This window comes from Micrococcus endophyticus (genome assembly GCF_014205115.1).
Lineage (GTDB): Bacteria > Actinomycetota > Actinomycetes > Actinomycetales > Micrococcaceae > Micrococcus > Micrococcus endophyticus.
In genome coordinates, this window is sequence record NZ_JACHMW010000001.1 from 2,489,674 (window position 1) to 2,545,385 (window position 55,712).

General features: G+C 73.2%; 51 protein-coding genes and 1 pseudogene (2 of these 52 only partly in view). 24 read left to right on the forward strand and 28 right to left on the reverse strand.

Features of this window, described 5'->3' with window-relative positions; all coding sequences use genetic code 11:
* The 10 genes and pseudogenes from HDA33_RS11535 to HDA33_RS11580 all read left to right on the forward strand — a co-directional run.
* On the forward strand, positions 1-315 hold the 3' portion of the coding sequence (locus HDA33_RS11535) for a PadR family transcriptional regulator (protein ID WP_184173363.1). The gene continues 120 nt to the left of window position 1, outside the view; only the last 315 of its 435 coding nucleotides appear in the window; its start codon lies off the left edge, out of view; the stop codon is at positions 313-315.
* Complete coding sequence (locus HDA33_RS11540; RefSeq protein WP_184173365.1) at positions 312-1,349, forward strand: hypothetical protein; 1,038 nt, start codon at positions 312-314, stop codon at positions 1,347-1,349. The genes HDA33_RS11535 and HDA33_RS11540 overlap by 4 nt, the downstream gene beginning before the upstream one ends.
* Positions 1,349-2,401, forward strand: a complete 1,053-nt coding sequence (locus HDA33_RS11545; RefSeq protein ID WP_184173367.1) for a hypothetical protein — start codon at positions 1,349-1,351, stop codon at positions 2,399-2,401. The genes HDA33_RS11540 and HDA33_RS11545 overlap by 1 nt, the downstream gene beginning before the upstream one ends.
* Before the next feature lie 181 nt (positions 2,402-2,582).
* Positions 2,583-2,831 (forward strand): annotated as a pseudogene (locus HDA33_RS13115) (AMP-binding protein); the annotation flags it as partial.
* 76 nt (positions 2,832-2,907) lie between these two features.
* Positions 2,908-3,360: an AMP-binding enzyme gene (locus HDA33_RS12970; RefSeq protein ID WP_184173369.1), complete on the forward strand. Its 453-nt coding sequence runs from the start codon at positions 2,908-2,910 to the stop codon at positions 3,358-3,360.
* Between the two features lie 83 nt (positions 3,361-3,443).
* A complete protein-coding gene (locus tag HDA33_RS11560; RefSeq protein ID WP_184173947.1) occupies positions 3,444-4,526 on the forward strand; it encodes a S66 family peptidase in 1,083 nt (360 codons plus the stop codon).
* Between the two features lie 11 nt (positions 4,527-4,537).
* Entirely contained in the window at positions 4,538-5,512 is a 975-nt protein-coding gene (locus tag HDA33_RS11565; protein ID WP_184173371.1) for a phosphotransferase, read from the forward strand.
* A gap of 169 nt (positions 5,513-5,681) precedes the next feature.
* On the forward strand, positions 5,682-6,617 hold the full coding sequence (locus HDA33_RS11570; protein ID WP_261982208.1) for an HNH endonuclease: 936 nt from the start codon (positions 5,682-5,684) through the stop codon (positions 6,615-6,617).
* Positions 6,618-6,803: 186 nt separating this feature from the next.
* Positions 6,804-7,910 (forward strand): NAD(P)-dependent alcohol dehydrogenase, encoded by a 1,107-nt coding sequence (locus tag HDA33_RS11575; protein ID WP_184173373.1) that lies wholly within the window; start codon positions 6,804-6,806, stop codon positions 7,908-7,910.
* Between the two features lie 146 nt (positions 7,911-8,056).
* Positions 8,057-9,532 (forward strand): aldehyde dehydrogenase family protein, encoded by a 1,476-nt coding sequence (locus tag HDA33_RS11580; protein WP_184173375.1) that lies wholly within the window; start codon positions 8,057-8,059, stop codon positions 9,530-9,532.
* A gap of 137 nt (positions 9,533-9,669) precedes the next feature.
* Here the strand turns inward: HDA33_RS11580 and HDA33_RS11585 are convergent, their stop codons facing one another.
* From HDA33_RS11585 to HDA33_RS11615, 7 genes are all read right to left on the reverse strand, one after another.
* Entirely contained in the window at positions 9,670-10,659 is a 990-nt protein-coding gene (locus HDA33_RS11585) for a DUF559 domain-containing protein (protein WP_184173377.1), read from the reverse strand.
* Between the two features lie 319 nt (positions 10,660-10,978).
* Positions 10,979-12,535: a DUF1846 domain-containing protein gene (locus tag HDA33_RS11590; RefSeq protein WP_184173379.1), complete on the reverse strand. Its 1,557-nt coding sequence runs from the start codon at positions 12,533-12,535 to the stop codon at positions 10,979-10,981.
* 109 nt (positions 12,536-12,644) lie between these two features.
* Positions 12,645-13,781 (reverse strand): trimeric intracellular cation channel family protein, encoded by a 1,137-nt coding sequence (locus HDA33_RS11595; protein WP_158493970.1) that lies wholly within the window; start codon positions 13,779-13,781, stop codon positions 12,645-12,647.
* Positions 13,782-13,853: 72 nt separating this feature from the next.
* Positions 13,854-14,750 (reverse strand): trimeric intracellular cation channel family protein, encoded by an 897-nt coding sequence (locus tag HDA33_RS11600; RefSeq protein WP_158493971.1) that lies wholly within the window; start codon positions 14,748-14,750, stop codon positions 13,854-13,856.
* 150 nt (positions 14,751-14,900) lie between these two features.
* Positions 14,901-16,079, reverse strand: a complete 1,179-nt coding sequence (locus HDA33_RS11605; protein WP_184173381.1) for a hypothetical protein — start codon at positions 16,077-16,079, stop codon at positions 14,901-14,903.
* Between the two features lie 218 nt (positions 16,080-16,297).
* Positions 16,298-17,746 (reverse strand): adenylosuccinate lyase, encoded by a 1,449-nt coding sequence (gene purB / locus HDA33_RS11610; protein ID WP_184173383.1) that lies wholly within the window; start codon positions 17,744-17,746, stop codon positions 16,298-16,300.
* Positions 17,747-17,797: 51 nt separating this feature from the next.
* Positions 17,798-18,307, reverse strand: coding sequence for a DUF421 domain-containing protein (locus tag HDA33_RS11615; RefSeq protein WP_184173385.1), 510 nt, complete (start codon positions 18,305-18,307; stop codon positions 17,798-17,800).
* 116 nt (positions 18,308-18,423) lie between these two features.
* On the opposite strand from HDA33_RS11615, the gene HDA33_RS11620 reads away from it, so the two are divergent.
* Positions 18,424-19,683 carry a DUF2254 domain-containing protein gene (locus HDA33_RS11620; RefSeq protein WP_184173387.1) on the forward strand — a complete coding sequence of 420 codons (1,260 nt, stop codon included), beginning with the start codon at positions 18,424-18,426 and terminating at the stop codon, positions 19,681-19,683.
* Positions 19,683-20,591: a mechanosensitive ion channel family protein gene (locus HDA33_RS11625; protein WP_184173389.1), complete on the forward strand. Its 909-nt coding sequence runs from the start codon at positions 19,683-19,685 to the stop codon at positions 20,589-20,591. The genes HDA33_RS11620 and HDA33_RS11625 overlap by 1 nt, the downstream gene beginning before the upstream one ends.
* Here HDA33_RS11625 and HDA33_RS11630 read toward each other — a convergent pair.
* Entirely contained in the window at positions 20,583-21,197 is a 615-nt protein-coding gene (locus HDA33_RS11630) for a GNAT family N-acetyltransferase (RefSeq protein WP_221433000.1), read from the reverse strand. The genes HDA33_RS11625 and HDA33_RS11630 overlap by 9 nt on opposite strands.
* A gap of 141 nt (positions 21,198-21,338) precedes the next feature.
* On the opposite strand from HDA33_RS11630, the gene HDA33_RS11635 reads away from it, so the two are divergent.
* Positions 21,339-22,910: an AMP-binding protein gene (locus tag HDA33_RS11635; protein ID WP_184173391.1), complete on the forward strand. Its 1,572-nt coding sequence runs from the start codon at positions 21,339-21,341 to the stop codon at positions 22,908-22,910.
* A 1-nt stretch (position 22,911) separates the two neighbouring features.
* Here HDA33_RS11635 and HDA33_RS11640 read toward each other — a convergent pair whose 3' ends face one another.
* Positions 22,912-26,502, reverse strand: coding sequence for a TM0106 family RecB-like putative nuclease (locus tag HDA33_RS11640; protein WP_184173393.1), 3,591 nt, complete (start codon positions 26,500-26,502; stop codon positions 22,912-22,914).
* 196 nt (positions 26,503-26,698) lie between these two features.
* Between HDA33_RS11640 and HDA33_RS11645 the strand changes: the two genes are divergently transcribed.
* The 3 genes from HDA33_RS11645 to HDA33_RS11655 all read left to right on the forward strand — a co-directional run bounded on the left by HDA33_RS11645 (position 26,699) and on the right by HDA33_RS11655 (position 29,242).
* The gene (locus HDA33_RS11645) at positions 26,699-27,115 is read left to right on the forward strand and encodes a PaaI family thioesterase (protein ID WP_184173395.1); all 417 of its coding nucleotides are present in this window, start codon (positions 26,699-26,701) and stop codon (positions 27,113-27,115) included.
* Between the two features lie 73 nt (positions 27,116-27,188).
* Positions 27,189-28,538: a phenylacetate--CoA ligase family protein gene (locus HDA33_RS11650; protein WP_158493979.1), complete on the forward strand. Its 1,350-nt coding sequence runs from the start codon at positions 27,189-27,191 to the stop codon at positions 28,536-28,538.
* Positions 28,539-28,630: 92 nt separating this feature from the next.
* Positions 28,631-29,242, forward strand: a complete 612-nt coding sequence (locus HDA33_RS11655; RefSeq protein ID WP_158493980.1) for a TetR/AcrR family transcriptional regulator — start codon at positions 28,631-28,633, stop codon at positions 29,240-29,242.
* Between the two features lie 106 nt (positions 29,243-29,348).
* Here the strand turns inward: HDA33_RS11655 and HDA33_RS11660 are convergent, their stop codons facing one another.
* From HDA33_RS11660 to paaZ, 3 genes are all read right to left on the reverse strand, one after another.
* Complete coding sequence (locus HDA33_RS11660) at positions 29,349-30,239, reverse strand: hypothetical protein (protein ID WP_184173397.1); 891 nt, start codon at positions 30,237-30,239, stop codon at positions 29,349-29,351.
* 115 nt (positions 30,240-30,354) lie between these two features.
* A complete protein-coding gene (locus tag HDA33_RS11665; protein WP_184173399.1) occupies positions 30,355-31,287 on the reverse strand; it encodes a 3-hydroxyacyl-CoA dehydrogenase in 933 nt (310 codons plus the stop codon).
* Positions 31,288-31,424: 137 nt separating this feature from the next.
* Positions 31,425-33,542 carry a phenylacetic acid degradation bifunctional protein PaaZ gene (gene paaZ / locus HDA33_RS11670; RefSeq protein ID WP_184173401.1) on the reverse strand — a complete coding sequence of 706 codons (2,118 nt, stop codon included), beginning with the start codon at positions 33,540-33,542 and terminating at the stop codon, positions 31,425-31,427.
* Positions 33,543-33,991: 449 nt separating this feature from the next.
* Here paaZ and HDA33_RS11675 point away from each other — a divergent pair, with 449 nt between their 5' ends.
* The 3 genes from HDA33_RS11675 (at position 33,992) to HDA33_RS11685 (ending at position 37,844) form a co-directional block, all read left to right on the forward strand.
* Positions 33,992-34,975 carry an endonuclease domain-containing protein gene (locus HDA33_RS11675; protein ID WP_184173403.1) on the forward strand — a complete coding sequence of 328 codons (984 nt, stop codon included), beginning with the start codon at positions 33,992-33,994 and terminating at the stop codon, positions 34,973-34,975.
* Positions 34,976-35,261: 286 nt separating this feature from the next.
* The gene (gene panD, locus HDA33_RS11680) at positions 35,262-35,699 is read left to right on the forward strand and encodes an aspartate 1-decarboxylase (RefSeq protein WP_184173405.1); all 438 of its coding nucleotides are present in this window, start codon (positions 35,262-35,264) and stop codon (positions 35,697-35,699) included.
* A 195-nt stretch (positions 35,700-35,894) separates the two neighbouring features.
* Entirely contained in the window at positions 35,895-37,844 is a 1,950-nt protein-coding gene (locus HDA33_RS11685) for a heavy metal translocating P-type ATPase (RefSeq protein ID WP_184173407.1), read from the forward strand.
* Positions 37,845-37,915: 71 nt separating this feature from the next.
* Here HDA33_RS11685 and HDA33_RS11690 read toward each other — a convergent pair whose 3' ends face one another.
* Positions 37,916-38,479 (reverse strand): NADPH-dependent FMN reductase, encoded by a 564-nt coding sequence (locus HDA33_RS11690; protein ID WP_184173409.1) that lies wholly within the window; start codon positions 38,477-38,479, stop codon positions 37,916-37,918.
* 205 nt (positions 38,480-38,684) lie between these two features.
* Between HDA33_RS11690 and HDA33_RS11695 the strand changes: the two genes are divergently transcribed.
* Together HDA33_RS11695 and HDA33_RS11700 are read left to right on the forward strand one after the other, a co-directional pair.
* On the forward strand, positions 38,685-38,924 hold the full coding sequence (locus HDA33_RS11695) for a hypothetical protein (RefSeq protein ID WP_184173412.1): 240 nt from the start codon (positions 38,685-38,687) through the stop codon (positions 38,922-38,924).
* Positions 38,924-39,721 carry an MBL fold metallo-hydrolase gene (locus HDA33_RS11700; protein ID WP_184173951.1) on the forward strand — a complete coding sequence of 266 codons (798 nt, stop codon included), beginning with the start codon at positions 38,924-38,926 and terminating at the stop codon, positions 39,719-39,721. The genes HDA33_RS11695 and HDA33_RS11700 overlap by 1 nt, the downstream gene beginning before the upstream one ends.
* 12 nt (positions 39,722-39,733) lie before the next feature.
* Here HDA33_RS11700 and HDA33_RS11705 read toward each other — a convergent pair whose 3' ends face one another.
* From HDA33_RS11705 to HDA33_RS11720, 4 genes are all read right to left on the reverse strand, one after another.
* Positions 39,734-40,231: an SRPBCC family protein gene (locus tag HDA33_RS11705; protein ID WP_184173414.1), complete on the reverse strand. Its 498-nt coding sequence runs from the start codon at positions 40,229-40,231 to the stop codon at positions 39,734-39,736.
* Positions 40,232-40,351: 120 nt separating this feature from the next.
* Positions 40,352-41,236: a 3-hydroxyacyl-CoA dehydrogenase family protein gene (locus tag HDA33_RS11710; RefSeq protein ID WP_184173416.1), complete on the reverse strand. Its 885-nt coding sequence runs from the start codon at positions 41,234-41,236 to the stop codon at positions 40,352-40,354.
* An 8-nt stretch (positions 41,237-41,244) separates the two neighbouring features.
* Positions 41,245-42,030, reverse strand: a complete 786-nt coding sequence (locus HDA33_RS11715) for an enoyl-CoA hydratase/isomerase family protein (protein WP_184173417.1) — start codon at positions 42,028-42,030, stop codon at positions 41,245-41,247.
* Between the two features lie 4 nt (positions 42,031-42,034).
* Positions 42,035-43,255 carry a thiolase family protein gene (locus HDA33_RS11720; protein WP_184173419.1) on the reverse strand — a complete coding sequence of 407 codons (1,221 nt, stop codon included), beginning with the start codon at positions 43,253-43,255 and terminating at the stop codon, positions 42,035-42,037.
* A 266-nt stretch (positions 43,256-43,521) separates the two neighbouring features.
* Between HDA33_RS11720 and HDA33_RS11725 the strand changes: the two genes are divergently transcribed.
* On the forward strand, positions 43,522-44,949 hold the full coding sequence (locus HDA33_RS11725; RefSeq protein ID WP_184173421.1) for an aldehyde dehydrogenase family protein: 1,428 nt from the start codon (positions 43,522-43,524) through the stop codon (positions 44,947-44,949).
* A 92-nt stretch (positions 44,950-45,041) separates the two neighbouring features.
* Here the strand turns inward: HDA33_RS11725 and HDA33_RS11730 are convergent, their stop codons facing one another.
* The 11 genes from HDA33_RS11730 to paaA all read right to left on the reverse strand — a co-directional run bounded on the left by HDA33_RS11730 (position 45,042) and on the right by paaA (position 54,932).
* Positions 45,042-45,653: a flavin reductase family protein gene (locus HDA33_RS11730; protein ID WP_184173423.1), complete on the reverse strand. Its 612-nt coding sequence runs from the start codon at positions 45,651-45,653 to the stop codon at positions 45,042-45,044.
* Positions 45,654-45,749: 96 nt separating this feature from the next.
* Positions 45,750-46,493, reverse strand: a complete 744-nt coding sequence (locus tag HDA33_RS11735) for a DUF1206 domain-containing protein (protein WP_184173425.1) — start codon at positions 46,491-46,493, stop codon at positions 45,750-45,752.
* A gap of 280 nt (positions 46,494-46,773) precedes the next feature.
* Positions 46,774-48,141, reverse strand: coding sequence for an MFS transporter (locus tag HDA33_RS11740; RefSeq protein ID WP_184173427.1), 1,368 nt, complete (start codon positions 48,139-48,141; stop codon positions 46,774-46,776).
* Positions 48,142-48,435: 294 nt separating this feature from the next.
* Positions 48,436-49,512: a M14 family zinc carboxypeptidase gene (locus HDA33_RS11745; protein WP_420826922.1), complete on the reverse strand. Its 1,077-nt coding sequence runs from the start codon at positions 49,510-49,512 to the stop codon at positions 48,436-48,438.
* 153 nt (positions 49,513-49,665) lie between these two features.
* Positions 49,666-50,205, reverse strand: coding sequence for a DUF1990 family protein (locus HDA33_RS11750; RefSeq protein ID WP_184173429.1), 540 nt, complete (start codon positions 50,203-50,205; stop codon positions 49,666-49,668).
* Positions 50,206-50,208: 3 nt separating this feature from the next.
* Positions 50,209-50,994 carry an enoyl-CoA hydratase/isomerase family protein gene (locus HDA33_RS11755; RefSeq protein ID WP_184173955.1) on the reverse strand — a complete coding sequence of 262 codons (786 nt, stop codon included), beginning with the start codon at positions 50,992-50,994 and terminating at the stop codon, positions 50,209-50,211.
* Between the two features lie 119 nt (positions 50,995-51,113).
* On the reverse strand, positions 51,114-52,283 hold the full coding sequence (paaE, locus tag HDA33_RS11760; RefSeq protein WP_184173431.1) for a 1,2-phenylacetyl-CoA epoxidase subunit PaaE: 1,170 nt from the start codon (positions 52,281-52,283) through the stop codon (positions 51,114-51,116).
* Complete coding sequence (gene paaD / locus HDA33_RS11765; RefSeq protein ID WP_338104352.1) at positions 52,283-52,792, reverse strand: 1,2-phenylacetyl-CoA epoxidase subunit PaaD; 510 nt, start codon at positions 52,790-52,792, stop codon at positions 52,283-52,285. Before paaD ends, paaE begins: the two co-directional genes overlap by 1 nt.
* Positions 52,789-53,622 (reverse strand): 1,2-phenylacetyl-CoA epoxidase subunit PaaC, encoded by an 834-nt coding sequence (gene paaC, locus HDA33_RS11770; RefSeq protein ID WP_017488082.1) that lies wholly within the window; start codon positions 53,620-53,622, stop codon positions 52,789-52,791. Before paaC ends, paaD begins: the two co-directional genes overlap by 4 nt.
* Entirely contained in the window at positions 53,619-53,921 is a 303-nt protein-coding gene (paaB, locus tag HDA33_RS11775) for a 1,2-phenylacetyl-CoA epoxidase subunit PaaB (protein ID WP_017488081.1), read from the reverse strand. The genes paaC and paaB overlap by 4 nt, the downstream gene beginning before the upstream one ends.
* A 3-nt stretch (positions 53,922-53,924) precedes the next feature.
* Complete coding sequence (gene paaA / locus HDA33_RS11780) at positions 53,925-54,932, reverse strand: 1,2-phenylacetyl-CoA epoxidase subunit PaaA (RefSeq protein ID WP_184173434.1); 1,008 nt, start codon at positions 54,930-54,932, stop codon at positions 53,925-53,927.
* Positions 54,933-55,181: 249 nt separating this feature from the next.
* Between paaA and HDA33_RS11785 the strand changes: the two genes are divergently transcribed.
* Positions 55,182-55,619, forward strand: a complete 438-nt coding sequence (locus tag HDA33_RS11785) for a hypothetical protein (protein WP_184173436.1) — start codon at positions 55,182-55,184, stop codon at positions 55,617-55,619.
* Positions 55,616-55,712: the beginning of a hypothetical protein gene (locus HDA33_RS11790; protein ID WP_246416956.1), read on the forward strand. Its footprint extends 1,496 nt past the window's final position; 97 of the gene's 1,593 nt are visible here — the first part of the coding sequence; the start codon lies at positions 55,616-55,618; its stop codon lies beyond the right edge, outside the window. Before HDA33_RS11785 ends, HDA33_RS11790 begins: the two co-directional genes overlap by 4 nt.

The following is a 55,712-nucleotide window of genomic DNA, read 5'->3' on the forward strand; positions in this document are numbered from 1 at the left end:
CACGGCTACGGGATCGCCCAGACCCTCGCCGCCCGCGGCTTCGGCACGCTCCGCGGCGGCTCGCTCTACCCCGTGCTCGCCCGCCTCGAGGAGGCCGGCCACGTCAGCACCCGCTGGGTGGAGGGCCAGGGCGGTCCCGGCCGCAAGGACTACGCCCTCACCGACGCCGGCCGCGCCGCGTACGCCGACGCCGTCGCCTCCTTCCGGGCCCTCGGCGCCGCGCTCGCGGCCCTGGGCGCTGAGGGGGAGGCCGGTGCCGACGGCGGTACCGCCGAATCCGTCCCCGCTCCCGATCCGCAGGAGGTCACCCGATGAACGACGCCACCGCCCGCTCCGCCGCCCGCGCGGCCGAGGCCGACTGGCTGCGCGCGGCCGCCGCCGCGCTGGCCGCCGAGGAGGTCGCCCCGGCGCACCGCCGCCGTCTGCTGGCGGAGGCGCGGGCCGTCGTCGTGGCCACCCAGGAGGACCCGGAGGAGCTCTTCGGGGCGCCCGAGGACTGGGCTGCTCAGGCGTGCGCGGACGCCGCCGAGGCCGGCGAGCCCCTCACAGACGCGCGCATCACCACGGGTGCGGATGTGCTCAGGGTGGGCTTCGTCCTGGCGGGTGCGGGTGCGCTGCTGGCCTTCCTGCTGACCCTCCTGAAGGACGGGCTCACCACGGACGTCTCCCTCGGCGTGCTGCTGGTGCCGCCGGTGGTCGGCGTGGGCGGAATGGGCGTGCTGTGGGGGTGGGAGCGGCTGCAGCGGCACGTGCCCACGGTGGCGGCCGCCGGTGCGGCAGTCTGCCTGGCCGGCGCACTGCTCGCGGCCCTGGCCGTGCTCATGGTGAGCGTCGGCGACGCCGGGCTCGCCGCGGGCGTCAGCTCCTTCGTGTGGCTCGGCGTCGCCGCGGTGTGCGGCGTGCTGTCTTGGGTGGCCGCCCGGCTGCTCCCGGAGCGGGACGCGGACCAGGGCCTCACGCCGGACTCGGAGGAGGAGTGGGCCGCTCGCCTCGCGTTCCTGCTGCGCTCCCGCGCCGACGTGCCGGAGGGCAGGGTGGGCGAGATCGTGGCCGAGGCCCGTGCCCACGCCGCCGACGCCGGCACCACCCTGGCCGAGGAGTTCGGCTCGCCCGCCTCCTACGCCGCGCGGGTGCCGCGGGACCGCGTCCACCGCGCGCGCACGACGGCGGCGCTCACCACCGTCGCCGCGGCTGCGGTGGTGGGTGCCATGGTCGGCGTCCTCGTGCCGAAGGGTGAGGCGCAGTGGTGGCACTGGCTGGTGGCCGCCGGCACGGTGGCCGCCGCCGTCCTCGCCTGGGTGGATGTGCGCCGCGCGGCCGCAGGCCGGACTGATGAAGGAGGACAGTGATGACCCGCCGTGAACCCCCGCTGCCGGACCTGCTGGAGCGCTTCGCCGCCGCGCGCGGCGTGTCGGCGGATGGGGACTGGGCCGCCGCGGCCGCGGGCCGCTTCCTGCTGGACGACGTCCGGGAGGAGATCGTGGTGCGCGAGCTGACGGAGGCGCTGGCCGTCGTCGTGGGCTCCGGGCAGGGACCGGAGGAGCTCTTCGGTCCGGCCGTGGGCTGGGCCCGGGAGCGCACGGCGGAGTCGAGCGCGGCCGGGGAGCCGGTGCTGGCCACGGACCCGTCGCTGACGTGGCGGGCGGCACCGTGCAACGCGCTGATCATCGCCGCACTGTTCTCCGTGCCGTTCGCCGTCGTGTTCGCGTTCCGGGACGGCTCCACCGTGGACTACACATGGGGCCACCTGCTGTTCCCGTTGGTGCTCGCCGTGGTGATGACGGTGGTCATCACCCTGTGGTCCAGGACCATCCTCCGGCGTTCCTTCTCGGCCACGGCGGGCATCGTGGCGGCGGGCGCGGTGCCACTGGTGGTCGGGGCGGGGTTCCTGCTGCCCTGGCTCTCGGAGCAGCCGCTGTTCACGGGCTCCGTGGGGTGGCATGCGGCGATCGTGGCCGGCTATCTGGGCCTGGGTGCGCTGGGCTTCTGGCGACTGCCCACGGACGACGTCCCGGACGCCACCACGGCGCAGACCCCCGACGACGACGCCTGGGCCCTCGTGCTCGGCGGCGTCCTGCGCTCGAAGCTCGCCTACTCGGACGCGCGCGTGCGGGAGGTGGTGGACGAGGCCCGCGCGCACGCCGCGGCGTCCGGCCGTCCGCTGGCCGAGGAGTTCGGCACACCGCAGGACTACGCGGCGCGGTTCCGCCCGGACCGCGGCCGGCGGCTGCGCTGGGAGGCGCTCCTGCTCACCGCGGTGGCCGTGTACTGGGTCGGGAAGCTGTGGGCGCAGCTGGCCGACCGGTCCGCTCCGCCGGACTGGTGGGCGGTGGCAGGCGCGGTGATCATGCCGCTGATCGCGTGGCGGGCGTGGCGGATGCGTGGGCGCGCGGCCGCCTGACCCCTGCCCCGGGCCCCGCGCGTCACGACCTCGCGGCCTCCTCTCAGCCCTCCGCCCGCGGCGGATCCACCACGAGCCGCACCCGCGGGCTCGCCTGCTCGGCGGCGTCCTCCTGGGTCTCGGCGATCCGGCGGCCGCCTACGACCAGCTGCAGGACCACGGCGTCACGTTCCTGCCCGGCGTGCCCACCATGCACGGGGCGTTCCTCTCCGTGGCCCGGGCCCGCCGTGAGGCCGGGGCCGAGCCGGCGGACTTCTCCCGGCTGCGCATGCCCCTCTCCGGCGGTGCGAGCCTGCCGGTGGAGACGCTGCACGCCGCCGAGAAGCTGTACGGCGTGCCCGTGTTGGAGGGCTATGGGCTGTCCGAGAAGGCGGGCGCGTGCTTCTTCAACCCCGTGGACGCGCCGACCCGCCCGGGCACCGTGGGCCGGCCGGTGGACGGCTTCGAGTTCCGGATCGTCGCGATGGACGGCACCGAGGTGCCCGAGGAGGACCACGAGACCTCCAGTGAGCTTGCGCATCCGGGGCGAGGGCATCATGGCCGGCTACTGGGGCCGCCCGGAGGACACGGAGGCGGCGTTCGACGAGGACGGCTGGTTCCGCACCGGGGACATCGCCCGCCGGGACGAGGCCGGGTACGTGATGATCGTGGACCGGCTCAAGGACGTGATCATCCGCGGCGGCATGAACGTGTACCCCCGCGAGGTGGAGGAGGTCCTCTACGAGCACCCGGACGTGGTCGAGGCCGCCGTGGTGGGTGTGTCCGACGAGCGGCTGGGCGAGGAGATCGCCGCCTTCGTCTCGCTGGCCCCGGGCAGCGCCGCCACGGGGGAGCAGCTCCAGGCGTTCGCGGCCGAGCGTCTGGCCCGCTACAAGCAGCCGCGGGAGGTGACCGTCCTGGACGGACTGCCGAAGAACGCCACGGGCAAGATCCTGCGCCGCGAGCTGCGTCAGGGGTGAGGGGCGCCGGGCGGTCCGGGCGCAGGTCGTCTGGTCTGAGCGAGAGGAACGACGGACAGATGACCTCTCGCTACGCTCCCGGTATGACTCAGCCGCTCGCCCACCCGCCCAAGGCCCAGCCGGGCGAGAGGATCGCCGTCGTCTCGCCGTCGTTCGCCGCCCCCGGGTTCGCGCCCGCGGTGCACGAGCAGGCGATGCGTCGGCTGCGCGGGCTCACCGGCCTGGAGCCGGTCGAGTACCCGACCACCCGTGAGCTCGGCGCGAGCCCCGAGGACCGTGCCCGTGACCTGAACGCGGCGTTCGCGGACCCGCGGATCCGGGCGGTGTTCGCCACGGTGGGCGGGGAGGACCAGGTCACCGTGATCGGCCACCTGGACGCGGCGGCGGTACGCGCCGATCCCAAGCCGTTCCTCGGCTACAGCGACAACACCAACCTGCACCAGTGGCTGTGGGCGAACGGCGTGGCGAGCTTCCACGGCGGGTCCACGCAGGTGCACCTGGGGCCGGGACCGACTGTGGATGAGGTGCACACCGCGTCCCTGCGAGCCGCCCTGCTGACGGGAGGGCGGCTGGAGATCACGGAGCCGGGCGAGTCCGAGGACGTCGGCGTGGACTGGCAGGATCCGCGGGCGCTCACGGACTTCGGAGAGCGGGAGCCGGTGGTGGCCGACGACGACGGCGGCGGGCCCGGTGCCTCCCCGTGGCGGTGGGCCGGCCCGGAGCGGTCCGTGACGGGCCGGACGTGGGGCGGCAACCTGGAGGTGCTGCAGTGGGTGCTGGCGGCCGGCCGCGGCCCGGCCGACGTGGCGGCGCTGCGCGGCGGGGTGCTCCTGCTGGAGACCAGCGAGGAGATGCCGAGCGCCACGGACGTGCGGCGCATGCTGCGCGTGCTGGGGGAGCGGGGGATCCTCGGCGAGGTGGCCGCCGTGCTGGCGGCCCGCCCGCCGGTCAGCGACTTCGACGTGCGCCCGGACGCCGAGGAGCGGGCGCGGCTACGGCGCGCGCAGGCCGACGTGATGGTCGAGACCGTGCACCGCTACAACCCCGACGCCGCGGTGTGCGTGGGCGTGCCCTTCGGCCACACACGACCGCAGTGGATCCTCCCGCACGGCGGCGAGATGACCGTGGACGGGGTGGAGAAGCGGGTGTGGGCGGAGTTCGGGTGAGGGGTCTGGACATGGCGGGCGGCGAGGCCGCCGTCGCCTGGATCCTGGGTGCGCTGCGTCGCGAGCTGGGGGCGGCGAACCTCGGCGAGGAGGACCTGGAGATCGTGGTCGAGCGCGATCGTGTCTGGGGCTCCCTGTGGACCGTCACGGCCCAGGGGAGGCGGTTCTGGTTCAAGCGGCCGCACGCGTGCCTGCGGCGGGAGGTGCAGCTGCGTCGGGTGTTGAGCGCGCGGGCGCCGGGCGAGCTCCTGTCGACCGTCGCCGCCTGCGCCGAGACCGGCTGGCAGCTCACCGCGGACCAGGGGCCCGTGCTGGCCCAGCGCGCCCGCGAGGACGGACCGTCCCACTACGTGGAACTGGCCCGATCCCTGGCGCGCGTGCAGAAGTCGTTGACCGCCGCCGACGTCGCTGAGCTGCGGAACATCGGCCTGCCGGTCTTCGAGACCGGCGACGCCGTCGCCCGCCTCGACGAGCAGCTCGGCTGGTTCTCGGGGCTGCCCGCGGGGCATCCGGCGCAGTGCACCGTGGCGGAGCGGGAGCGAGCGATCGAGGGGATGAGCGTGGTGGTGGAGCGATGGGCTGTGGATGCCCGAATGCTTGAGGGCGTGGTGCCGGAGCTGAGCGTGGACCACAACGACCTCCACGGCGGCAACGCCTTCGTGACGGCCGAGGGCGTGCGACTCAGCGACTGGGGCGACACCGTGCTGGCACACCCCTTCGCGAGCCTGCGCGCCCTGCTGGTGCCAGTGCGGAACGTCTTCGAGACGGAGGCCATGGAGCAGATCCGCGGTGCCTACCTCGCCGAATGGGGGTTGGGTGAGGACGTCGGAGACGTCCTGGACCTGGCCATGATGCTCGCGGTTCCACAGCGGCTCTCGTGCTGGTCGGCGCTCGCGGACGCCGACGCATGGGCCGAGTACGCCGAGTACATCGCCCCGTTGTGGCGCGAGATCGGAACGCCGGTGGCGGAGGTCGAGGTGCCGTAGGGCTGGACGGCTTGATGCGATGGGGCGTCGAGCGCGCTGGAGCCACCATGCGTACTGCACTCGGTGATCGAGCCGTGCTCGCGATCCTCCGCTCCGTGCACCACGGCGCGTCCGTTACGCTGCCCGATAAGTGGGCCGCATGGTGGCGTCCCCGGGCGAAGGAGCGATCGTGGTGGAGCCTGCAGGCCTGCGAAATGACGCTATCCGATGGTTGGCAGAACGCACCCTCGATGGTCAGCTTTCCGTGACTCGGGAGGACCTGGCGGACTATCGCTGGGACGGCGAGAAGTTCCCTCTGATTTCGACCATGCAAGGCATTCGGCGTCCGGCCGGGTGGAGTGCCACACTGTCGATTCGCACCGCCTTTCGCCGATCCGGAGAGACGCGCCCTTACGAGGATGAAATCGGAGATGATGGGCTGATCCGCTACAAGTGGCGTGGTGACAACCCGCAACAGCCCGAGAACGTGGGCCTGCGGAACGCTATGCATCAACGTCTTCCCATCATCTGGTTCATTGGCATTTCCATGAACCCTGCTCAATACCAAGTGATCTCCCCGGTGTACATCCTCGGAGAAGAGCCAGAGCGGCAGCAGTTCGTCATGGCTCCCTTCGCAGAGGAGGACTACGTTCCGGACCTCATGACGGGCTCCGTCATGGAGTCTTCCCTCAAGCGGTACCTCAAGCGCGAGACGACGGTGCGCCTTCACCAGCCGCTCTTTCGTTCCACAGTCCTGGCGGCGTATGGAAACCACTGCTCAGTCTGCAATTTTGCGCATCCAGAGCTGTTGGACGCCGCCCACATCGTTCCTGACCGCGAAGTGCACGGCCTTCCGACCGTGACCAATGGGATTGCGCTGTGCAAGATCCACCATGCGGCGTTTGACCGCAGATTCCTTGGACTCCGACCGACTCAAGGCAGGCCGGTGGTCGAGATTCAGCAGGATCTTCTCGACGAAGTTGATGGCCCGATGTTGCGGCATGGACTCCAGGACCTCCACGGTAAGCCGGTCATGACGATGCCGAAGCGCCGGGTCGATTATCCGAGTAACGAGAACCTCGCATGGGCGTATGCGGAGTTCACCCGGGCGGGCCGCGCAGCCTGATAGCGCGCCAGCGGGTCTCCTGCACCTCATGTTCGACATAGGCCAGAGCAGCAGCTCGCTGCCGCCACCGCAGGCCCGGCCGCCCACCCTGGCCAAGACCCCGCCGCGGGCGATGGACTGGGAGGACCGGCATCCCCGTCGCAGGAATTCCAGCAGCAGCACCCGCAGCACCCCAGGGAGGCACCCATGAAGACCATCGCCGCGGTCGCCACCGCCGCCGAGACCCCGCTGACCATCACCGAGGTCGAGATCGACGACCTCCGCGCCGACGAGCTACGCATCCGCATGGTCGCCTCCGGCGTCTGCCACACCGACGCGATCGTCCGCGACCAGTGGTACCCCACCCCGCTGCCCGCCGTCCTCGGGCACGAGGGCGCGGGCGTCGTCGAGGAGGTGGGCGACGGCGTCACCGGCTTCGCCCCCGGCGACCGCGTGCTGCTCTCCTTCAGCTCCTGCGGCCACTGCCGCGCCTGCCACGAGGGCCAGCCCGCCTACTGCGCGGACATGTTCGCACTGAACTTCGGCGGGCGTCGCCTCGAGGACGGCAGCACCTCCTACACCCTCGACGGCGACCAGGTCTCCTCGCACTTCTTCGGCCAGTCCTCGTTCGCGCAGCTGGCGAACGTCCCGGCGCGCTGCGCCGTGAAGGTGGACGACGACGCCCCGCTGGAGCTGCTCGCCCCACTGGGCTGCGGCATCCAGACCGGTGCCGGCGCTGTGCTGAACGTGCTCCGACCGGAGCCGGGCTCGTCGATCGTCGTGTTCGGCGCGGGCGCCGTGGGGCTCTCCGCCGTGATGGCCGCGAAGGTGGCCCGCTGCGGCACGATCATCGCCGTGGACATGCACCCGGACCGCCTGCGCCTGGCCGAGGAGCTCGGCGCAACCCACACACTCCAGGCCGGCGAGCCCGTGGCCGAGCGCATCCGCGAGCTCACGGACGGCGGCACGGAGTACGCCGTGGACACCACCGGCGTCGCCGCGATCTTCGGCGACAACGTGGATGCCCTCGCCCCGCGCGGCGTGCTGGGCGTGGTCGGCGCCGCCGCGCTCGGCACCGAGGCGAGCTTCGACATCGGCACCAACCTGCCCAAGGGCATCACCATCCACACGATCGTGGAGGGCGAGTCCATCCCGCAGGTCTTCATCCCGCGCCTCATGGCCCTGCACGCCGCCGGCGAGTTCCCGTTCGACCGGCTCGTGAAGTCCTACCCCTTCGCGCAGATCAACCAGGCGTTCGAGGACTCCAAGTCCGGGGAGACTCTCAAGCCCGTGGTCGTCTTCGACCAGGCCTGACCCCGCCGGCTCCGTCCCGCGCCGGTTCAGCCGCCGCGCGGGCCCGTCCGCGTCCCGCGCCCTCCCGCCCCTGACAACCCGGGCGCCCGCCGCCTAGCGTCGGGAGCACGCACCGCACCCGTCCCCGAACCTCGAGGAGCATCCCCATGAGCCCCACCACGCACGCCGCCGCCACCTTCCACGGCAACGACGTCAGCAAGCAGTTCATCGCCGGGCAGTGGCGCGACGGCGCGGCCGGCAGCACCAAGCAGGACGTGAACCCCTACGACGACGCCGTCGTCGCCGAGTTCGCCCTCGCCTCCGAGGCAGACCTGGACGAGGCCTACCGGGCCGCCGCCGAGGCGCAGAGGGAGTGGGCCGCCGTCGCCCCCGGCAAGCGGGCCGCCGTGCTGCGCCGCGCCGCCGAGCTGCTCGAGGAGCGCCGCGCGGAGATCGTGGACTGGCTCGTGAAGGAGTCCGGCTCCACCGTGATCAAGGCGAACATCGAGGTCTCCCTCGCCGCCGGCATCACCCAGGAGGCGGCCTCGTTCCCCTCCCGCGTGCACGGCACCATCCACCCCTCCAACACCCCGGACCGCGAGATGCGCGTCTACCGCAAGCCGGTCGGCGTCGTCGGGGTGATCTCCCCGTGGAATTTCCCGTTGCACCTGTCCCAGCGCTCCGTGGCGCCCGCCCTGGCCCTGGGCAACGCCGTGGTCATCAAGCCGGCCTCGGACACGCCCGTCACCGGCGGCACCCTGATCGCGCGCATCTTCGAGGAGGCCGGCCTGCCCGCCGGCGTGCTCTCCGTGGTGGTCGGCGCCGGCTCCGAGATCGGCGACGCCTTCGTGAAGCACCCCGTGCCGCGTCTGATCTCCTTCACCGGGTCGACGCCGGTCGGCAAGCAGGTCGGCGCCAACGCCGTCTCCGGGGACCACATCAAGAAGGTGGCGCTGGAGCTGGGCGGCAACGCGCCCGTCGTCGTGCTGGACGATGCAGACCTCGACGCCGCCGTCGAGCAGTCCGTCACCGGCGGCTACCTGCACTCCGGCCAGATCTGCATGTCCGTGCAGCGCGTGATCGTGGACGAGAAGGTCTACGACGAGTTCCTGCCCAAGTACGAGGGCGCCGTGAAGTCCCTGAAGTTCGGCGACCCCCGCGAGGAGGGCGTGCTCGTGGGCCCCGTGGTCAACGACCAGCAGCTCGAGACCCTCAAGAAGAAGATCGCCTCCGCGGAGGCCGACGGCGCCCGCGCGCTCGTCTCCGGGGAGATCGAGGGCCGTGTGGTGCCGCCGTTCCTGTGGGTGGACGCCGAGCCGGACATGGAGATCGCCCGCGACGAGATCTTCGGCCCCATGACCGTGGTGCTCAAGGCTCGCGACGAGGCGCACGCCCTCGAGCTCGCCAACGACCACGAGTTCGGCCTGTCCTCCGCCGTGTTCACGCAGGACCTGGACCGCGGCCTGCGCTTCGCCGACGGCCTGGCCGCCGGCATGAGCTTCATCAACGAGATGACCGTGCAGGACGAGGCCCACGTGGCCTTCGGCGGCGCCCGCAACTCCGGCCTGGGCCGGTTCAACGGCGAGTGGGCCATCGAGGAGTTCACCACGGCCCACACCATCGGCGTGAAGCGGCTCGGCTGAGCCGGGCGGGGGCGGCGCCGGCAGACGCCTGCACGTGAGACGAGTCCCGCACAGTTGGGGGTATACCCGTGAGTAACCCCCAACTGTGCGGGACTCGTCGCGGCTCCTGGCGGTGCGGGGGCAGGGCGGCTGGGTGCTCACTCTCCGGGCAGCACCGGCCGGAGCACGACGCCGCGGCGCGCGGCCTGGCGGCGCATCGTGCGGGCCAGGGTGGTCTGGAAGGCGCGCCAACCCGCCGCGGTGAAGACGTCGCCGGCGACCCAGGTGACATCCCAGTCGTCCGCCTCGAGGGCCCGGCGCCGGGCGCGGTCCCGCTGCCACTGCGCCTTGTCGGTCCGGTGCTGGTCCCCGTCGAGCTCCACGACCATGCGCAGCTCCTCCCAGCAGAGGTCCACCCGCTGGCGTGTGCCGTCGGACAGCGTGAGGAGCGGGTTCACGGCCGGCTCCGGGAATCCCGCCAGCTCGAGCCGATGCCGGAGCCGGGACTCGGCGGGGGAGTCGTGGCCGGCGCGGAGCATGCCGGCGGTGAGGCGCGCACGGACGACCCCGCGGACGTTGGACCGCGATGCGGCCGTGCGCTCGAGCCGGGACAGCGTCACCGCACGGTCAGGCAGTCGCTCCAGCCGACGGGCCTCAGCACCGTGCTTCGTGACGAGCAGGCTGTCTCCGGCGACCACCAAGTCCTCCGTGGAGAGCTCCCGGGCGAGGTCCACCCACGTCCAGTCCGGAGTGGTGAGCCGCAGGCCGTGCAGCATGCGGACGGGCGCCCGGGGGTGCAGCCGGTGCGAGCGCACACCCTCGCGCGTCGCGTGGCCCCCTCGACCGGAGTACTTGGCGATGTGAACGGTCTCGTCGACCTCGAGCCGGCTCGGCAGCCACATGCCCCAGACCCGCGCCGCGGTGGCGTGGGAGAACACGCCGGAGGGGTGCAGCTCCTGCAGAACGAGGAGCCGCTCGAGGAACGACGCCTCGCGGCCGCGCGCCGTCCAGAGCGCGCGGCCCTCATGACTGAGGTCATTCGCACGAAGTCGCTCCTGGCCGATGCCTGCCTCCCGCGCCATGCGCGTGGTGAAGAGCGTGGGCGGCCCGTCCGGCTCGTGGCCGGGCGGGGCCGAGGACGGAGACATGGGAGGCAGCGGAGCCGGGGAGCGAGCCATGCCGCCAGGGTGCGCCGGAGGCGGGTGCCGCCGTCGTGGTGGAGGGCCGGGTGTGGAGCCACCGGTCGCCCCTGCGCCCTGTGCAGGAGCCGCGCCCACCCGCCCCGATGGAACGAGTCCCGCACAGCTGGGGGTTACCGGCGGGTATGACCCCAACTGTGCGGGACTCGTCTTCCGGCGCGGGTGGGAATGACGACGGCGGCCCCTCGCCTCGACGCCCCGGGCCGATGGGCTTATCCGCGTGGAATAGGCTCCGCTACGCAGGGCTCGTCGCAAGAACCGCCCCGCCTCACCGCTTCCGGTACAGCCCCTTCTTCTGGAACACCGGCTCGCTCGTCACCAGCATCCCCAGCGAGCGGAAGATCCCCTCGTCCACGGAGCCGAGGATGGTGGTGGTGTGGACGTCGCAGCCCTCGAGGTTCGCGAGCTGTTCCACCGCGGCCTTGGCGTTCGGGTCCGTCGCGGCGGACACGGACAGGGCGATCAGCACCTCGTCCGTGTGCAGGCGCGGATTGGTGGAGCCCAGGTGCACGGTCTTGAGCGTCTGGATGGGCTCGATGGACTCGGGGGTAAGCAGGTGCACCTCGTCCGAGAGGCCGGCCAGCACCTTGAGCGCGTTGAGGAGCATGGCCGCGGAGCAGCCCAGCAGCGCGGAGGTCTTGCCGGTCACCAGGGTGCCGTCCGCCAGCTGCACGGCCGCCCCGGGCTCGCCGGTGCGCTCGGCCACGAGCAGGGACGCGCCCACCACGGGGCGGTCCTCGGAGGTCAGGCCGAGGCGGGACATGATCAGGGCGATGCGCTCGGAGACCTCGTCGCTCTCCCCGTTGGCGGCCTCCTCCACGGCGGCCTTGTACCAGCGGCGGATGATCTCCTGGCGGGCGGCCTGGCGGCAGGCCTCGTCGTCGACGATCGCCGCCCCGGCCATGTTCACGCCCATCTCCGTGGGGGAGCGGTAGGGGGAGGCGCCGGTGAGCTTCTCCAGCAGCGCGGCCAGCAGCGGGAACACCTCGACGTCGCGGTTGTAGCTGGTGACCTGCTCGCCGTGGGCGGCGAGGTGGAAGGGGTCGATGAGGTTGATGTCGTCCAGGTCCGCGGTGGCGGCCTCGTAGGCCACGTTCACCGGGTGCTCCAGCGGCAGGTCCCAGATGGGGAACGTCTCGAACTTCGCGTACGACGACGGGATGTCCCGCTGGTGGTCGTGGTACACCTGGCTCAGGCACGTGGCGAGCTTGCCGGAGCCCGGGCCGGGGGCCGTCACGACGACGAGGTCCCGCGTGGTCTGGGACCACTCGTTCCGCCCGAACCCCTCCTCCGAGACGATGCGCGCGGTGGCGTGCGGGTAGCCGGGGATCACGCGGTGGCGGGCGACCTTCAGGCCCAGCCGTTCGAGCTTCTCCAGGAACGCCAGCGCCCGGTGGTTGGCGTCCTCCAGCTGGGTGACCACCACGTGCTCCACGAGGAAGCCGCGCTCGCGGAACACGTCCACGAGGCGCAGGACGTCGTCCTCGTACGTGATGCCGAGGTCCGCGCGTACCTTGTTCCGCTCGAGGTCCTTGGCGTTGAAGCAGACGAGGATCTCGGTCTCGTCCTTGATGCGCTCGAGCATCGCGATCTTGTTGTCCGGGGTGAACCCGGGCAGGACACGGGAGGCGTGGAGGTCGTCGAAGAGCTTGCCGCCCATCTCCAGGTAGAGCTTGCCGCCGATCTCACGGCGGCGCTCCTGGATGTGCTGCGACTGCAGGTCGATGTACTTCGCGCGGTCGAAGCCGATGCGGCGCAGGGGCGCGGAGGCCGCGCGTCCGTCGGTGGTGCTGGCGGGGAGGGCGGTCTCATGCGTGCCGGTCATGGACTCTCAGCCTAGTCCGTCCGGCGAACGCCGATGCGCACGGTTCCCGCGCCTCGGCAGCCTCGGCCGTCTTGCACCGGCCCCCGCGCCCCGTGCTCACGCGGGCGCGTCAGCCCCGCGCATCGTCCTCGGCGTCGTCGGCGATCCAGTCGTGCTCCGGGTCGTCGTAGCTGCGGGTGCGGCCGGTGCGCAGGTCGGTGACGTCCATGACGCCGGTGGCCGGGTCCAGTCGGACCTGCTGGCGGGAGGCGGGGTCGATGACGGTGATCGTCTGGGTCTCCGGGTCGTACTCGTCCACCCGCACCTGGTCCTCGTACTCCTGCCGCGGCCCGTAGGAGGCGGACCCGGGCTCGCCGTCGTCGTCGAAGGCGTGGTCGCGGGTGTAGGCGTCCTCGACGGCGTCGTAGTGGTAGCCGGCGGGCGCGGGCGGGTGGTGGACGGCCCGGTCCGCGATCGCCTCCGCCTCGCCGACGTCCATGCCCCCGGGCCCCGAGGCCGAGCGCAGGCGGCGCTCGCGGGCGCGCTCCACGCGGCGCGCGGCGGCGTCCTGCGCCTGGGTGGCCAGCCGCCGCAGCCGGTCCAGGGACTCCTTGTCCTGGCTGATGTCCGCCCCGAACAGCCGCCACTGGTACCGGTAGGCGAGCATGCGCACGGCGAAGATCAGGAACGCGATCAGGAAGCCCGTGAAGGCGTTGAGCACCCCGTTCATCGCGGCGATGGTGGCCACGGTGGCGCCCACGAAGGTCGGCATCACGTAGACGCCGCGCGGGTCGAAGATGGACGGGACCTCGTTGGCGACGATGTCCCGCAGCACCCCGCCGCCGAGCGCCGCGACCATGGCCACCACCACGGTGGACACCGGGTGCACGTCCATCGAGTGCGCGATCAGCACGCCGGAGACCGTGAACAGCGCGAGGCCGCCGGCGTCGAAGAGGGTGATGGTGAGGTTCAGCCGGTTCGGATGGAGCGCCTTGACGTACACGAGCAGCGAGACCAGCACGGGCGGTGCCAGGTAGATCGGGTTCTCCAGGGACGCGGGCAGGCCGCGGTCCAGGAGGATGTCGCGCGTGAAGCCGCCGCCGAGCCCGGCGAGTAGGGCGAGCGCCATCGAGCCGACCAGGTCGAACTCCTTGCGGGAGGCCAGCAGCGCACCCGAGGTGGCGAAGAAGAAGATGCCGATCAGGTCCAGGGTGGTCAGCAGCCACGGCACGTCGGAGAGGTCGGCGAAGAACTGCTGGACGTCCACAGCGGCTCCTTCCGTCGGGTCCGGGGGTTCACCGGCCATTGTCCCGTGCGGCCCGCGCGGTGGCTCGTTTGTTCACCCGGGTGTCCCCGGGGGGACGCCCTCGCCTGCCCCGGGCGTCTCCTCGTTCGCCGGGGGGCCGTCCTCGCCGGGGTCGGCGGGCGGCCCGTCCCTGCCCTTGCGGTCGCGGATGTCCGGCACGGGCGGCTCGTCATGGGGATCCATGCGCTGGCGCTGGGTCTCCCCCGAGATCTCGGCCCCCGGGGCGAGCCACTCCCGGCGCATGGACACCACGCGCAGCACGAGCACGAGCACCATCACCGCAGCCGAGGTCAGCGGGCCGAGGAGCTCCGCCTGGCCGAGGGCCGCCGTCGTGCCCGCGCCGAGGATGGCCGGCAGCGCGTACCAGCCGCGCCCGCCGAACACGGCGGGCGGTTCCCCGGCGACGACGTCGCGCAGGATGCCGCCGCCGACGGCGGTCACCAGGCCCAGCACCGCGGCGGCGACCGGGCTCAGGCCGGCGAGCAGGGCGATGCGCGTGCCCACCACGCAGTACACGGCCAGGCCGATGGCGTCGAAGGCCATGACGGCGTGGTGGCCGCGCTCGCCGTCGAAGATGCGGAGGAACACCGCCAGGGACGCGACCGCGGGCAGGATCAGGTACCAGGGGTTGTCGAAGGCCGCGGGCACGTCCCGGCCGACCACGAGGTCCCGGACGACGCCGCCGCCCGTGCCCACCATGAGGGCCAGCAGCAGGGAGCCGACGATGTCGTAGCCCTTGCGCACGGCGAGCACGGCGCCCGAGATCGCGAAGAAGAACACGCCCACGAGGTCCACGGCGGTGATCGCCGCGGTGATCGCGTCGGCGAGCTCGCCGTGCGCGTCGATCGGCTCGGGCACGTCCCGTTCGAGTTCGGCGGGGTCCTTGGGGGTGGCGGACAGCAGCCACACGGGGAGAGACGGAAGCAGCACCCGCCCATCGTCCCCCGTCAGGCGGTCCCGGGTCAGCCCTGGGCCGAGGCCGGCCCCGTCACAGGGCGGAGCCGGCCTCTCCCGGAGGGACGGGAGCGGCGCCTGGTGGTGCCGCGGGTTAGCGGACGAGCAGTACTCCGGCGCTCCGGGTCAGCGAGCCAGGCCGAAGTGACGCCGGCCGGCGACCAGGGCGCCCGTGCCCGCGGCAGCGACGGCGGCCAGCCACCAGGCCTGGCCGGAGCCGGTCTCCACGGTCTCGGGGACGGTGTGCTCGCCGGCGGGCTCCGAGGGCTCGGAGGCCTCCGGGACGTCCGTCGAATCCGGGGCGGGGGTCGCCGGGGACTCCGGTGCGGGTGCCTCGGACGCGTCGTCCTCGCCCTGGGCCTCGAGGGCCTCCCACACGCGGGCCTCGTCGAACGGGAGACCCGTGCCCTGGACCCCCAGGTGGGGGTCGGCGGCCCGCGGGTCCCCGATCGAGAACGTCACGACGAGCGTCTTCTGCTCGCCGGTGCCGCCGTCAGTGAGGGTGAAGACGGCCTGGTCGGTGCCGGTGAAGCCCTCGTCCGCCACGTAGACGGTGCTGGCGAAGCTGCCGTTCGCCCCGTCGGGGGTCCAGTGCGTGGGATCGCCGATGCGGGGCAGCTCGACGAGGGTGCCGTGCTCCGGCTGCTCGGCCACCGTCATGGTGGAGTCCTCGATGGGGGCGCCGCCGGGGAAGTCGCCGCTGGAGTTGCCCGACAGGTGGACCAGGCGGGAGCCGGGAGCGGCGAGGTGGGTCTGGTGGTCCACCGTCGGGCGTCCGCCGAATTCGTAGGCCTGCGGGCCCCTGGCGTCCAGGAACATGCCGGGGACGTCGTCACCGAGGTCCCGGTCCTCCCCGAACACCAGAGTCGCGGTGGCCTTCCCGTCCACGTAGAGGGTGAAGACGGCGCCGGTGGTGCCCTCCTCGCCGAGGACCCGACGCTGCTCCAGGACGTCCACGTAGCCGGTCTCGAGCTCGGCGTCGTAGGTGAACTCCACGTCCGTCTCCGGGCCCATCTCACCGGGGACGTCATAGGAGATCTCTTCGAGGTCAGTGAAGGACGGGTAGAACGGCGCCACGGTCACGCGGACGTCCTTGACGGCGTGCTGTGTGTAGAAGCGGCCCGTCCGGGGCAAGAGTTCCGTGGAGCCGAAGGTGCCCCCGACGAAGTGCCCGTTCTGCCACCCGTCTGTGGTCTCGGCGGGGGCGGCGAGGGCCGGGGCGGCCGCGGTGGCGGCGAGGCCACCCGCCAGGACGACGGCGGCGAGGGCGGTGGACAGCGGGCGGGTGGTGCGGCGAGCGGACATCAGGTCTCCTCGGGGCGTGCTCTACGGCGCGTCGCGGCCGCCGGGTGGCGGCAACGCCCTCAGCTTGTCCGCGTGGCGCCCGCCACACCAGAGGTGTGCTCAGGTCGTGACCATCCTGTCCTCGGATCGTGACCTGGGCGTCCGAGCCCGCCGGGGGGCCGACGCCCAGGCCGCGTCCGGGCCGCCCCGGGCGGGCCGCCCCGGGGCGGCCGGTCCGGTCAGTCCTGCGCCGGCCCGAACTCCTTGGCCAGCTGGGCCGCCACGCCCGTGTAGCCGGCCGGGGTGAGCTCGAGCAGGCGCGCCTGGGCGCCGTCGGACAGGCCGAGCCCGCGCACGAACTCGCGCATGCGCTCGCCGTCCACGCGGTGCCCGCGGGTGAGCTCCTTGAGGCGCTCGTAGGGGTTGTCCATGCCCTCGACGCCGGCGATCGCCTCGGCGCGCATCACGGTCTGGATCGCCTCGCCGAGCACCTCCCAGTTGGTGTCCAGGTCCCCTGCGAGCACGGCGTCGGCGACCTGCAGCTGGCCCAGGCCCTTGGTGACGTTGGTCAGCGCGAGCACGGAGTGGCCGAGGGCCACGCCGATGTTGCGCTGGCTCGTGGAGTCCGTGAGGTCGCGCTGCCAGCGGGACTCCACGAGGGTGGCGCCGAGGGAGTCGAGCAGGGCGCACGAGAGCTCGAGGTTGGCCTCGGCGTTCTCGAAGCGGATCGGGTTCACCTTGTGCGGCATGGTGGAGGAGCCGGTCGCGCCGGCCACGGGGATCTGCGCGAAGTAGCCGATGGAGATGTAGCTCCACACGTCCACGCAGAAGCCGTGGAGGATCCGGTTGAAGCGCGCGACGTCGGCGTACAGCTCCGCCTGCCAGTCGTGGGACTCGATCTGGGTGGTCAGCGGGTTCCAGGTGAGGCCGAGGTGCTCCACGAAGGACCGGGAGAGGGCCGGCCAGTCCGCGTCGGGCGCGGCGGCGAGGTGGGCGGCGTAGGTGCCGGTGGCGCCGTTGATCTTGCCCAGGTACTCCTGGGCGGCGATGCGCCGGGTCTGACGCGTGAGACGGTGCACGAACACGGACATCTCCTTGCCCAGCGTGGTGGGCGTGGCCGGCTGGCCGTGCGTGCGGGAGAGCATGGGGGTCTCGGCGGCCTCGGCGGCCATCGCGGAGACGGTGGCCACGGCGGCGCGGGCGGCCGGCAGCCAGACCTGCTCGACGGCGTCGCGCACACCCACCGCGTAGGCGAGGTTGTTGATGTCCTCGGAGGTGCACGCGAAGTGCACGAGCGGCTTCAGCCGGCCCAGGCCCAGCCCCTCGAGGCGGTCGGCGATGAAGTACTCGACGGCCTTCACGTCGTGCACCGTGACCTTCTCGGTGGCCGCCAGCTCGGCGACGGAGTCGGCGTCGAAATCCGTGACGATGGCCCGAAGGCCGGCCTTCTGCTCGTCCGTGAGGGGCGTCAGGCCCGGCAGCACGGCGTGCTCGGCGAGATGGATGAACCACTCCACCTCCACGTGGATGCGGTTGCGGTTCAGCGCCGCCTCGGAGAGGTGCTCCACGAGCGGCGCGACGGCGGCGCGGTACCGGCCGTCCAGCGGGCCGAGGGCCGCGCCGGAGTCGGCCAGGGAGCGGCGGTGGTCAGTGGACGCGGGGGAGGGGCCTGCGGGCTGCGTGGTCATGGCTCCATTCTGGCACCGCGGGTGGACGCCGTTCGGCGGCGGGACCCTTGATCACCACGCACCGACATCGGCGAGGGCGGACTCGTCGCCCAGGGAGGAGGTCGGGATCACCGACAGGGTGCCGTCCGACTCGAGGCAGACCGCCGCCACCTGGTCGAGCCCGCCGATGCCCTGGGAACGCACGGCCTGGCGCACCTCGTCCTCCGTGAGCCGGGCCTCGGCCACGGCATCGGTCAGGAGTCGCCCGTGCCGCACCAGGAGGGTGGGCTCCGAGCGGACGAGCGAGGTCTGCACTCGCCGCCGGGAGGTCAGCCAGGAGACGATCACCTGCAGCAGCAGGAGCACTGTGAAGCCGGTGAGCCCGGCCACGAGCGCCGTCCCCGAGGCGGTGACGGTGCTGGCCAGCACCGAGCCGAGGGCCACCGTGACGATCATGTCGAAGGCGTTGAGCTTGGCCAGGGAGCGCTTCCCGCTGACCCGCAGGAGCACGACGACGGCCACGTAGGCCAGCGGGGTGACGATCAGGATGCGCAGGAACTCGTCGAGGGGCGGGAGGAGCATCGGGCCAGTCTGCCGCCGGGCGGGGGAGCGGGCCAGCGCTCCGGCTCGGGCCGGTCCGGCGATCCGCGTGGGCGCCGCGTGGGCATCGGGGGGCCGATCCTGTTTGACTGTCCCCCATGAGCACCGCCCCCGCCCTCGTCACCGTGGTCGAGCGGCCGCACAGCATCCGGCACATGTCGCCCCTGCGGAGGCTGTTCCGCCCGTTCTGGGTGATCCCGGCGCTCGTGAGCCTGGCCGCCGTCGTCGTGGGCCTGACCCTGCCGCTCGTGGACGCGGGCCTGCGCCACCAGATCGGCGTGGCCTTCCCGGGCGGACCGGACGGGGCGCGCAGCGTGCTGGGCACCATCGCGAGCGCGATGATCTCGGTGACGGGCCTCGTCTTCTCCATCACCATGGTCGTGATGCAGCTGGCGAGCAGCCAGTTCAGCCCCCGCATCCTCCAGGACTTCCTCTCCACGCGGATCACGCAGTGGACGCTCGGGGCGTTCGTCGCCTCCTTCGTCTACTCCCTGACCGTGCTGCGGGAGGTGCGCGGCGCGTCCGGCGGCGGGGAGGTCTTCGTGCCCCAGCTGTCCGTCTCCCTGGCCTACGTGCTGGTGCTGACCGCGTTCGCGCTGTTCCTCGCGTTCATCCGCACGATCATGTCCCTGATCCAGGTGTCCGACGTCGTCAGCCGCATCGGCGAGGCCACGTGCCGAGCGGTGGAGGAGCACTTCCCCGAGGCCGACGACGCCCCGGAGCGGGGGACGTGGGCGCCGTCGGGCCCGGAGCGGACCGTGCGGGCGGGCGACCGGCACGGGCACGTCGTCGAGGTGGACGAGCGTCGGCTCGCCGCCCTGGCACGCGAGCACGACCTCCACGTGGAGCTCCTGGTGGGTCCGGGGGACTTCGTCGCCCCCGGCACCGCCTTGGCCCGGGTATGGGGCGACACCGCCGAGGACGCGGACGAGGGCGTGGAGAAGGCCCTGGCGCTCGGTTCCCAGCGCAGCCTGCCGCAGGACCCGGCCTTCGGGGTGCGGCAGCTCGTGGACGTCGCGGAGCGCGCGCTCTCCCCGGGCATCAACGACCCGACGACGGCCACGCAGGTCCTCGCCGAGCTGCGCGTGATCCTCGGGCGGGCGGTCACCCGCCGCGACGCGCCCCGGCACGTGGCGGACGAGGACGGGGCGCCGCGCGTCGCCCTGCGGAGCGACACGGTGGAGGACCTGCTGCGGCTGGCCGTGGAGGAGGTCGCGCACTACGGGGCGGACACCCTGCAGGTGCCGCGGGCCCTCGAGCAGCTGCTCGGGGAACTGGACGCCGTCGCTCTGCCGGAGCACCGGCCGGCGCTGGACCGCACACGGGCGCTGGTCGCCCGCCGGACGGAGGACGACTGATGGACCTGCCACAGATCACGCCGCTCGCCGTCGCCGTGGGGCTGGCCGTCGCCGTCGTCGGCTGGCTCCTGGGGCGACTGCTCGGGGCCGGTGTCGCCTGGCTGTTCGCGCGCCGGGGCCGCAGCCCCAGTTCCGCGCGGGTCTTCGGCAAGCTCGTGGCCGTCGGCGTCACGGTGCTGTCCCTGGGCGCCGCCGTGACCGTCGTGTTCCCCAGCGTGAAGCCGGTGGACCTCCTCGGGGGCATCGGCGTCATCTCCATCGCGGCCGGCATCGCGTTCCAGACCGTGCTCGGCAACATGTTCGCGGGCATGGTGATCCTCGCGCGGGACCGCTTCCGGGTGGGCGACCAGATCCAGGTCGGCGAGCACGCCGGCAACGTCGTGGAGATGGGGCTGTCCTCGACCGCCGTCAAGACCTTCGACGGGCGCCTCGTGCTGATCCCGAACCAGATGCTGCACTCCCAGGCCGTGACCGTGCAGACCGGCTTCAGCGCCGTGCGCTCCTCCCTGCGGGTCGACGTCGAGACGGGGAACGACCTGGCGCGGACCCGGGAGATCGCCGTGCGGGCGATGTCAGAGCTGCCCCAGGTGCTCCGGGACCCAGCGCCGCAGGCGCTGCTCGCCTCGGTGGGCGTGACCACCGTGGGCATGGACCTGCGCTTCTGGTCCGGGGCGCGGCAGATGGAGACGAAGGAGGCCATGGACGCCGTCATCCACGCCGTCCTCACCGCCTTCGAGAAGAACGGCGTGGCCACGGGCGACGACGTCCGCGTGGTCGACGCCGGCCCGGAGCTGCGCCGCATCCTGGAGGGACCGGGTGCTCCGAGAGGGCAGGGCGGCCCCGATTACCCCGGTGGGCTCGCCGGTCCGGGTGAGCCGGACAGGGCAGCCCGCCCCGGCTCAGACTGAAGCGCGGGCGGAGTCCCAGTCCCGGCGTAGCAGGGTGAGACGGACCGAGTCCCATCGCCGGCCCTCCCAGGAGCGGGCCTCGGGGATGCGGGCGACCTCGGTGTACCCGACGCGGACCGCCGACGCGATCATCCGCGCGTTGCCGGACCACGTGACCAGGCTCAGCAGGTGCGCGTCCGTCTCCGCGAACGACGCGTCCGACCACAGCGTGAGCGCCGCCCGCCCGACGCCGCGGCCCCACGTGGTCGGGTCGAACAGCAGGATGCCGAGCTCCCACCAGCCCGAGCCCGCCGGATGCTGCTCCGTGCGGGTCACGAGACCGACGGGGGTGCCGTCCACCGTGACGACCCGGACGTCAGGGTCGCCGACGCGCCGGCGCGCGTGGTCGGCGTCGAAGTCCACGCGGCTCGGCGGGGCGGCCGTGTCCGCGGCGTGGAAGTAGGGGGCGTCCCACCACTTCCACTCGGGGTCCTCGGCGCCGTGGATCCAGGTCCACAGGAAGTCGGCGTCGTCGGCGGCCACCGGGCGCAGCGCGACGTCGGTCCGGGGCGGGGCGTCCGCGCGCGTCCCGGAGGGGCGAGGGGTGGCGGGATCGAGCTCGGTCATGGCGCCATCCTGCCCTCCGCCGCGACGGGGTGGCGAGTGCAACATGCGGACGCGTCCGGTGGCCCGGGGCGCGGTGGACCTACCGTGGCTGACGTCGCGGTCGCCCGGCGTCGGCATGCCGAGAGGGATGAGGAGACCGAGATGACGGAACGGACTGGGCAGGCCCACGAGGCCGGGACGATCGACCGGCTGATGGCCGGGTGGGTCGCCGACGTCGAGACCCCGGACGCCTGCGCCGCCCACCTGCTCTGCGACCGCTGGCCGGCCGACGCCGTGGCGTTCCGGTTCGTGGCGGAGGACATGTCCGCCGTCGACCTCACCTTCGGCGAGCTGGCCGACCGCTCCCGCCGCCTCGCCACCGGTCTCGCCGCCCGCGGCGTCACGCGCGGCGACCGGGTCCCCGTGATGATGTCCAAACGGGAGGAGCTCGTCATCACGCTGCTGGCCCTGTGGCGGCTCGGCGCCGTGCACGTGCCGCTGTTCACCGCGTTCGCCGCGCGGATGCGCATCGAGGGCGCGGCGGCGCGGCTCGTCGTCGCCGAGCCCCGTCAGGCCGAGAAGCTCACGGACATCCCCGGCATCGAGATCATCCGCACCGGCGCGGAGTGGGACGCGCTCGCGGACTCCGCGCCGCTGGCCGAGGACGTCGCCGTCGGCGGGGACGCGCCGATCGCCCTGCTGTTCACCTCCGGCACCACCGGCCGCCCCAAGGGGGTGCCCGTGCCGCTGCGCGCGGCCGCCGCGTTCGCCGTCTACCTCACGTGCGCGGTGGACCTGCGCCCCGAGGACCTGTTCTGGAACGCGGCCGACCACGGCTGGGCGTACGGGCTGTACTACGGGATCGTCGGCACGCTGGTGCTCGGGGCGACCTCGGTGCAGTACCGCGGCGCGTTCTCCCCGGCGACCATGGTCGAGGTGATCCGCTCGCAGGGCGTCACGAACCTCGCCGGCGCCCCCACGATGTTCCGTGCGCTGGCCAAGGCCGGGGAGGTCACCGAGGACGCCCCGCTGCGGCTGCGGCGCGTGTCCACGGCGGGGGAGCCGCTGCCGCCGTCCGTGCTCGAGTGGGGCCGGTCGGCCCTCGGCACGGAGATCCGCGACCACTACGGCCAGACCGAGCTGGGCATGGTCATCTGCACCCTCGCGCACCCCGAGCTGGCCGCGCCGCCCCGCCCGGGTTCGATGGGTGTGCCCCTGCCGGGGATCGCCGCCCAGATCCGGGACGGGCAGATCGCGATCGACGCGGCCTCGCCCCTGTTCTGGTTCCCCGGCTACCTCGGGGAGCCGGAGAAGACCGCGGAGCGCTTCACCCCGGACGGGCGCTGGTACCTGACCGGGGACACCGCCCGGCAGGACGACGACGGCTGGTTCTTCTTCTCCTCCCGGGACGACGACGTGATCCTCGCCGCCGGGTACCGGATCGGCCCGTTCGACGTGGAGTCCGTGCTCATCGACCACCCGCGGGTGCAGGAGGTCGCCGTCGTCGGCCTGCCGGACCCGGAGGGGGTGCGGGGCGAGGAGGTCGTGGCGTTCGTGGTGCCCGCCGGGGCCGTCGTGGACCCGGACGCCCTGGCGGCCGAGCTGCAGGCGAAGGTCCGCGACGAGTACTCCAAGCACGCCTACCCGCGCCGGGTGCACTTCGTGGACCGGCTGCCCAAGACCCCCTCCGGCAAGCTGCAGCGGTTCCTGCTGCGCCAGGGCGCCGCCGACTGAGTCAGCGGTGCACGAGCCGCAGGAACGCGCCGATCATCGGCAGGTCCTCGGGCCCGGTGGGCAGCGCGTCCGCGAGGGCGGGGGAGTGGACGAGGTAGGCGGCCCACTGTCCGCGCGAGATGGACACGTTGAGCCGGTTCCGGTTCAGGAGGAAGTCCAGCCCGCGCGGCACCTCCTGTGGTGAGGACGCGGCCATCGTCAGGATCGCGACGGCGGCCTCCCGGCCCTGGAACTTGTCCACGGTGCCGACGGCGGTGCCCTCGAGGCCGGCGGCGTCGAGCGCCTCCCGGACCGTGGCGACCTGCGCGTTGTACGGGGCCACCACGATCACGTCGGACGGCTCGAGCGGCCGGCCGGGGTCGTCCGGGCCGGTGGACCAGGTGCGGCCGAGCAGTGACTGGATGATCTCGACGACGGCCGCGGCCTCCTCGGGCGAGGACACCGCGTTGCCCGTGTGGGAGACCGGCCAGGGGTGCAGCCCGGGCTCCACACCGTCGAGCCGGCGGGCGTCCGTGACCTCCTCCCGAGCGCCGAGCCGGCCGGCGTAGGAGAGCTCGGAGACCGCGCGGGTGAGCGCCGAGTGCATGCGCCACGAGGTGTCCAGGAAGAAGCCGCGGTCGGCGCGGAGCACGGGGGCGCCCTCCGCGATCCAGGTCAGGGCCGCGTCGCCGATGGGCTGGGGGTGCTCGCCCCTGCTGACCTGGGGGAGCTGCTGCGGGTCACCCAGCAGCAGCACCGTCTCGGCCAGGGCGCTCGCGCCCAGGAGGTGCGCGAGGGAGAGCTGCCCGGCCTCGTCCACCACCAGGAGGTCGACCGGCTGGGCCGCGGCGTTCGCGAAGGTCCACGCGGTGCCGCCCAGGACCCGGCCCGGTGCCAGGAAGGCATGGACCTCCGAGGAGCCCAGGGACGTCCAGCGGTGCAGTCCGTCCGGGTCCTTGGGCTCCTTGCCCACGCGGTCGGGGTCCACACCGACGCCGATCAGCTGGTCGAGGAAGTTCTCCACCACCGCGTGGGACTGGGCCGTGACACCGACCGTCCAGCCCCGGTCCAGGAGTTCCTTCACCGCGCGGCTGCCCACGTACGTCTTGCCGGTGCCGGGAGGGCCCTGCACGGCCACGTAGGAGCCGCGTGCGGACTCGACCGCCTCGACCAGGCCGCCGACGCCGTCCCGCCGGCCGTCTCGTACGTCCGCCCCGATCGCGGCGAGGGTCCGGCCCGTGGTGCGCGGGGCACGGCGCGCCAGGATGTCGAACACCGTTCCTTCCGGCAGCCGGCCGCGGCGGGCGGCCTCGGCGGCCTGCTCCCGGATGCGTTCGAGGAGGCCACCGGGCCGGACATAGTTGAGGTGGAACACCGCCATGGGCACCTCCGCGTGCGGTTCCGGCTCGTACTTGGCGCTGAGGCGCTGCAGCAGGCTGACGCGGAACCGGCCCGGTGCGATCTCCTCCACTTCGGTCACGTCCACGGGCGATCGGCTCTGCCAGCGGACGGCGTTGGGGGCCAGCTCCGCCCCGCGCGGCGGCTGCTCGTACAGGGCATTGAGCTTGAACCTCTCCTGGCTGTTCCGACGCGGCCGGACCTCGGTGCCCGGCTCGAGGCGCCCGGTCACGGTCAGCGTCCGGGCGGGGTTGCTCCTCGGGGTGGGACGTTCCCATGCACCCACCGACTCGACGGTGTCGAACACCAGGTTCGCGCGCGGCTCCTGCCACTCGTCCGGGGCGGACACCGCCCGATCGAACATGGCCCACCACAGCGGCTTGTTCTCCCTCGCGAAGTAGCCCAGGCCCGCGGCCAGCAGGGCGATGCCGCGCCGCCCGCCGTCGAGCTCCGCCTCCGGGGCCCCCGTCCCGCCCGCCTCGCCCCTCTCGACGCCCGCCAGCGCCTGCAGCGAGGCGGCGAGGGCCGCGTCCTGCTCCTGGAGCGACGGCGCGGCCTCGACCAGCGGTTCGTCCCCGGTCGCGGCGTCGTCGACGGGACGGTCCGCGACGGCGGCCTCCTCGGGCTCGACCTGCGCCAGCAGCCAGTCCCGCAGCCGCGCCGTGGAGACGCAGTCGTACCGGTTGTAGTCCTCGATGTCGGCGCGGATCGCCCTCGCGACCTCGGTGTCCCCGGCCTCCATCGCGGCGACGTACCGGTGGTACTCGGTGACGCTGTCCGCCGCCGTCGTGACGCCGTCCTCCGCCCGGTGCTCCGCCCCCATGTAGAGGGGCTCCAGCTTCTTGATGGAGTAGCTCGGCACACCGGCCCGCAGGGCGGCGCGGACCGTGGAGTAGAGGTCCACGAACAACCCCGCGCGCAGCCAGTCGTCCAGCTCGCGCTCGCCCACGCCGTGGCGCACGGTCAGGCGTTTCAGCGCGGTGACCTCGTACGCGGCGTAGTGGTAGATCCGCATCCCCGGGTGGGCCGCGCGCCGCGCCTCCACGAACGCCACGAACTGCTCGAGCGCCGCCCGCTCCTCGCCGCGGGTGTCCGCCCACAGCCCCGTGAACCGGAAGTCCCCGAAGGCCGTGCCGGCGGTGTCCCCGCCCGGGGCCTCCACCCAGCCCCACAGGTACTCCAGCCCCTCCATCTCACCGGAGGGGGCGGTCCACAGCGGGTCGCCCTCGAAGTCGAAGAACACGTCCCCCTCACTGGGCTCGGGCAGCCAGAGGATCGGCACCGGGTCCACGATGGTGAACGGCGGGGTCCCGTCCGGCCGCCGGGGCGCCAGCTGGGCCGCGGCCTGGTCCCGCAGCGCCCGCCACGTGCGCTCCGGCATCCCCGCGGGGGCCGCGGCGGAGTCCGCCAGCTGCTCGATGGTCTCGATCCCGGCCTCCCGCAGCCGCGTGCGCTGCAGGCGGGTGGCCCCGGCGGTGAGCAGCACGTCCCGGTGCGCCTCCACCGCCTCCGCACAGGCCTCGCACGCCCCGCAGACCGCCAGGGCGTCGTCGCCCCAGCGGGCGGGCTCCCCGGAGGCCACGTGTGCCCGCAGCAGGCGCTCCAGCCGGGCCCGCTGGTGCCGATACACCGGGATGACCTCGGCGAGGTCCGCCCGGTGCCGGGTGCCGTCGCCCAGCCAGAGGCTGCCGTGCCGGGTGCGCGGCACGCCCATCCCGTCCAGCAGGTCCGCGTAGGCGGCGACCTGCAGCAGCGCCGTCACGCGGGCGTGCCGGGCCAGCTTGGTGTCCACCACCTCGTAGGCGCCCTCGGGGTGCTCCTCGTCCCGGCGCAGCACCAGGAAGTCGGCGAGGCCGCCGAACGCGCCGTCGTGCAGCATCGCCTGGAAAACGACGGCGGGCCGCCCCGCCAGCGCCTCCGCGGTCCGCTCGCCCGCGGCCGCCACGGTGGCCGCGGTGTACGGGCTCGGCCGTTCCAGCCGCACCACCTGCTCCTCGCCATGCTCGGCCACCAGGCCCCTGAGGGCGCGCTCCTCGTGGGCGTCGCCGAGCCCGGACACGCGCTTCAGCATGGGGTCCTCGACGGCGAGCCGCGGCGCCCGCCCCAGCGCCGGATCCACCTTCATGCGCAGCCACCCGTAGGTGCACGTGGCGGCGGCCGTGATGTCCGAGGGGCTGAGGGAGACGAGCGTGCCGTCGGGCGCGATGCTGACCATGGCCACACCCTAGGCGTGACGCCGGACACGGCAAGGCCGCACCGGTCCGCGCCCGCCGTCGTCATCCGGTGTCACGAGGTGGGCGGCGCGCCGGTCCGACTTGACGCAGGTCACATCGACGGAGTTACCTAATGATCGTTCAGTAATTGGACGCGCGCCCCCGCGCGCGCTCCGCGCCCCACCCCGGGAGAGGACCATGGCCGAGACCCCCCACCACCCCCAGTTCGCGGCGGACCGCGTCGCGCAGTGGCTCGGCGTCACCCTCGAGGTCGCGGAGAAGGGCCACGCCCGCATCCGGATGACCCTGACCGAGGACCACCACAACGGCTTCGGCATGGCCCACGGCGGCGCGGTGTTCGCCTTCGCGGACTCCTGCTTCGCCCTGACCTGCAACGACCCTGGCGGGGACGGCTCCACCATCACCGTCGCCTCCGGCGTCGACGTGAACTTCCTGGCCGGCACCCGCGCCGGGCAGACCCTCGTCGCGGAGGGTCGCCTGGTCGCCGCCGCCGGCCGCTCGGCCGTCTACGACATCACCGTCACCACCGACGACGGCATACCGGTGGCCGCCTTCCGCGGCCGCTCCCGCACCATCCCCGCCCCCGGACGCTGACCGAGGGGCGCACCCGCCGGTGCGCCGCCGTCGTCGACCGCCGCCCCACCGCCCGAACACCCAGGAGGACGCCATGCTCGAGGCCTCGATCCCCAACCCGTACACGCCGGCACCCCTGCCCGCCCCTGCAGACCGCGGGGCGCAGGACCCCGAGGAGACGATGAGCCGGGACCAGATCGAGGCGCTCCAGTTCGAGCGCCTCCGCTGGTCCCTGCACCACGCCTACGAGAACGTGCCCGCCTACACCGAGCACTTCGACGCCCACGGCGTGCACCCCTCCGACTTCAAGGCGCTCGAGGACCTCGCCAAGTTCCCGTACACGGACAAGGAGTTCCTGCGGAAGAACTACCCGTTCGGCGCCTTCGCCGCCCAGGGCCCCGAGCTGCGCCGCATCCACGCCTCCTCCGGCACCACCGGCCAGCCCACCGTGGTCGGCTACACCGACGACGACCTGGCCACGTGGGCCACCCTCGTCGCCCGCTGCTTCCGCGCCGGCGGCATCCGCCCCGGTGACCGCGTGCACAACGCGTACGGCTACGGCCTCTTCACCGGCGGCCTCGGCGCCCACTACGGCGCCGAGCGCATCGGGGCGGCTGTGATCCCGATGTCCGGCGGGCAGACGGAGAAGCAGGTGCAGCTGATCACCGACTTCCAGCCGCGCGCCATCCTCTCCACGCCCACCTACCTGCTGACCATCGCGGACGGCTTCAAGAAGCTCGGCCTGGACCCCCGCGAGTCCTCCCTCGAGGTCGCGATCCTCGGCGCCGAGCCGTGGACCGACGAGATGCGCCGCGAGATCGAGCAGACCTTCGACCTCGACGCCCTGGACATCTACGGCCTCTCCGAGGTCATGGGCCCGGGCGTGGCCGGCGAGTCCGCGGCCACCAAGGACGGCTCCCACATCTGGGAGGACCACTTCCGCCCCGAGATCATCGACCCGCTCACGGACGAGGTCCTCGAGACCGGCCGCCACGGCGAGCTCGTCTTCACCTCGCTCACCAAGCAGGCGCTGCCGATCATCCGGTACCGCACCCACGACCTCACCCGCCTGCTGCCGGGCACCACGCACCCGGGCCACCGCCGCATGGGCCGCATCACGGGCCGGTCGGACGACATGATCATCCTGCGCGGCGTGAACCTGTTCCCGTCGCAGATCGAGGAGCTGGCCCTCAAGGAGCCGGCCCTGTCGCCGCACTTCACCCTCGAGATCACCCGCCCGGACCGCATGGACCAGATGGCCGTGAACATCGAGCGCCGCGATCATGCAACCCTCGAGGAGGCCCAGGCCTGCGCCGCGCACCTGCGCATGGAGATCAAGACGAAGATCGGCTCCTCGTGCGTGATCAACGTGGTGGAGCCGGAGACCCTGGCTCGCTCCTCCGGCAAGCTCAAGCGGATCTACGACCTGCGCGACAAGGGCTGATCCCGCCGACGCCCCCCTCAGCCCGACGGCGGGCGGGCCGGTACAGTGAAGCGGTCCGGCCGCCGTCGGCGTCTCCCCGAAGAAGGTCCCCCGTGCCCCACAGCAGCACCGCCCCGCGCCGCGGGCGTCCCGGCTACGACCGGCAGACGCTCCTGACGGTGTGCGTGGACGTGTTCAACCGGCACGGCTACGAGGCCACGTCCATGGGGATGCTGGCCCAGCACCTGGGCATCTCCAAGTCCGCGATCTACCACCACGTGGAGTCCAAGGAGGCGATCCTCGAGCAGGCGCTCGACGACGCCCTGGATGCCCTCGAGGCCTCCCTCGACGGCGTGATGGCCGACTTCGCCGGCCCCGGCGAGCAGGTCGAGGCGGCGGTGCGCGGCACCCTGCGCGTGCTCGTGGAGAAGATGCCCGAGGTCACCCTCCTGCTGCGCCTGCGCGGCAACTCGGCGGTGGAGCTGGCCGCCATGGAGCGCCGCCGCGCCATCACCCGGCGCCTGGGCGAGATGATCGCCGCCGCCCAGGAGGCCGGCGCCGTCCGCGGGGACATCACCCCCCGGAACCTCGCCCGCCTCGCGCTGGGCATGATCAACTCGATCGTCGACTGGTACCGGCCCGAGTCGGACTCCCCGGGCCACAAGTCGGTCACCGAGATGGTCGACGCCGTGACCCGCGTCGTGCTCGGGGGTCTGCGGGGCTGACCCGCCGCCCCGCTCCGACCTCCGCCCCCGCACCCACCGCTTTCGTGTGGGAAACGGGAGCCTACGGGACGTTTTCGTGCGGGGAACGGGAGCCTGCGGGGCGCCCTCAGCCCTCCAGCGCCGCCTCCAGGTCCTCCACGAGGGCCACTGCGCGCTCCTCGGCGCCCTCGGGCACGCCGGCGCCGTCCTCGCCCTGGGAGACCGCGTACACCCGGTCTCCGACCTGGACCACCGTGGACACCGCGTAGATGATGCTGCCCGACACGGGCACGACCGTGAACGAGGTCTCGCCCGGCGCGCCCGTCAGCGGCTCGACCGAGGAGACCCCCATCGAGGACATCTCCTGGCCCTCGCACGCCTCCGCCGCGTCACGGGCGGCCTCGGCCACCGACCGGGCCGTGGCCTCATCCGGGTAGACGGCCACCTGGACGCCGAGGGGCTCGACCTGGAGCCCCGGCCGGCCCGAGGCGGCGGTGCCGTCCGTGGACCCGCCCGTCGTGGACGCCGTCTGCGGCTGCGCGTACCAGGCGGCCTGGGCGGCGCCGGACGCCTGGTCCGCCTCCCGGGCGGCGCGCGTGGCGTCCACGCAGGCCCGCCGGCCGGCGTCGTCCCCGGCGTCTTCCGCCAGGGCGTCGACAATCGCCGCGTCCTCCTCCAGGGCGGCCTTGCGCTCCAGCGGGGAGGAGAACGTCTGGCCCAGCTCGGCCGCGGGCCCGGCGGCATCCTGCACCACCGCGCGCAGCCGCGTGGCGGACTCCCCGGAGAGCTCCTCGGGCAGGTCCAGGGACAGGGCGGTCGCGGTGGGCGTGCTCGACGCGGAGGCGCTGGCCGCAGGTGACGTGGACGCGGACGAGGCCGCCGTCGTCGTGGACGACGCCGACGAGGGGGCGGGGGAGGGGGCGGGGGAGGAGGGCTCTGCGCCGCCGCTCGCGCACCCGGCGAGGGTGAGCGCGCCCACGGCGAGGACGCCGAGCAGGGAGAGTCGGGGGGTCGTCATGGCCCGACTCTACGTGCGCTGTGACGGACGCCACAAGCAAGCGGCGGGGGCATGCGTCGGGGCCGCCCGATGCGGGGTGCGCACCGGACGGCCCCGGAACCGTCGGCGGAGGAGGTCAGCCGAGCGGGGTGTCCTTGTCGCCCAGGTTCCAGTCCTCCACCGGGCCGAGGTTCTCCCCGTCCGGCCCGTAGCGGTAGAAGCCCTGGCCGTCGGCCACACCGCTGTGGCCCTCGGCGATGCTCTTCTCGAGCAGCTCAGCGAAGCCGCGCTGCCAGTCGACGCCCGTGTTGCGGGAGACGTTGGCGGCCACGTGGAAGCCCACGACGTCGTAGGTCTGGAACGGGCCGCGCTCGTTGCCGGTGGCCACGCGCCAGGTGCGGTCGATGTCCGCCGGGTTGCCCACTCCGTGCATGTACAGCTTGGAGCCGGCCTGCAGCCACGGGATGAGCAGGGAGTTGAGGAAGTAGCCCGGGATCTCCTTGCGCACGTGCACGGGGACCATGCCGGTCTCCTCGGCGAACTGCAGGGCACCCGCGACGGCCTCCGGCGAGGACGCGGCGGTGCCCATGACCTCGGCGGTGTTCTGCGCCCAGATGCGGTTGGCGTAGTGCAGGGCCAGGAAGCGCTCCGGATGGCCGCTGGCGTCGGCGAAGTCCGAGGGCAGCAGGGAGGAGGTGTTCGTGGCGAACAGGGTCGTGGCGGGGGCGAGCTCGCCCACCTGGGCCCACACCTTGCGCTTGAGCTCCAGGTTCTCCGGGACGGCCTCGATCACGATGTCCGCATCCGCCAGGGCCTCGCCGAGGTCCGAGGTCGGCGTGATGCGGGCGATGGCGTCGTCGAAGCGCTGCGGGTCGTAGCCCTCCCCGAGGTCTGCTTCGTAGCCCTGGCGGATCCACGCCCAGCGGCGCTCGATCCCCTCGAGGGCGGCGGGGACGGCGTCGTAGGCCATCACCTTCTTGCCGTGGTACGCCGCCTGCATGATGATCTGCGAACCCAGCACACCGGTGCCCAGCACGGTGACCTGATCGAAATGGGTGAACTCGGACATGTGTGTCGACCTTCTTCTCTCGCGGTCCGAATGGGACGCCCAGGTGAACGTCCCGGGCACGCTCCTTGTTCCCGGGGACGACGACGGGCCGCCCGGTGCGCGGGGGCGCACGGGACGGCCCGTCGGGGCGGGGAGGCTCAGCCCTGGGAGGTCTCGGACGGGGCCATCGGCCAGGTCTTGGCCACGAGCGTCAGCACGTCGTACTGCGCCACCAGCTCGTCGTTCTGGTTGTGCAGCCGGCAGTCCCACGCCACCTCGCCGTACTCGTCCGTCACACGCGGGGTGATCTTCTTCGCGGTGAGGGTGACGCGGATGGAGTCGTCGTAGGTCACAGGCGTGACGAACCGCAGGCTCTCCAGGCCGTAGTTGGCCAGCACCGGGCCCGGATCCGGGGCCACGAACAGGCCGGCGGCCCAGGAGACGAGCAGGTAGCCGTGGGCCACGCGGCGCGGGAAGAACGGGTTGGCCATGGCGGCCTCCTCGTCCGTGTGCGCGTAGAACTTGTCCCCGGTCTCCTCGGCGAAGTCCGTGATGTCCTGCAGGGTGACGGTACGCAGGCCGGAGGCGAACTGGTCGCCGATCCGCAGCTCCTCGAGGGACTTGTAGAACGGGTGCTTCGCCTTGCCGGCGTCCACGTCCTCGCGGGTCACGGTCTGCGCCGCGGCGCCCTGGTGCCACACGCCGGTCACGGCGGTGAGGATGTCCGGGGAGCCCTGGATGGCGGTGCGCTGCATGTAGTGCTTCACGGCGCGGACGCCGCCGAGCTCCTCGCCGCCGCCGGCGCGGCCGGGGCCGCCGTGCACCAGCACCGGCACGGGGGCGCCGTGGCCGGTGGTGGTCTTGGCGGTCTGGCGGTTCAGGAAGTGCACGCGGCCGTGGTGGGCGCCGATGCCGGCGGCGAACGCGCGGGCGGTCTCGCCGTCGTTGGTGGCCACCGTGGCCACGAGCGAGCCGGAGCCCAGCGCGGCCAGGGCGACGGCGTCCTCGACGTCCGTGTAGCCGACCACCGAGGTGACCGGGCCGAAGGCCTCCACGGCGTGCACCTCGGGGGTGCGGGCGTCGTCGAAGGAGAGCACGGTGGGGGCGAAGAACGCGCCGGACTCGGCGTCGGCGTCGCCGGTGGAGGCGTCCGGGCCGCCCAGGCGGACCTGGCCGCCGGCGTCGACGAGGCGCTGGACCGCGCCGCGGACCTCGCCCTGCTGCTCCTTGGAGGCCAGGGCGCCCATGGTGGTGCCCTCGACGCGCGGGTCGCCCAGGACGACCTTGCCCAGGCGGGCGGACAGCGCCTCCACGACGGCGTCCACGCGGTCCTGCGGGACGATCACGCGGCGGATGGCGGTGCACTTCTGGCCGGCCTTGACGGTCATCTCCTGGAAGACGACCTTCACGAACGCCTCGAACTCCGGGGACTCGGGGTCCGCGTCCGGGCCGAGGATGGCGGCGTTGAGGGAGTCGGTCTCCGCGGTGAAGCGGACGCCGCCCTCCTGCACGTTCGGGTGCTTGCGCAGGGTCTGCGCGGTGGCGGCCGAGCCGGTGAAGGAGACGTGGTCGCGGTAGTCCAGGTGGTCCAGCAGGTCGCGGGCCGAGCCGGAGATCAGCTGCAGCGAGCCCTCGGGCAGCACGCCCGACTCGAGCATCAGCTCCACGCACTTCTGGGTGACGTAGCCGGTGGGGGTCGCCGGCTTCACCACGGTGGGCACGCCCGCCACGAAGGACGGGGCGAACTTTTCGAGCATGCCCCACACCGGGAAGTTGAACGCGTTGATCTGCACGGCCACGCCGGGGATGCGCTGGTAGATGTGCTCGCCGATGAAGGAGCCGTCGCGGGAGAGGGGCTCCACGGGGCCGTCGGTGATGACGTTGGAGTTCGGCAGCTCGCGGCGGCCCTTGCCGGAGAAGGTGAAGAGGGTGCCGATGCCGCCGTCCACGTCGAACGCGTGGTCGCGCTGGGTGGCGCCGGTGGCGAAGGAGACGTCGTAGAGCTCCTGGATCCGGGAGTTCAGGTAGAGCGCCAGCTCCTTGAGCTTGAGGGCGCGCTCGTGGATGGTCAGCTCGCCGAGGGCCTTCTGGCCGACGGTGCGGGCGTGCTCGATGGCCGCGGCGGTGTCGAGGCCGTCGGTGGAGACGCCGGTGAGACGCTCGCCGGTGTTGGCGTCCGTCACCTCGGTGACCTTGGACGGGTTCTGGGGCGTCCACCAGGCGCCGTTGACGTAGCTGGGGAGGATCTCCGGGAGGGAGGGGAGGGTGACGGTCACGGGTGCTCCTGGTCTCGGGGGCTCGGACGAGTCCCGACCGATCGGTCGGTTATTGATGCTCACCCTAGCCGAGACGCGCGTCACGCGGGAGGGGCGGTCCACGTCGTGACGCGGGACGGCGGCTCTCGCGGGAAGCGGGGCTGGGGCTGGGGGCGCGGCGAGCCGGGCCCGGACCGGGGCGAGGCCGGGGCGAGCCGGCCGGGGCCGGGGCCGGGGTGAGGCTGAGGCGAGCCGGGGCTGGGGGCGCGTGCCGCCGTCGTCGTGCCGCGTGCCGCCGTGGTGCCCGCGCGTCCTCAGATCCCTGCTCCTTGCGCCAGGGCTGGCAGACACGCCGGAACGGATCCGGCGTAGCGGCGTGTCTGCCAGCCCTGGCGCGGCGGGCGGGGCGGCTGTCCACAGACCCCGCTTCCCGACGACGGCGGCCCGCCGCCGCCGGGCATGCTCGGCCCATGCCCCGATCGCCCTCGCCCCTGCCGCCGATGCGGTGCGGCCTCGACGAGACCGAACGCGAGCCGACCGTCTTCTCGACGAACGCGGCGCAGGAGGCGGGCGTTCCGCCCGGGCGGCTGCGGCGGTCCGACCTGGAGCCGTGGGGGCGCGGGCTGTGGCGGGTCCGTGACGCCGTCCCCGACGTCATGGACCACCTCCGCGCCCTGCAGGACCTCCACCCGGAGGGCGTGTTCACCCACGTCACGGCGGCAAGGGTGCTCGGGCTGTGGCTCACCGGACCCCTCGCCCGAGACCCCGCGATCCACCTCGGGGCGCCGCGCCACCACGGGACCGGGTCGCGGCGGGAGGGGGTGCGCTCCCACCGGCTCTACGGCGACGTCCCCGTGCGGATCGTGGACGGCGTGCGGGTCACGGCCACGGGGTGGACCTTCGTCGACCTCGCGGCCGCTGCCGCCACGGTGGAGACGCTGGTCGCGCTCGGGGACAGCGCGGTGCGCACGGCCCCCACGGAGCGGCGTCGTCGCGACCTGCCGCCGGGGGTGACGTCCCTCGAGGAGCTGCGCGGCGCCGTCGCCGAGCGACCACGGGTGAAGGGGATCCGGCTCGCGCGCGACGCGGTGGACCTGATGCGGCCCGGGGCGGACTCGCCGCAGGAGAGCCGGCTGCGGGTCGGTCTCGTGCTGGACGGGGTGCCCGAACCGCAGGTGAACCCGCGCATCGTGCTGAGCACGGGGCAGTGGCTGCGCGTCGACCTCGCCTGGCCTGCGGCTCGGCTCGTCGTGGAGTACGACGGCGACCAGCACCGCACGGAGCAGCGGCAGTGGCGGGAGGACCGTTCGCGGGACGCGGGGTTGCGGGCCGACGGGTGGGAGGTGCTGCGCGTGACGGCCGACGTCTTCCGGCCGGCCGAGTGGGAGCTGTTCGTGCGTCGGGTGCGGGCCCGTCTCGGGCGGGACGCCGCGGGTCGAGCCGCCGCGGGGTAATCGGCGGGTCGCCCCGGAGCCGGGAGCCGTCGTCGTGCCGGCGCCCCACCAGGCCGCCCTCCGCCCGCCGTCCCCCCTCCGCCCGCCATCCATTCCTCCCCAGGGCTGGCAGACACGCCGCTACGCGTCCGAGGTAGCGGCGTGTCTGCCGGCCCTGGCGGACGGTGGCTCTGGCGGGGGGTTCCGGGGGACGGCTCTGGCAGCTCAGGGGGCCGGGCGTAGAATCGGGGCAGTCCGCTCGGACGCACCCCCGCACCCCCGCACCCCACCTGGAGAGTCCCGCTTCATGCTCCGCACCATGTTCCACGCCAAGATCCACCGGGCCACCGTGACCCAGGCGGACCTGCACTACGTGGGGTCCGTGACCGTGGACCAGGACCTCCTCGACGCCGCGCAGATCCTCCCGGGCGAGCTCGTGTCCATCGTGGACGTCACCAACGGCGCCCGCCTGGAGACGTACACGATCGCCGGCGAGCGCGGCTCGGGCGTGATCGGCATCAACGGCGCCGCCGCCCACCTGGTGCACCCCGGGGACATCGTCATCCTCATCGCCTACGCGCAGATGGACGAGGAGGAGGCCCGCCACATCCAGCCCCGCGTGGTCCACGTGGACGGGGAGAACAAGATCGTCGAGCTGGGCGTGGACCCGGCCGACGGCCTCCTCGACGGCGTCTCCCGCCCGCCGCAGTCCCGCGGCTGGAACGAGGCGCAGTCCGAGCTCTGAGGGGCGTCCTGCCCGGCTGATGCCCCGTCCGGCCGATCCCCGTCCGGCGGACGCCCTCCCGCACGACGACGGCGCGCTCGGCTCCGCCTTCCGGCGCGGCGCCTCGCCCGGCGGCCGACGGCGGTCCCTCCCGCCCGGCTCAGGCAAGCCTGGCCGTCGTGGAATCCGCCGCGCCCTGAGCGGCAGGATGGGGGCATGACCAGGCTGTTCCGCTTCGCGAGGTCCTACCCGCTCGTCGCCGTCACGCTCGTCGTGCTCGCACTGGTGCTCGGGCTGCACGCGGCCGGCCTCGACGCCGCGGCGGCCGTCATCGCCACCGTGTACGTGGCCGGGAACATCGCATGGGCCGCCGTCGGGATGGTGCGCGAGGTGCTGCGTGGTCACTTCGGACTGGACATCCTCGCGGTGGTGGCCATGACGGCGTCCCTGCTGGTGGGGGAGCATCTGGCCGCGCTCATCATCGTCCTGATGCTCACGGGCGGCGAGGCCCTGGAGGACTTCGCGGCGGCCCGCGCCCGCCGCGAGCTCACCGCGCTGCTGGAGAAGGCGCCGCAGACCGCCCACCTGCTCGGCGCGGACGGGGAGGCCCGCGAGGTCCCGGCCGCGCAGGTGCGCCCCGGGGACGAGCTGCTCGTCAAGCCCAACGAGGTGGTCCCCGTGGACGCCGAGCTGCTCAGCGCCGAGGCCGCCTTCGACGAGTCCTCGCTCACCGGCGAGTCCCTCCCGAGCGCGAAGGCCGCGGGCGACGCGGTGCTCTCCGGGTCCGTGAACGGCACGGCCGCCGTGCGCGTGCGGGCCACGGCGGCCGCCGCCGACTCCCAGTACCAGCGGATCGTGGCGCTCGTGGAGCAGGCCCACGAGCAGAAGGCCCCGGTGGTGCGCCTCGCGGACCGGTTCGCACTGCCGTTCACGGCCGTCTCCCTGGCCATCGCCGGCGTCGCCTGGTGGGCCTCCGGGGACCCCGTGCGCTTCGCCGAGGTGCTCGTGCTCGCCACGCCGTGCCCGCTGCTGATCGCCGCCCCGGTGGCGTTCCTGGGCGGCATGAGCCAGGCCTCGCGCCGCGGCGTGATCGTCAAGGGCGGCGGCGTCCTGGAGTCCCTGGCGCACGCCCGCGCCGTCGCCTTCGACAAGACCGGCACCCTCACCCATGGCCGCCCGCGCCTGCAGCGCGTGGAGCCGGCCGAGGGCTTCACCGCGGACGCCGTGCTCGCGGCCGCGGCGGCGGCCGAGGCCTACTCCACGCACGTGATGGCCGAGGCGGTGGTCCGCGCCGCCGACGACGCCGGCCTCGCCCGCCTGTCCGCGCGTGGGGGCACGGAGGAGGGCACGCGCGGCGTGCGGGCGCTCGTCCGGGGGACCGACGGCGGCGCCGGCGCCGGGACCGGCACCGACACGCACGAGCCGGGGGCTGCCGTCGAGGTGCGCGTGGGCAAGCTCGCGTTCGTCCGCGAGGTGGCCCCGGACGCCCCCGAGGCGCGGTTCGCGCCGGGCGAGACGGCGGCGTACGTGAGCGTGGACGGCCGCCACGCGGGCACGCTCGTGCTCGCGGACGCCCTGCGCGAGAACGCGGGCGAGACCGTGGCCGCCCTGCGCGCGGAGGGCTTCGAGCGCGCCGTCATGCTCACCGGCGACAACGAGCACACGGCCCGCTCCCTGGCCGCCGAGGCCGGCCTGGACGACGTCGCGCACTCCCTCCTGCCCGAGGACAAGGTGCGCCTGCTCGCGGAGCTGCGGCCGCGGCCGGTCATCATGGTCGGCGACGGCGTCAACGACGCCCCCGTGCTCGCCGCGGCGGACGTGGGGATCGCCATGGGCGCGCGCGGCTCGAGCGCGGCGGGGGAGTCCGCCGACGTCGTCATCACCCGGGACGACATCGGCCGCACCGTGGAGGCCGTGCGCATCGGCCGGCACACCTACCGCATTGCGCTGCAGGCCGTGCTGCTGGGCGTGGCCCTGTCCGTGGGCCTGATGCTGGTGGCCGCGTTCGGCCACATCCCCGCGGTCGCGGGCGCCCTCACGCAGGAGCTCGTGGACCTGGCCTGCATCCTCTACGCGCTCCGGGCGCGCACGAGCCCGCGCGGCACGCCGCAGGGCGCGGCCGCACGGGCTCGGGGGCGTGCGCCGCAGGAGGCGGCGCGGGCCTGACCGGTGGCGGCCCGGCCGGGCGGGGCCGGTGGGTCGGTGTCGGTCAGACGCGGCCGATCAGACCCGGCCGGTCAGACGGCCGCGATGCGGCGCGCCGCGATGATCAGCTGCTCCATGAGGCCGGTGAACTCCTCGGCGCGGCGCTCGCGCGGGGCCAGGCCGTCCGCGTCGAACTCGGTGAAGAGGTTGAAGTCCAGCTGCGTGCGGATGTCGGTCATGTTGAAGTTGGCCACCGCCGAGCGCCAGTGCTCCACGGCGCGCACGCCGCCGGCCGCCCCGTAGCCCACGAACGCGACGGCCTTGTCCCGCCACTCCGCCCCGAGGGAGTCGAAGGCGTTCTTGAAGGCGCCGGGCACCGAGTGGTTGTACTCGGGGGTGACGAACACGAAGGCGTCGCACGCGGCGATCGCGCGGCCCCAGGCGGAGACGCGCTCGTCGTCGTACTGGCCGTTCGCGGCGCCGGGGACGGTCGCGCTGGTCAGCAGCGGCACGTCGAAGTCGGCGAGGACGATGCGCTCGACCTCCACGTCCTCGATGCCGGCCACGTGCTCCTGCGCGCGCTCCATCACCCAGTCGGTGACGGTGGCGGCGGTGCGCCCCTCGCGGATGGACCCCTCGATCACGCCGATCTTCATGCCTGAATTCCCTTCAGTCTTGAAATGTTCTCGGGCGCGATTGTGCCAGCACCGACGGTCCGGTCGAGACCGATGGCTGCCGTTTTCCTAGGATCGTGAGGGCGGCCACGCCCGATTCCGCTCACGGCGGCACGGCCGCCCGGGCCGCGCCGCGCCTCGGCGCGCATCCCGACGTGGACCGTCCCCGAAGAGAAGGAGCACGCCCATGCAGGCCCAGGACAAGACCTTCGTCGTCACCGGCGCCGGCCACGGGATCGGCCGCGAGGTCCCCCTCGAGCTGCCGCCGGCCGAGGCCGCGCGGATCATCGTGGACAAGGCCGTGGAGAAGGGGGACTACCGCGTGACCGTGGGCAAGGACGCCACGTTCCTGGACCGGCTCTCCCGCTTCGCCCCGCAGCGGGCCACGGACATGATCGCCAAGAAGATGGCGAGCCTGCTGGGCTGATGCCGGAGCGTGCGGCGGGCTGGGAGAACGGGCCGTTCGAGCCGGTCTCGGCGTGCGGGCGCGTGCTCGTGGCCCGCTGCGAGCCCGAGGGCGTGAACGTCGGGCTCGTGGTGGGCCGGGAGCGGGCGCTGCTCGTGGACGTCGGCACGTTCCCGGCGCAGGGGGCGGCGCTGCGCGCGGCGGCCGACGACGTCGCGGGGCGGCTGACCGGGGTACGCGTGGGCGTCGCGGTGCTCACCCACGACCACTACGACCACTGGTTCGGCCTCGCCGGCCTGCCCGACCTCGAGGCGTGGGCGCACGCCGGGCTGGGGGAGCCCGCCGGGTCCTCGGCGGACTGGCTGCCCCGGGTGGGGCTCGCCGCGGCGCCGCGGCCGTCCCGGCGGATCGACGACGGCGGGCGGCAGGTCCTCGACCTCGGCGGGCTGAGCGCGGTGGTGGAGCACCACGGCCGCGCCCACACGCGCACGGACCTCACGGTGCTCGTGCCCGAGGCCGGCGTGCTCTTCGCCGGGGACCTCGTGGAGGAGTCCGGGCCGCCGCAGCACGGCCCGGAGTCGGACCTGGCGAGGTGGCCGGGCGTGCTCGACGCGGTGCTTCAGCGCCTCGAGACCCCGGCCGCGCCCTCTTCACAGAACGAACCCTGCGGTATGGCCCCTACGACCGGGGAGATAGGGGCCATACCGCAGGGTTCGTTCCACGGTGAGGTGCGGGTGGTGCCGGGGCACGGCGCCGTGGTGGACGCCGCGTTCGTGCGGGCGCAGCGGGAGGCGCTGGCCGCCGCGCCGCCCGGGTGAGGCCCCGCCGCCTCAGCGGCCGGCCGGGAGGGCCCGGGCGCCCAGGGCGCGCCGCGCCGACCGCATCGCCCACGCGTGGCTGAGCCGCATCGCGGCGCGCGCCCCGGGCAGCCGTGCCGCCGCGCGCAGCCGGCCCGCGCCGAGCACCACCTCCTGCTCCCACGCCACCGTGCAGCCGCCCGTGCCTCCCGCCGGTCCGTCGTCGTCGTGGACCGTCACCCGCACGGTGCCCCTCAGGTCCCCGTCCAGGCGGGCGACCAGGCGCCCGCGCTCGCGGTCGTCCAGCTCCCGGGCCATGACGAGGCGCACCGGGATGAGCCCGCGCAGCAGCACCGCGACGCGCGGGGCGCCGTCGTGGCCGGCCCCGTCGATCCGGCGGGCGCGGGAGACGCTCGGCCACCACGTCGGATAGCCCAGCGGGTCGGCCAGGAGGGCGGCCACCTCGGCCGCGGGCCGCGGCACGGCCCAGCGATGCGTGAACCGGAAGGGCCGGCGGGCGGAGGCGGGCATGCGCCCAGTGTGTCCGGGCCCGGGGGTGCGCGGCGAGGCCGGGACGACGCCCACACGACGACGCCGGCCTCCCGCCGTGGAGGCGAGGGCCGGCGTCGGGAGGCCGCGCGGGGCGCGGGATCAGCCCTTGCTGTAGTCGAAGAAGCCCTTGCCGGACTTCCGGCCGAGCTCGCCGCGGGCCACCATGTCCCGCATGAGCTGCGGCGGGGCGAAGCGCTCACCCAGCTGGGACTCGAGGTACTCGGCGATGCCCAGGCGCACGTCCAGGCCCACGATGTCCGTCAGCGCGAGCGGGCCGACCGGGAACTTGTAGCCCAGCACCATGGCGGCGTCGATGTCCTCGGCGGAGGCCACGCCCTCCTCGACCATGCGGATGGCCTCGAGGGCGATCGCCACGCCCAGGCGGGAGGACGCGAAGCCGGGGGCGTCCTTCACGACGACCGGGGTCTTGCCCAGGCCGCGCACCCACTCGGTGGTGAGGGCCTTGAGCTCGTCGCCGGTCTGGGCGCCGATCACGACCTCCACGAGCTTCGACGCCGGCACCGGGTTGAAGTAGTGCAGGCCGCAGAAGCGCTCGGGGCGGCGAAGGTGCGTGGCGATCTCGTCCACGGACAGGGAGGAGGTGTTCGTGGCCAGCCACGCGTCCTCGCGCAGGTGGGACTCGACGTCGGTGAGGGCGTCGATCTTGACCTGCATGTCCTCGAAGACGGCCTCCACCACGAGGTCGCAGCGGGCGAAGTCGGCGCGGTCCACGGACACGGTCAGGCGCTCGGCCCACACGTCCAGGTCGCCGTCGAGCTTGCCGCGCTCGAGGGAGGCGGCGAGGTCGGACTCGATGCGCTCCTTCGCGGCCTCGGCGGACTGCGGGTCGCGCTCCACCACCACGACCTCGGACGAGCCGGAGGTCAGGAAGGCGTGGGCGATGCCGCCGCCCATGCGGCCGCCGCCGAGGACGCCGACGACGGCGGGCACGGAGGCGCGGGAGGTGTCAGGGGTCTCGGTCATGTCAGTCCTCACTTCTTCTTGCGGTCCAGGAACGCCTGCATGCGATCGAACTTGGCCTCGGACTCGAACAGGATGGCCTGCGCGATCTCGTCCACGTGGGGGTGGGCCTCGCGCGGCAGGTGGAACACGCGCTTGGACAGACGCACCGCCAGCGGGTCCTGCTTGGCGATGCGGTCCGCCAGGGCGTGCGCGGCCTCCTCGAGGGCATCCGGCTCGTGCAGCTCGGTGACGAGCTTGAGGTCGAGCGCCTCCTGGGCGTCCAGGATGCGGCCGGCCAGCAGCAGCTCCAGGGCCACCGGCTCACCCACCAGCTCCTTGAGGCGCCACTGGGCGCCCGCAGCGGCGGTGATGCCCAGGCCGGTCTCCGGCTGGCCCATCTTCAGCGCCGGGGTGGCGATGCGGAAGTCGGCCGCGTAGGCCAGTTCCGCGCCGCCGCCGAGGGCGAAGCCGTCGATCGCCGCGATCACGGGCATGGGCAGCCGGTGGATGCGATCGAAGACCTGCGAGTTCACGCCTCGCAGGGCGTCGTCGCGACGGCGCTCGCGCAGCTGTCCGATGTCTGCGCCGGAGGCGAAGATGCCGGAGAACGTCCCCGGCTCGCGCTTCGACTCCACCTGCGTGCCCGAGATGATCAGGATCTTCGGCTCGCGTTCGAGATGGGCGCAGAGTTCGTGGAACTCGTCGACCATGGTCTGGTCGATGGCGTTGCGCACGCCCGGGCGGTCCATGCGCGCGTGGACGCGGTCCTCACGCTCCTCGACGCGCAGTGCCGTGAAGTGGCTGAAGTCGGTCATCTGCTCAGACCTTCTCGACGAGCATCGCGGAGCCCTGGCCCACACCCACGCACATCGTGGCCAGGCCCCTGTCCGCGCCCTCGCGTTCCATCCGACCGAGCAGCGTGACCACGAGACGGGAGCCCGAGGAGCCCAGCGGATGGCCCAGGGCGATCGCGCCGCCGTCGGCGTTGACGATCTCCGGGTCCAGGCCGAGGCGGCGGATGGTGCCCAGCGACTGGGTGGCGAAGGCCTCGTTGAGCTCGACGGCGCCCAGATCCGCCACGGACCAGCCGGAGCGCTCGAGGGCCTTCTCGGTGGCCGGGACGGGGCCCAGTCCCATGATCTCGGGGGCCAGGCCCGCCGAGGTGGACTCCACGACGCGGGCGCGCGGGGTCAGGCCGTACTTCTGCGCGGCCCGCTCGGAGACGACGAGGATCGCCGAGGCGCCGTCGTTGAGGGAGGAGGAGTTGCCGGCGGTGACCACGCCGTCCTTCTTGATGATCGGGCGCAGGCCGGCGAGCACCTCGGGGGTGGAGCCGGGGCGGGGGCCCTCGTCCGTGTCCACGACCGTCTCGGCGCCCTTGCGGCCCTTGACGGTGACGGGGACGATCTCGTCCGCGAAGCGGCCGGCCTCGATGGCGGCCAGCGCACGCTCGTGCGAGCGGGCGGCGAAGGCGTCGGCGTCCTCGCGGGTGATGCCGTCCACCTCGCCGACCTCCTCGGCGGTCTCCGGCATGGAGAAGGTGAACTTCTCCCCGAACTCGCCGTCCGCGAAGCGCGGGTTCACGAAGCGCCAGCCGATCGCGGTGTCGAAGGCCGCGCCGGGCTTGGCGAACGCCGTGGTCGGCTTCTCCATCACCCAGGGGGCGCGGGACATCGATTCGACGCCTCCGGCCACGACGACGTCGGCCATTCCGGAGCGCACCATCGCGGTGGCGATGCCGATCGCGGACATGCCGGATGCGCAGAGGCGGTTCACGGTGATGCCCGGGACAGTGTCCGGGAAGCCGGCCAGCAGCCAGGCCATGCGGGCGACGTTGCGGTTCTCCTCGCCGGCGCCGTTGGCGTTGCCGAGGATGACATCGTCCACGACCGACGGGTCGATGCCGGCGTCCTCGATCACGGCCTTGATGGTCAGGGCGGCGAGGTCGTCGGGGCGGACGGACGAGAGCGCGCCGCCGTACCGGCCGACGGGGGTGCGCTTGCCGCTGACGAGCAGGGCCTGCGAGGGGGTGCTGGACATGGGTACTCCTTGGTTCGGCAGCGACGGACGACGGCGCGGCGAATTACCGACCGTGCGTTCAGGATTCAGTATCCCGGGCGGGTGTGACGCGGGTCAACCGATGGGCGGGGTGTGACGGGGCGGGGCGGATCGATCACCGGAGCTGGGCGGGGGCCGGATCCGGGGGACAGGGCTGGCGGGATGGGGTTCACTGGGATGAGGCGTGACGGCCGCCACATCCCCGGGCGGCCCGTCGACGCGTCCCTACCCCCACGGAAGGCCTCACCATGACCGAGAACACCGTCCTGACCTGCGCCGAGCTGCTCGCCGCCGTCTCCGCCCCCGAGGGCGCCGGCGTGGAGGTCCGCGACCCCGCCACCGGCGAGGTCGTCGGCCGCGCCCCGCAGAGCACCGCGGAGGACCTGGATGCCGCCGTCGAGCGCGCCCATGCCGCCCAGCGCGACTGGGCGAAGCTGTCCCACGAGGAGCGCTCGGCGCACCTGCACCGCGCCGCGGACGCGATCGAGGCCAACGCCGACGCCCTGGCCGAGCTGCTCTCCCGCGAGCAGGGCAAGCCGGTGAAGAACGGCCCCAACGCGATGTTCGAGGTCGGCGGGTGCGTCGCGTGGACGCGTTCGGCGGCGTCGTTCCCCATGGAGCCCGAGGTGGTGGCGGACGACGAGTCCGGCCGCTCCGAGGTGCACTGGGTGCCGCTGGGCGTCGTCGGCGGCATCGGCCCGTGGAACTGGCCGATGATGATCTCCGTCTGGCAGATCGCCCCGGCCCTGCGGATGGGCAACACCATCGTGCTCAAGCCCTCGGAGTACACGCCGCTGTCTGTGCTGGCACTGGCCCACGTGATGAACACGGCGCTCCCGGCGGACGTGCTGCAGGTGCTGCCGGGCGACGGTGCGCTCGGCCGCGCGTTCACCGCGCACCCGCGCATCGACAAGATCACCTTCACCGGCTCCACCGCCACGGGCAAGGCGATCATGAAGGGCGCCGCGGACGACCTCAAGCGCCTCACCCTCGAGCTCGGTGGCAACGATGCCGGCATCGTCCTGGACGACGCCGACCCGAAGGCGATCGCCGAGGGCCTGTTTTGGGGCGCGTTCATTAACACCGGCCAGACCTGCGCGGCCCTCAAGCGCCTCTACGTGCCGGACGCCCTGTACGACGCGGTGTGCGAGGAGCTCGTGGCCGTGGCGCGGCGGATGCCGATGGGCCCGGGCCTGGAGGAGGAGAACGTCCTCGGCCCGCTGCAGAACCGCGCGCAGTACGAGATCGTGGAGCGCCTCGTGCAGGCGGCGAAGGACGGCGGCGGGCGCGTGCTGCTCGGCGGGGACCCGGATCCGGAGCGCCCCGGGCTCTTCTACCCGACGACGATCGTCGCGGACCTCGACAACGACAACCCGCTCGTGGCCGAGGAGCAGTTCGGCCCGGCGCTGCCGATCGTCCGGTACACGGACCTCGAGCAGGCGATCGAGTGGGCCAACGGCCTCGACGTCGGCCTCGGCGCCTCCGTGTGGAGCGCGGATCCGCAGCGCGCCAAGGAGGTCGCGATGCGCCTCGAGGCCGGCTCGGTGTGGATCAACAAGCACGGCACCATCGACCCGCGCGTGCCGTTCGGCGGGGTCAAGCACTCCGGCATGGGCCGCGAGTTCGGCGTGCTGGGCCTGAAGGAGATGGCCGAGGCCAAGTCCATCAGCGTCTGACGGCGGGGGCGCACGCCCCGACCCGGCACGACGACGGCGCCGCACCCTTCGCGCGAAGGGTGCGGCGCCGTCGTCGAGCAGCCCGCGGCCGCTCAGTCCGCGCTCGGCCGCTCCAGCTCGAACACCTCACCGAGGCCGCCCCACTCCATGCGGCCGAGCCGGGAGACGGGCCCCAGGGCGTCCGGGTCCGGCAGGATGCGGCCGCGGGCGTCCGTGGTGAGCACGTCCGTGTCCACGCTGACGTGCACCACGCGGCCCATCAGCAGGAAGCTGTCGCCCACGGGGTGCACCTCGTGCAGCCGGCACTCGAGCGCGGCGGGGGAGGCCGCGACCCGCGGGGGCGCGACGACGACGCTCGGCTCCGGCGTCAGGGATGCGGCGGCGAACTCGTCCACCTCGGGGGCGAACGGGGCCGAGGTCCGGTTGGCGGCCTCGGCCAGCGCACGCGTCACGAGTGAGACCGTGAACTCGCCGGTGGCCTCGGCGTTGCGCAGGGTGTCCTTGCGGCCGGTGGAGCCGATCAGCACGATCGGCGGCTCGCTCGAGGCCACGGTGAAGAAGGAGTGCGGCGCCAGGTTGGGCACGCCGTCCGCGGAGAGGGTCCCCATCCAGGCGATCGGGCGGGGGATCAGCAGGGACTTCACCAGGAGGGTGGTCTCGCGGTCGCCCAGGGCGGCGGGGTCGAACTCGGTGCGTGCGCTCATGCCCCCAGTCTCCCAGCCCGCGCGCCCCGCGCCGGGCGTCGGGCGCGAGACCGACCCCCGCGGCGCGCCCGCGCCTGGCGCGGACCGGGGCGGGCCTCACATGACCTCGTAGCGGCTGCGCAGCATCAGGTAGACGCCGTAGAGCATCAGCCCGACCGCGAGCACCCCGAGGGCCGCCTCGCCGAAGGGCTGGGCCGCGAGCCCCTGGAGGGCACCGCCGAGGCCCGTGGAGTCCTCGGGGTCCGCGGTCGCCGTCGAGACGAGGAACAGCACGCCCAGCGTGAGCAGCACCAGGCCCTTGGTCGGGTAGCCCACGGTGCCGAGCGCCGTGACGGCGCGGTCCACGCGCGGGTCCGAGGCGCGCCGCAGGTCCTTGCGGAAGCGCCGCGTGACGCCCTTGACCACGTAGTACCCGGCCATGGCCACGAGCCCCGCGCCCGTCAGCAGCAGGACGACGACGTCGGCCGGGTGGCCCATCAGCCGCGCGGTGAGCGAGCTCGTGGAGCCGGCGGAGTCGGAGGTGCCGCCCAGCGCGTAGGTGCCGAAGACCACGGCGAGCGCCGCGAAGACCACGGCCTGCCCGGCGGCCTTGCCGCGGGCCTTCCAGCGGTCCGCGCGGTCGCCGTCGTCGGCGGGCCACACCGCCTGGCCGAGGTTCCACAGCGCGAGGGCGGCGCAGCCGACCAGGCACGCCCAGATCAGCGCGGTGCCCCCGGGCATGCCCGACAGCGTCTGCAGCGCGCCGGTGGTGTCCGTGCTCTCCTGCTCGTCCCCTGCGGCCACGCGCAGGGCCAGCAGGCCGATCAGCAGGTGCAGCACGCCGTTGGCCACGAAGCCCACGCGCGCGGCGCGCTCCAGCCAGGGGTGGTCGGCGGCCTCCTGGGCCGCCTCGGCGACGCCAGAGCCCGGGACGGCCCCTGCATCCGGCCCGGGGCACTTTCGCTCGGGACATCGTCGCTACCATCCCGATTTCCTGGGATGGTAGCGACGATTTCCCGCACGAAAGCAGGGTCCGGGTCCGGGGTGGGGGAGGGGGCGGGGGAGGAAGGCCGGGCACGACGACGGCGCCGCACCCTTCGCGTGAAGGATGCGGCGCCGTCGGGGTGCGGGGCGGGACCGGTCAGGCGACCGGCTCGCGGGTGCCGGTCTCGGCGACGACGACGCCCTCGTCGTGCAGGTTGCGGTCCTGGATGCCCTTGGGGACGAACAGGACGGCGATGAGGGAGACCGCGGAGATGATGATCATGTACCAGGCCACCGGGACCCAGCCGCCGTCGTTGAGCAGCAGGTCGGCGATCAGCGGGGCGAACGCGCCGCCGATGATGGCGCCGATGGCGTAGCCGATGGACACGCCGGAGAAGCGGACGCGGGCCGGGAACATCTCGGCGTACATGGCGGACTGCGGGCCGTAGGACGGGCCGAGGCCGATCGAGAGGATGAACAGGGCGGCCGCGAACATCGGCAGCGAGGCGGTGTTCATCATCTGGAACATCGGGAACGCCCAGGCGATGATGAGCGCGTAGCCCGCCACGAAGGCAGTCTTGCGGCCGATCTTGTCGGAGATCCAGCCGCCGAACAGGGTGAAGATGAACCAGCCGAAGCCGCCCACGAGCGCCGCGATCAGGGTGTCGTTCGGCGCCATGCCCAGGTTCTTCTGGCCGTACTTGGAGAACCAGGCGATCACCAGGTAGCCCACCGCGTTGTTGGCGGCGAAGATCAGGGCCGCGAGGACGACCTCCTTGGTGTGGTTGCGGAAGAGCTCGCCCAGCGGGGCGGACTCGTCCTTCTTCAGCTGCTGCATCTCCTTGAACACCGGGGACTCCTCCACGGCCTTGCGGATGATGTAGCCGATGAAGATGAGGATCACGGAGATCAGGAACGGGATGCGCCAGCCCCAGGCGAGGAACTGCTCGTTGGTCATGGAGGCGCGCACGGCGAAGAGGACGCCGGTGGCCAGCAGCATGCCCAGCGGCACGCCGATCTGCGGGGCGGAGCCGAACAGGCCGCGCTTGCCGCGGGGGGCGTGCTCCACGGAGAGCAGCGCCGCGCCGCCCCACTCGCCGCCGGCCGAGAAGCCCTGCAGCAGGCGGAAGACCACGAGGAGGATCGGGGCCCAGATGCCGATGGAGGCGTAGGTGGGCAGCAGGCCGATGAGCACGGTGGCCGCGCCCATGCCGATCAGGGTCAGGGACAGCACGAGCTTGCGGCCGAAGCGGTCGCCCATGTGGCCGGCCACGATCGCGCCCAGGGGGCGGACGAGGAACGAGATGCCCAGCGAGGCCCACGAGGCGATCTGCGCGCCCTGCTCGCCCATGGGGGCGAAGAACAGGGGCGCGAACACCAGGGCGGCGGCCTGGGCGTAGATGAAGAAGTCGTACCACTCGATGGTGGTGCCGACGAGGGTGCCGGCGAGGACCTTGCGCTCCTCGGCGCGGTCGCGCGTGCGGGCGGGATGCTCGGCGCCGTGCGCGGCTGTGGTGTGGCTCATGGGTGCTCCTGGGGTGCGGGTGGCGAGGGGAAGGGGACGTTCTGCTCGCCGGGGCGGTGCAGCGGGAGTGTCTGGAGTCCGGACCGACCGTTCGGTCGGTTCGTGCTCAGGATCACACTGTAGACGAGATCGTGGGCTCCGTCACACTTTCTCCAGGATGACGCGTTCGTGACGTTCCTCATGCACGATGCGTCTTCCGTGGGGTGGGTCGGCGGGGCCGCCAGCCGGCGCGACGACGGCGCCGCACCCTTCGCGCGAAGGGTGCGGCGCCGTCGCCGCGGTCTGCGCCGTGGCTCACTCTGCCGCGAGCGGCAGGGTCCGCTGCTCGGGAAGGGTGTTCCAGAAGCCGATGTCCGCCGTCTCGATGGATCCGTCCGCGATCGCCTTGGTGGTCGCCTCGAGGGTCACCACCGTCTGCTTGATGAGGTATCCGTTGGAACGCTGGCCGAGCACGTAGCTCTCGTACTCGTGGTCGGACATGCCGCGCATCTCGAACAGAAGCGTCGCGATCCCGTATTCGGCCGCGACGCCGTTCCGTGCGATGGTCTCCGCCGTGCCGCCCACGTATCGGCCCAGGTTGCCCCAGCCGTACTGCTCGACGGCGTCGTAGACGACCGAGCCGAGGCGCTGCGAGTCCTCGACCACGTCCGGTGCCACGTTCGGCGACGTGGGATACAGGATGGAGCCGGAGACCAGCTCGCCGTCAACAGCCGACCGCGTGCCCTGATGGTGCAGATCGATCATGTAGTCGATGTCGTACGCGCCGAGGACGTTCTCATGGAGGGCCCTGGTCTCCGGCTGGGTCTTCGCCACATGGTCTCGATTGAGGTCCACCTCGTTCGCGTTGTAGCGAGTGAGGTTCCGGTCGCCCGAGGCGATGTAGTCCTCCAGGGAGAAGTCCACGTCGCCCATGGCCCCGTCCGGATTGGCCATAGGCACGACGAGCACGTTCACATCGTCGAGCACGGACCGCATCTTGCCGGTGCCGAGGGACTTGATGAAGGCCATCGCACCCTCGGTGGTGAGCTGCTCATTGCCGTGCTGCTGGGTGAGGAAGAGGATCGTCGGGTTCTCGGGATCGGAGATCCACGAGGCCAGGTGGATGTCCCGCCCCTTCACCGACTGACCGATCACGGTCAGCTCCATCGCGTCCTGGCGGGCGTCCTCCTTCTGCAGCTGGGCGACGAGCTCCGCGTGCGTGGTGAGGATCGAGGTGTTCACCGTCGAACGGGGGTTGTGGTTCGGGCCCTTTCCGACGGCGCCGGCGGGGGTGGCCATGGCCGTGCCGCCGAGCGCCAGGCCTGTTGCCAGCGCGAGGGCTGTCAGCCGCCGGCGTACGGAGGGTGCGGGGTGGGGGTGCTCAGCGGACATGCGGCGGTCTCCTCTGTGTCGAGTCCCGGCTCGTCCGCGAAGGGCTGTCCACCGCGGTCTCGCCGGTGCGAATGTCGCGGACGCGGCGTGCGGCGCCCGTTCGACGAGGCTCACGTGGCGAGGGGGTGGGGTCAAGACTTGAGGCGACGCGCGTCACTCCAGTGCACGCAGGTAGCGGCGGGTGATCCGCCGCTGGGCCGCGCGGGCGAGGGGGTCGAGCGCGCGGGACCACCACGTGCCCGGCCGCGAGAACGCGCGGATCCGCAGCACGACCTCGCCGGTGCGCGGCTCCAGCGTGAGCAGGAAGAGCTCCTCGCCGGACTCGGGGTGGCCGGGCAGCGTCCCGTAGGCGAAGCCCGCCCGGTCCGGCTCGGCGACGACGGCGACCACCCGGCACTGCCAGCCGCCCACGAGGCGGCCGAGCAGGCCGCCGCCGGGCACGAGGCCGGGCCCCGGGGCCAGGCGGACCTGCGTGCCGACGTCGAGCGTCGGCGTCGAGGGGTGCACGGCGAAGCCGGCCGCCCGCTGCAGGCGCCAGGCGAGCAGCTGCGCGGCGAGCCGGTCGAAGTCGGCCCTGCCGTGGCCCACGGTGCGGCGCTCGTCGAGGTGCCGGTACCCGGGCGGGAGCTCCCCGAGCGTCGCGCCGACCTCGCCGTAGGTGAGCGCCGGCGCGACGTCCCAGACCCCGCCCACGGCTCAGCCGCGGCCCGTGAACTCCGGGCGACGCTTCTCCTGGAAGGCCTTGAACCCCTCGGCGTAGTCGGCCGTGTTGCAGAGGTCGCCCTGGGCGATGTTCTCGGCGTCCAGGGACTCCCACAGGCCCACGCGCTCGTCACGGATCTGACGGACCAACTCCTTGGAGGCGCGGAACGCCAGGGTGGCGCCCTGCGCGGCCTTCGCGGCCTTGGCGCGGGTGAACTCGAGCAGCTCGTCCGCGGGGACGGAGCGGGAGAACAGGCCCGCGCGCACGGCCTCCTCGCCGGAGATGAGCTCGGCGGTGTAGATCAGGTCCAGGGTGCGGTGGGCGCCCAGGCGCTCGGTGAACAGCCAGTGGCCGCCCGAGTCCAGGGTGGCGCCGAGGTTGGCGAACGGCGAGCCGATCTTGGCGTCCTCGGCCACGTAGACCACGTCAGTGGCGATCGCCAGGCCCAGGCCCACGCCCAGGCAGGCGCCCTGCACGGCGGCGAAGGTGGGCACGCCGATCTCGGACATGGCCCGCAGCACGGGGGTGACCTTGTCCCGCAGGTAGGCGGTGGCGTCGTCCTCGGCCGGGTCGACGGCGGAGATGTCGCGCCCGGCGCAGAAGCCGCGGCCCTCGCCGTGCAGCAGCACTACGCGGACCTCGCCGGACTCGACGCCGGCGGCGGCGCGGCGGTAGGCATCGTGCAGGTCCGCCAGGGCGGCCTCGTCCAGGGAGTTCATCTTCTTCGGGGCGTTCAGGCGCACCTCGGCCACGCCGTCGGCGACCGTCATCTCGATCATGCTCACGTCGGAGTCCTCTCGGGAGGGGAAAGCGGGAGGGGGGATCCGGGCTGGGGGAGGGCCCGGGTGAGACGGCACCGGCCCGTCGGATCGACGGGCCGGTGCGGTCAGGGGGAGGATCAGGCGTCGTAGTCGACGGTGATCGAGTCGGACGTGGCGCGGGTCTGGCAGGTCAGCACGTAGCCGGCCTCCACCTCGTCCTTCTCCAGGGCGTAGTTCTCGTCCATCTCATACTCGCCGTCGGTGACCTTGGCGCGGCAGGTGCCGCACACGCCGCCGGCGCACGCGAAGGGGACGTCCGAGCGCACGCGCAGGGCGGCGTTGAGGATCGTCTCGTGCGCGGACTTGGGGGACTCGACCTTGCCGGAGAGTCCGTCCAGGTTGAACTCGATGGTGACGTTGTCACCCGAGGGGTCCGCCTCCACGACGCGGCCGGAGTGCCCCTGCGGGTTCTCCGGGCGGCCGGTGGAGAACAGCTCGAAGCGGACGTCGTCCTCGTCCACGCCGCGCGCGGACAGGGTCTCGCGAGCCAGCTGGACCAGCTCGAACGGGCCGCAGAGGAACCACTCGTCCGTGCCGTCCACGTCGATGACGCGGTCCAGCAGGGTGGTGAGCTTCTCGGCGTCGATGCGGCCGGACAGCAGCGGGGACACGCGCTGCTCGCGGGAGAGCACGTGGTGCACGGTGAAGCGCGCCGGGTACTTGTCCTTGAGGTCGCCGATCTCCTCGGCGAACATCACGTCCATGGCGGAGCGGTTGGCGTAGACCAGGTCGAAGCGGGAGGTCTCCGAGGCGGCCAGCACGGCCTTCGCGATCGCCATGATCGGGGTGATGCCCGAGCCGGCGGCGAACGCCACCAGGTGCGTGTTCCTGTTCTGCGCGACCTTCTCCGCCGCCACCTTCTCGGCGTCGTTGAGCGAGGTGACGTGGGAGCGGGACGTGAACGCGCCCTGCGGGTTCATCACGTCGATCTTCTCGCCCACCTCGAGGACCTCGTTGGCCCACGTGGAGAACTTGCCGCCGATGTCCTTCTTCACGGCCACGCGGATCTCGCCGCGCTTCGGGATCGCGCAGATGGAGTAGGAGCGGCGGACCTCCTGGCCGTCCAGCTCCTTGCGCAGGGCCACGTACTGGCCCGGCACGTAGTCGTAGTCGTCGGCGAGCTCCTCGGGCACCGCGAAGGTGACCTCCACGGAGTCGTCGGTCAGGCGGCGCAGCTCCGACACTTCGAGGGTGTTGAACGTGGCGCGGCGCTTGCCGGTGGCGGGGGTGACGGTGGTCTCGGTCATCAGTGCACCTTGAAGTAGTCGAAGGGCTCGAGGCACTCCCGGCAGGTGTACAGCGCCTTGCAGGAGGTGGAGCCGAAGCGGGTGATCTCGCGGGTGTTCAGGGAGTGGCAGCGCGGGCACTTCACGGCCATGCCGATCATGACCGGCCCGTCCGTGGTGCGCGCCGAGGGCGGGGCGATGCCGTACTCGGCGAGCTTGGCCTTGCCCTCGTCCGTCATCCAGTCCGTGGTCCACGCCGGCTGGAGCACCAGGCGGACCTCGGACTCCTCGAACCCGGAGCGCTCGAGCGCCCGGGAGACGTCCGTGGTGATGGTGTCCATGGCGGGGCAGCCGGAATAGGTGGGCGTGATGACGACGACGGCCTTCTCGCCCTCGGCCCGTGCCTCCCGGAGGATCCCCAGGTCCGCGATGGACAGCACGGGGATCTCCGGGTCGTGCACGGTGGAGGCCGCATCCCAGACCCGCGCGTCGGCGGGGTCGGCGGGGCGCAGCGCGCTGGCGGTGGTCACCAGGACGCTCCCGGGTGACGGCGGGCCAGGGACTGCATCTCCGCGAGGATGTACCCGCGGTACTCGCTCATCGCGCCGGAGCGGTCGCCGCCGCGGGCGGTGCCCGTGGTCGGGACCTCCAGGCCGGCGGCCTCGATGGCCTCGCGGATGCGGGTCATCGTGGGCTCCTCGAGCGAGGACGGCAGCACGGCGATCCCCTGCTCGGCCAGCGGGCGGGTGGTCTCGTCGTCGTGGAAGAGCTCGGGCAGGTAGGGCCACAGCTCGTCCAGGCCCCGCTGCATGCGGAACTTCGACTCGTCCGTGCCCAGGCCCAGGCGGTTCAGCCACAGCGCGGCGTGGTCCTGGTGGTACAGGACCTCCTTGAGCGCCTTGTCCGCGATCGCGGCCAGAGTGGCGTCCGTGGACTCCTTCAGGCGGGTGTACAGCTCGAACGCGTAGAACGAGTAGTACAGCTGGCGGGCGATCGTCTTGGCGAAGTCGCCGTTCTCGGCCTCCACGAGGCGGACGGAGCGGAACTCCTCCTCGTCGCGGAAGTAGGCGAGCTCGTCCTCTGACTTGCCCCACGCGGTGCCCGCGTAGCTCAGGAGGAAGCGGGCGTGGCCCACGAGGTCCAGGGCGATGTTGCCCAGGGCGATGTCCTCCTCGAGCTCGGGGGCCCGGGAGATCCACCAGGACAGGCGCTGGCCGAGCATGAGGGCGTCGTCGCCGAGGTACAGGGCGTAGCGCGCCGTCTCCTCGGAGGCCTTCTGCTCGCCGGAGGCGATCTCCTCGGCGGTGATGGCCACGCCGGCGGAGTGCTTCGTGGCGGAGTCGTTGGTCGCGAAGCTCACAGGTGCGGCACCCCCTCGGACTGCTGGTAGTAGGTGGCGTGGCGGTAGGACTTGCCCTGCGGGGACTCGAAGAAGCCGCCCTTGGAGTCCGGGTCGGAGGCCGCGATGGCCTCGGCCGGGACGACCCACACGGAGGTGCCCTCGTTGCGGCGCGTGTACAGGTCACGCGCGTTGCGCAGGGCCAGGGACGCGTCCGGGGCGTGCAGCGAGCCGGCGTGCACGTGGGAGAGGCCGCGGTTCGCGCGGACGAAGACCTCCCACAGGGGCCAGGCGTTGGATGCGGCGGTGTTCTCGCTCATGGATCAGGCTCCGATCAGGTGGGTCTCGGCCGGGGCGTGCTGCTCGGCCTGGCGGCGGGCGTAGGCGGCGGCGGCGTCGCGGACCCACGCGCCGTCCTCATGGGCCTGGATGCGGCGGGCCATGCGCTGGGTGTTCATGGGGCCGTTGCCCTTGATGACGGACATGAGCTCGTCCCAGTCCAGCTCGCCGAAGTCGTAGTGGCCGCGCTCCTCGTTCCACTTCAGGTCCGGGTCCGGCAGGGTCAGGCCGAGGGCCTCGGCCTGCGGGACGATCATGTCCACGAAGCGCTGGCGCAGGTCGTCGTTGGAGAAGCGCTTGACCTTCCAGTCCATGGACTGCTTCGAGTTGGGGGAGTCCTCGTCCGGGGGGCCGAACATCTGCAGGGCCGGGCCGTAGAAGCGGTCGACGGCGTCCTGGGCCATCTGCTTCTGCTCCGGGGTGCCGTGGGAGAGCTCGTAGAGGATCTCCCAGCCCTGGCGCTGATGGAACGACTCCTCCTTGCAGATGCGCACCATGGCGCGGCCGTAGGGGCCGTAGGAGGCGCGGCACAGCGGCACCTGGTTGCAGATGGCGGCGCCGTCGACGAGCCAGCCGATCGCGCCCATGTCCGCCCAGGTGCGGGCCGGGTAGTTGAAGATCGAGGAGTACTTCGCGCGGCCGGTGAGCAGCTGGTCGTTCAGCTCGTCGCGGCCGGTGCCGAGGGTCTCGGCGGCGGAGTACAGGTACAGGCCGTGGCCGGCCTCGTCCTGGACCTTGGCCATGAGGATCGCCTTGCGCTTCAGGGAGGGCGCACGGGTGATCCAGTTGGCCTCGGGCTGCATGCCGATGATCTCGGAGTGCGCGTGCTGGGAGACCTGGCGGGTCAGGGACTTGCGGTAGGCCTCCGGCATCCAGTCGCGGGGCTCGATGCGCGAGTCCTCCGCGATCAGGCGATCGAAGTTCTCCTGGCCGGCCGCATCCTCGGGGGACGGGACGGAGGCCAGGCGGGTGGTGGAGCTGGTCTGCGTCATGGGGTTCACCTCACGCTGAGTGCGGGCTGATTCCGTGGTCAAGGTGCGCGGGCGCGCACCGAATTACTGACCGCTCGTTCAGGATAGGTCAGGGTGTGACCCCGGTCAACACGTCCTTCCCTGTGCGACGTCGGCCGGATCCGCCCGCCTCCGCCCTCTGCTCCTGCACAGCCCGCGCCGGGCCCCCGCCCGTCCCCGGGCGGGCCGCCGCGGCCCCGCGGGCCCGCGCGTCGTCCCTACGGTGACCGCATGCTCCAGCTGATCGGACCCCAGCACCTGGCCGCGGCCCTGCAGGCCGCCGGCCTCGACGACGACGCCGCACGCCTCCTCGCGTGGGCGGACCCCGCCCGCCGGGACCGGGACGCCGCCCAGGCCGCCCTGGACGAGCTGGCCGTGGCGCAGGAGTCGCTGCGCGGCGCGCTGGCCGGCCTGGTCGCCGCCGCCCGGGACGTGCGGGCGGGCGCGGCCGTCGCATGGCGCGGGCCGGCGGCCGAGGAGTACGCGGACGCGGTCGCCGAGGCGGTCGGCGCGGCGGAGGGGCTGGAGCGCGAGGCGGGGGAGTGGCTGGCCCTGCGGGCCACCGCCGAGCGGGAGGCCGAGGACGCGCGGCAGGACGCCGAGGCCCGCCTGCGGGCCGCCGAGGAGACGGCGCGCGCCGCGCTGCGGGCCCTGGCGGTGGCGGCGTGACCGGCGGGCGGGCGGCCGGACCGGACGGCGTCGCGTTCAGCACCCACGGCGGGCCCGGCTCGCTCTACGCGGAGACCGAGCAGATGCGCGCGG

Excerpts from the sequence above, each read along its gene's own strand:
- HDA33_RS11585 (WP_184173377.1), bottom strand. The coding sequence starts at position 10,659 with ATGTCTCCGTCCTCGGCCCCGCCCGGCCACGAGCCGGACGGGCCGCCC.
- HDA33_RS11720 (WP_184173419.1), bottom strand. The coding sequence starts at position 43,255 with ATGTCCAGCACCCCCTCGCAGGCCCTGCTCGTCAGCGGCAAGCGCACC.
- HDA33_RS11705 (WP_184173414.1), bottom strand. The coding sequence starts at position 40,231 with ATGCCCGCCTCCGCCCGCCGGCCCTTCCGGTTCACGCATCGCTGGGCC.
- panD (WP_184173405.1), top strand. The coding sequence starts at position 35,262 with ATGCTCCGCACCATGTTCCACGCCAAGATCCACCGGGCCACCGTGACC.
- HDA33_RS11580 (WP_184173375.1), top strand. The coding sequence starts at position 8,057 with ATGAGCCCCACCACGCACGCCGCCGCCACCTTCCACGGCAACGACGTC.
- HDA33_RS11710 (WP_184173416.1), bottom strand. The coding sequence starts at position 41,236 with ATGACCGAGACCCCTGACACCTCCCGCGCCTCCGTGCCCGCCGTCGTC.
- HDA33_RS11640 (WP_184173393.1), bottom strand. The coding sequence starts at position 26,502 with ATGGTCAGCATCGCGCCCGACGGCACGCTCGTCTCCCTCAGCCCCTCG.
- HDA33_RS11565 (WP_184173371.1), top strand. The coding sequence starts at position 4,538 with ATGGCGGGCGGCGAGGCCGCCGTCGCCTGGATCCTGGGTGCGCTGCGT.
- HDA33_RS11700 (WP_184173951.1), top strand. The coding sequence starts at position 38,924 with ATGCCGGAGCGTGCGGCGGGCTGGGAGAACGGGCCGTTCGAGCCGGTC.
- paaA (WP_184173434.1), bottom strand. The coding sequence starts at position 54,932 with ATGACGCAGACCAGCTCCACCACCCGCCTGGCCTCCGTCCCGTCCCCC.
- HDA33_RS11695 (WP_184173412.1), top strand. The coding sequence starts at position 38,685 with ATGCAGGCCCAGGACAAGACCTTCGTCGTCACCGGCGCCGGCCACGGG.
- HDA33_RS11605 (WP_184173381.1), bottom strand. The coding sequence starts at position 16,079 with ATGTCCGCTCGCCGCACCACCCGCCCGCTGTCCACCGCCCTCGCCGCC.
- HDA33_RS11685 (WP_184173407.1), top strand. The coding sequence starts at position 35,895 with ATGACCAGGCTGTTCCGCTTCGCGAGGTCCTACCCGCTCGTCGCCGTC.
- HDA33_RS11665 (WP_184173399.1), bottom strand. The coding sequence starts at position 31,287 with ATGTCCGAGTTCACCCATTTCGATCAGGTCACCGTGCTGGGCACCGGT.
- HDA33_RS11590 (WP_184173379.1), bottom strand. The coding sequence starts at position 12,535 with ATGACCGGCACGCATGAGACCGCCCTCCCCGCCAGCACCACCGACGGA.
- HDA33_RS11635 (WP_184173391.1), top strand. The coding sequence starts at position 21,339 with ATGACGGAACGGACTGGGCAGGCCCACGAGGCCGGGACGATCGACCGG.
- HDA33_RS11660 (WP_184173397.1), bottom strand. The coding sequence starts at position 30,239 with ATGACGACCCCCCGACTCTCCCTGCTCGGCGTCCTCGCCGTGGGCGCG.
- HDA33_RS11730 (WP_184173423.1), bottom strand. The coding sequence starts at position 45,653 with ATGAGCGCACGCACCGAGTTCGACCCCGCCGCCCTGGGCGACCGCGAG.
- paaB (WP_017488081.1), bottom strand. The coding sequence starts at position 53,921 with ATGAGCGAGAACACCGCCGCATCCAACGCCTGGCCCCTGTGGGAGGTC.
- HDA33_RS11785 (WP_184173436.1), top strand. The coding sequence starts at position 55,182 with ATGCTCCAGCTGATCGGACCCCAGCACCTGGCCGCGGCCCTGCAGGCC.
- paaE (WP_184173431.1), bottom strand. The coding sequence starts at position 52,283 with ATGACCGAGACCACCGTCACCCCCGCCACCGGCAAGCGCCGCGCCACG.
- HDA33_RS11625 (WP_184173389.1), top strand. The coding sequence starts at position 19,683 with ATGGACCTGCCACAGATCACGCCGCTCGCCGTCGCCGTGGGGCTGGCC.
- HDA33_RS11575 (WP_184173373.1), top strand. The coding sequence starts at position 6,804 with ATGAAGACCATCGCCGCGGTCGCCACCGCCGCCGAGACCCCGCTGACC.
- HDA33_RS11620 (WP_184173387.1), top strand. The coding sequence starts at position 18,424 with ATGAGCACCGCCCCCGCCCTCGTCACCGTGGTCGAGCGGCCGCACAGC.
- HDA33_RS11560 (WP_184173947.1), top strand. The coding sequence starts at position 3,444 with ATGACTCAGCCGCTCGCCCACCCGCCCAAGGCCCAGCCGGGCGAGAGG.
- HDA33_RS11715 (WP_184173417.1), bottom strand. The coding sequence starts at position 42,030 with ATGACCGACTTCAGCCACTTCACGGCACTGCGCGTCGAGGAGCGTGAG.
- HDA33_RS11755 (WP_184173955.1), bottom strand. The coding sequence starts at position 50,994 with ATGATCGAGATGACGGTCGCCGACGGCGTGGCCGAGGTGCGCCTGAAC.
- HDA33_RS11740 (WP_184173427.1), bottom strand. The coding sequence starts at position 48,141 with ATGAGCCACACCACAGCCGCGCACGGCGCCGAGCATCCCGCCCGCACG.
- HDA33_RS11615 (WP_184173385.1), bottom strand. The coding sequence starts at position 18,307 with ATGCTCCTCCCGCCCCTCGACGAGTTCCTGCGCATCCTGATCGTCACC.
- HDA33_RS11650 (WP_158493979.1), top strand. The coding sequence starts at position 27,189 with ATGCTCGAGGCCTCGATCCCCAACCCGTACACGCCGGCACCCCTGCCC.
- HDA33_RS11540 (WP_184173365.1), top strand. The coding sequence starts at position 312 with ATGAACGACGCCACCGCCCGCTCCGCCGCCCGCGCGGCCGAGGCCGAC.
- HDA33_RS11630 (WP_221433000.1), bottom strand. The coding sequence starts at position 21,197 with ATGACCGAGCTCGATCCCGCCACCCCTCGCCCCTCCGGGACGCGCGCG.
- HDA33_RS11725 (WP_184173421.1), top strand. The coding sequence starts at position 43,522 with ATGACCGAGAACACCGTCCTGACCTGCGCCGAGCTGCTCGCCGCCGTC.
- HDA33_RS11690 (WP_184173409.1), bottom strand. The coding sequence starts at position 38,479 with ATGAAGATCGGCGTGATCGAGGGGTCCATCCGCGAGGGGCGCACCGCC.
- purB (WP_184173383.1), bottom strand. The coding sequence starts at position 17,746 with ATGACCACGCAGCCCGCAGGCCCCTCCCCCGCGTCCACTGACCACCGC.
- HDA33_RS11675 (WP_184173403.1), top strand. The coding sequence starts at position 33,992 with ATGCCCCGATCGCCCTCGCCCCTGCCGCCGATGCGGTGCGGCCTCGAC.
- HDA33_RS11745 (WP_420826922.1), bottom strand. The coding sequence starts at position 49,512 with ATGTCCGCTGAGCACCCCCACCCCGCACCCTCCGTACGCCGGCGGCTG.
- HDA33_RS11545 (WP_184173367.1), top strand. The coding sequence starts at position 1,349 with ATGACCCGCCGTGAACCCCCGCTGCCGGACCTGCTGGAGCGCTTCGCC.
- HDA33_RS11645 (WP_184173395.1), top strand. The coding sequence starts at position 26,699 with ATGGCCGAGACCCCCCACCACCCCCAGTTCGCGGCGGACCGCGTCGCG.